At 58.6% G+C, this 47,018-nt stretch carries 43 protein-coding genes; 18 read left to right on the forward strand and 25 right to left on the reverse strand.

The genetic code is table 11. The annotated features are described in order from the left end of the window. The first annotated feature begins 37 nt into the window (after positions 1-37). Positions 38-547, forward strand: coding sequence for a Cys-tRNA(Pro) deacylase (ybaK, locus tag HMPREF3158_RS03725; protein WP_070497369.1), 510 nt, complete (start codon positions 38-40; stop codon positions 545-547). A 17-nt stretch (positions 548-564) separates the two neighbouring features. Here the strand turns inward: ybaK and HMPREF3158_RS03730 are convergent, their stop codons facing one another. Continuing rightward, complete coding sequence (locus HMPREF3158_RS03730; RefSeq protein WP_070497371.1) at positions 565-1,248, reverse strand: SOS response-associated peptidase; 684 nt, start codon at positions 1,246-1,248, stop codon at positions 565-567. 20 nt (positions 1,249-1,268) lie between these two features. Between HMPREF3158_RS03730 and aroA the strand changes: the two genes are divergently transcribed. Next, positions 1,269-2,537, forward strand: a complete 1,269-nt coding sequence (gene aroA / locus HMPREF3158_RS03735; RefSeq protein ID WP_246816171.1) for a 3-phosphoshikimate 1-carboxyvinyltransferase — start codon at positions 1,269-1,271, stop codon at positions 2,535-2,537. Beyond that, entirely contained in the window at positions 2,530-3,549 is a 1,020-nt protein-coding gene (gene rsgA / locus HMPREF3158_RS03740; protein WP_062035668.1) for a ribosome small subunit-dependent GTPase A, read from the forward strand. Before aroA ends, rsgA begins: the two co-directional genes overlap by 8 nt. On the opposite strand, the gene HMPREF3158_RS03745 is transcribed toward rsgA, so the two are convergent. Further along, the gene (locus HMPREF3158_RS03745) at positions 3,546-4,061 is read right to left on the reverse strand and encodes a DUF6912 family protein (RefSeq protein WP_070432427.1); all 516 of its coding nucleotides are present in this window, start codon (positions 4,059-4,061) and stop codon (positions 3,546-3,548) included. The two genes, rsgA and HMPREF3158_RS03745, sit on opposite strands and share 4 nt — an antisense overlap. Continuing rightward, entirely contained in the window at positions 4,062-4,472 is a 411-nt protein-coding gene (locus tag HMPREF3158_RS03750; RefSeq protein WP_061921014.1) for an HAD-IA family hydrolase, read from the reverse strand. Between the two features lie 182 nt (positions 4,473-4,654). On the opposite strand from HMPREF3158_RS03750, the gene HMPREF3158_RS03755 reads away from it, so the two are divergent. Beyond that, positions 4,655-5,062, forward strand: a complete 408-nt coding sequence (locus HMPREF3158_RS03755) for a hypothetical protein (RefSeq protein ID WP_070455495.1) — start codon at positions 4,655-4,657, stop codon at positions 5,060-5,062. A gap of 42 nt (positions 5,063-5,104) precedes the next feature. On the opposite strand, the gene HMPREF3158_RS03760 is transcribed toward HMPREF3158_RS03755, so the two are convergent. From HMPREF3158_RS03760 to HMPREF3158_RS03800, 9 genes are all read right to left on the reverse strand, one after another. Further along, positions 5,105-5,458 carry a hypothetical protein gene (locus HMPREF3158_RS03760; protein ID WP_070432425.1) on the reverse strand — a complete coding sequence of 118 codons (354 nt, stop codon included), beginning with the start codon at positions 5,456-5,458 and terminating at the stop codon, positions 5,105-5,107. Between the two features lie 125 nt (positions 5,459-5,583). Then, a complete protein-coding gene (gene secA, locus HMPREF3158_RS03765; protein WP_070432424.1) occupies positions 5,584-8,142 on the reverse strand; it encodes a preprotein translocase subunit SecA in 2,559 nt (852 codons plus the stop codon). Between the two features lie 213 nt (positions 8,143-8,355). Beyond that, complete coding sequence (gene hpf, locus HMPREF3158_RS03770) at positions 8,356-9,003, reverse strand: ribosome hibernation-promoting factor, HPF/YfiA family (RefSeq protein ID WP_062035670.1); 648 nt, start codon at positions 9,001-9,003, stop codon at positions 8,356-8,358. Between the two features lie 199 nt (positions 9,004-9,202). After that, positions 9,203-9,892, reverse strand: a complete 690-nt coding sequence (locus tag HMPREF3158_RS03775; RefSeq protein ID WP_235591305.1) for a ComF family protein — start codon at positions 9,890-9,892, stop codon at positions 9,203-9,205. Positions 9,893-9,921: 29 nt separating this feature from the next. Next, positions 9,922-11,664, reverse strand: a complete 1,743-nt coding sequence (locus HMPREF3158_RS03780) for an LpqB family beta-propeller domain-containing protein (RefSeq protein WP_062035671.1) — start codon at positions 11,662-11,664, stop codon at positions 9,922-9,924. After that, on the reverse strand, positions 11,661-13,358 hold the full coding sequence (gene mtrB / locus HMPREF3158_RS03785) for an MtrAB system histidine kinase MtrB (RefSeq protein WP_062035672.1): 1,698 nt from the start codon (positions 13,356-13,358) through the stop codon (positions 11,661-11,663). The genes HMPREF3158_RS03780 and mtrB overlap by 4 nt, the downstream gene beginning before the upstream one ends. 93 nt (positions 13,359-13,451) lie before the next feature. Beyond that, the gene (mtrA, locus tag HMPREF3158_RS03790) at positions 13,452-14,144 is read right to left on the reverse strand and encodes an MtrAB system response regulator MtrA (protein WP_062035673.1); all 693 of its coding nucleotides are present in this window, start codon (positions 14,142-14,144) and stop codon (positions 13,452-13,454) included. Positions 14,145-14,148: 4 nt separating this feature from the next. After that, on the reverse strand, positions 14,149-14,763 hold the full coding sequence (locus HMPREF3158_RS03795; protein ID WP_062035674.1) for a dTMP kinase: 615 nt from the start codon (positions 14,761-14,763) through the stop codon (positions 14,149-14,151). Between the two features lie 2 nt (positions 14,764-14,765). After that, on the reverse strand, positions 14,766-15,119 hold the full coding sequence (locus tag HMPREF3158_RS03800; protein ID WP_062035675.1) for a DUF4259 domain-containing protein: 354 nt from the start codon (positions 15,117-15,119) through the stop codon (positions 14,766-14,768). A 550-nt stretch (positions 15,120-15,669) separates the two neighbouring features. Here HMPREF3158_RS03800 and HMPREF3158_RS03805 point away from each other — a divergent pair. Both HMPREF3158_RS03805 and HMPREF3158_RS03810 read left to right on the forward strand, forming a co-directional pair. Beyond that, positions 15,670-16,485: a hypothetical protein gene (locus HMPREF3158_RS03805; RefSeq protein ID WP_062035676.1), complete on the forward strand. Its 816-nt coding sequence runs from the start codon at positions 15,670-15,672 to the stop codon at positions 16,483-16,485. A gap of 138 nt (positions 16,486-16,623) precedes the next feature. After that, positions 16,624-17,577, forward strand: coding sequence for an ornithine cyclodeaminase family protein (locus HMPREF3158_RS03810; protein ID WP_070497375.1), 954 nt, complete (start codon positions 16,624-16,626; stop codon positions 17,575-17,577). 58 nt (positions 17,578-17,635) lie between these two features. Here HMPREF3158_RS03810 and manA read toward each other — a convergent pair whose 3' ends face one another. Next, complete coding sequence (gene manA, locus HMPREF3158_RS03815) at positions 17,636-18,892, reverse strand: mannose-6-phosphate isomerase, class I (RefSeq protein ID WP_062035678.1); 1,257 nt, start codon at positions 18,890-18,892, stop codon at positions 17,636-17,638. An 18-nt stretch (positions 18,893-18,910) separates the two neighbouring features. Further along, a complete protein-coding gene (locus HMPREF3158_RS03820; protein WP_062039099.1) occupies positions 18,911-19,948 on the reverse strand; it encodes a hypothetical protein in 1,038 nt (345 codons plus the stop codon). Between the two features lie 135 nt (positions 19,949-20,083). On the opposite strand from HMPREF3158_RS03820, the gene cobA reads away from it, so the two are divergent. Then, complete coding sequence (cobA, locus tag HMPREF3158_RS03825; protein WP_062035679.1) at positions 20,084-20,848, forward strand: uroporphyrinogen-III C-methyltransferase; 765 nt, start codon at positions 20,084-20,086, stop codon at positions 20,846-20,848. Positions 20,849-20,860: 12 nt separating this feature from the next. Here the strand turns inward: cobA and HMPREF3158_RS03830 are convergent, their stop codons facing one another. The 4 genes from HMPREF3158_RS03830 to HMPREF3158_RS03840 are packed head-to-tail and all read right to left on the reverse strand — an operon-like array spanning position 20,861 to position 24,565. Further along, positions 20,861-21,901, reverse strand: a complete 1,041-nt coding sequence (locus HMPREF3158_RS03830; protein WP_062035680.1) for a sulfite exporter TauE/SafE family protein — start codon at positions 21,899-21,901, stop codon at positions 20,861-20,863. 5 nt (positions 21,902-21,906) lie between these two features. Further along, positions 21,907-22,620 carry a sirohydrochlorin chelatase gene (locus HMPREF3158_RS03835; protein ID WP_062035681.1) on the reverse strand — a complete coding sequence of 238 codons (714 nt, stop codon included), beginning with the start codon at positions 22,618-22,620 and terminating at the stop codon, positions 21,907-21,909. Further along, positions 22,617-22,892, reverse strand: a complete 276-nt coding sequence (locus tag HMPREF3158_RS12425; protein ID WP_082787626.1) for a hypothetical protein — start codon at positions 22,890-22,892, stop codon at positions 22,617-22,619. Before HMPREF3158_RS12425 ends, HMPREF3158_RS03835 begins: the two co-directional genes overlap by 4 nt. Further along, positions 22,889-24,565 (reverse strand): nitrite/sulfite reductase, encoded by a 1,677-nt coding sequence (locus HMPREF3158_RS03840; RefSeq protein ID WP_062035682.1) that lies wholly within the window; start codon positions 24,563-24,565, stop codon positions 22,889-22,891. Before HMPREF3158_RS03840 ends, HMPREF3158_RS12425 begins: the two co-directional genes overlap by 4 nt. A gap of 338 nt (positions 24,566-24,903) precedes the next feature. Between HMPREF3158_RS03840 and HMPREF3158_RS03845 the strand changes: the two genes are divergently transcribed. Next, complete coding sequence (locus HMPREF3158_RS03845; RefSeq protein ID WP_062035683.1) at positions 24,904-26,253, forward strand: FAD-dependent oxidoreductase; 1,350 nt, start codon at positions 24,904-24,906, stop codon at positions 26,251-26,253. A 295-nt stretch (positions 26,254-26,548) separates the two neighbouring features. Here HMPREF3158_RS03845 and HMPREF3158_RS03850 read toward each other — a convergent pair whose 3' ends face one another. Together HMPREF3158_RS03850 and HMPREF3158_RS03855 are read right to left on the reverse strand one after the other, a co-directional pair. After that, positions 26,549-27,916: a phosphomannomutase/phosphoglucomutase gene (locus tag HMPREF3158_RS03850; protein WP_062035684.1), complete on the reverse strand. Its 1,368-nt coding sequence runs from the start codon at positions 27,914-27,916 to the stop codon at positions 26,549-26,551. A 54-nt stretch (positions 27,917-27,970) separates the two neighbouring features. Further along, positions 27,971-28,468, reverse strand: coding sequence for a DUF3499 domain-containing protein (locus tag HMPREF3158_RS03855; protein ID WP_082787627.1), 498 nt, complete (start codon positions 28,466-28,468; stop codon positions 27,971-27,973). A gap of 94 nt (positions 28,469-28,562) precedes the next feature. Between HMPREF3158_RS03855 and HMPREF3158_RS03860 the strand changes: the two genes are divergently transcribed. Continuing rightward, positions 28,563-29,033, forward strand: a complete 471-nt coding sequence (locus tag HMPREF3158_RS03860; RefSeq protein ID WP_062039102.1) for a metallopeptidase family protein — start codon at positions 28,563-28,565, stop codon at positions 29,031-29,033. A gap of 98 nt (positions 29,034-29,131) precedes the next feature. Here HMPREF3158_RS03860 and HMPREF3158_RS03865 read toward each other — a convergent pair whose 3' ends face one another. From HMPREF3158_RS03865 to HMPREF3158_RS03875, 3 genes are all read right to left on the reverse strand, one after another. Next, positions 29,132-29,380: a WhiB family transcriptional regulator gene (locus HMPREF3158_RS03865; protein WP_005528147.1), complete on the reverse strand. Its 249-nt coding sequence runs from the start codon at positions 29,378-29,380 to the stop codon at positions 29,132-29,134. Between the two features lie 516 nt (positions 29,381-29,896). Continuing rightward, complete coding sequence (locus HMPREF3158_RS03870; RefSeq protein WP_062035686.1) at positions 29,897-30,991, reverse strand: mannose-1-phosphate guanylyltransferase; 1,095 nt, start codon at positions 30,989-30,991, stop codon at positions 29,897-29,899. 66 nt (positions 30,992-31,057) lie between these two features. Beyond that, on the reverse strand, positions 31,058-31,972 hold the full coding sequence (locus HMPREF3158_RS03875) for a glycosyltransferase family 2 protein (RefSeq protein ID WP_070497377.1): 915 nt from the start codon (positions 31,970-31,972) through the stop codon (positions 31,058-31,060). A 187-nt stretch (positions 31,973-32,159) separates the two neighbouring features. Between HMPREF3158_RS03875 and HMPREF3158_RS03880 the strand changes: the two genes are divergently transcribed. Both HMPREF3158_RS03880 and HMPREF3158_RS03885 read left to right on the forward strand, forming a co-directional pair. Further along, the gene (locus HMPREF3158_RS03880) at positions 32,160-33,803 is read left to right on the forward strand and encodes an LCP family protein (protein ID WP_210386625.1); all 1,644 of its coding nucleotides are present in this window, start codon (positions 32,160-32,162) and stop codon (positions 33,801-33,803) included. A gap of 218 nt (positions 33,804-34,021) precedes the next feature. Beyond that, on the forward strand, positions 34,022-34,693 hold the full coding sequence (locus HMPREF3158_RS03885; RefSeq protein WP_062035688.1) for a TIGR03089 family protein: 672 nt from the start codon (positions 34,022-34,024) through the stop codon (positions 34,691-34,693). Here HMPREF3158_RS03885 and HMPREF3158_RS03890 read toward each other — a convergent pair. Further along, positions 34,690-35,583, reverse strand: coding sequence for a LysR family transcriptional regulator (locus HMPREF3158_RS03890; RefSeq protein WP_062035689.1), 894 nt, complete (start codon positions 35,581-35,583; stop codon positions 34,690-34,692). The genes HMPREF3158_RS03885 and HMPREF3158_RS03890 overlap by 4 nt on opposite strands. Before the next feature lie 137 nt (positions 35,584-35,720). On the opposite strand from HMPREF3158_RS03890, the gene HMPREF3158_RS03895 reads away from it, so the two are divergent. The 3 genes from HMPREF3158_RS03895 to HMPREF3158_RS03905 are packed head-to-tail and all read left to right on the forward strand — an operon-like array spanning position 35,721 to position 39,779. Next, the gene (locus HMPREF3158_RS03895; RefSeq protein WP_062035690.1) at positions 35,721-37,379 is read left to right on the forward strand and encodes a thiamine pyrophosphate-dependent enzyme; all 1,659 of its coding nucleotides are present in this window, start codon (positions 35,721-35,723) and stop codon (positions 37,377-37,379) included. Positions 37,380-37,406: 27 nt separating this feature from the next. Then, entirely contained in the window at positions 37,407-38,684 is a 1,278-nt protein-coding gene (locus tag HMPREF3158_RS03900) for an amino acid permease (protein WP_070497378.1), read from the forward strand. 54 nt (positions 38,685-38,738) lie between these two features. Then, positions 38,739-39,779 (forward strand): histidinol-phosphate transaminase, encoded by a 1,041-nt coding sequence (locus HMPREF3158_RS03905; RefSeq protein ID WP_062035692.1) that lies wholly within the window; start codon positions 38,739-38,741, stop codon positions 39,777-39,779. Between the two features lie 26 nt (positions 39,780-39,805). On the opposite strand, the gene HMPREF3158_RS03910 is transcribed toward HMPREF3158_RS03905, so the two are convergent. After that, the gene (locus HMPREF3158_RS03910) at positions 39,806-40,519 is read right to left on the reverse strand and encodes a TetR/AcrR family transcriptional regulator (protein ID WP_070497380.1); all 714 of its coding nucleotides are present in this window, start codon (positions 40,517-40,519) and stop codon (positions 39,806-39,808) included. 164 nt (positions 40,520-40,683) lie between these two features. Here HMPREF3158_RS03910 and HMPREF3158_RS03915 point away from each other — a divergent pair, with 164 nt between their 5' ends. From HMPREF3158_RS03915 to HMPREF3158_RS03930, 4 genes are all read left to right on the forward strand, one after another. Then, on the forward strand, positions 40,684-42,195 hold the full coding sequence (locus HMPREF3158_RS03915) for a flavin monoamine oxidase family protein (RefSeq protein WP_070497382.1): 1,512 nt from the start codon (positions 40,684-40,686) through the stop codon (positions 42,193-42,195). A 3-nt stretch (positions 42,196-42,198) separates the two neighbouring features. Beyond that, complete coding sequence (locus HMPREF3158_RS03920) at positions 42,199-43,122, forward strand: universal stress protein (protein ID WP_062035695.1); 924 nt, start codon at positions 42,199-42,201, stop codon at positions 43,120-43,122. 75 nt (positions 43,123-43,197) lie between these two features. Beyond that, entirely contained in the window at positions 43,198-44,760 is a 1,563-nt protein-coding gene (locus HMPREF3158_RS03925; RefSeq protein WP_070497384.1) for an APC family permease, read from the forward strand. 72 nt (positions 44,761-44,832) lie between these two features. Beyond that, a complete protein-coding gene (locus HMPREF3158_RS03930) occupies positions 44,833-46,209 on the forward strand; it encodes an NAD-dependent succinate-semialdehyde dehydrogenase (protein ID WP_062035697.1) in 1,377 nt (458 codons plus the stop codon). Positions 46,210-47,018 lie beyond the last annotated feature (809 nt).

Here is a 47,018-nt window from a genome sequence, read left to right on the forward strand (position 1 = left end):
CGGATTGCCCCTACCAACTACGCCGAAACGGCAGCTTATGTCCAAGTCCAAGAAAACTCCGCATGCCGCTACCCCAGCTTTAAAGATCTTGGAAGAAGCGGGCATCCCACATGAGGTGGCAATCTTCGAGGGCGGTACGGATCATTTCGGCGACACTGCCGCAGCGGAACTAGGCATCGATGCTGATCGCATATTCAAGACTCTGGTGGTCGATCTCACCGCGGGCAAAGGCGCCAAGCGGGAATTAGCGGTGTGCGTGCTGCCAGTCTCACACAAGCTCAGCCTAAAGAAGGCGGCCGCGGCATTCGGTGCGGCGAAGGCGACGATGGCCGATCCACAAGATGCCTCGAAATCCTCCGGCTATATTCCAGGCGGAATCTCTCCGCTAGGCCAAAAGCACGTTCTTCCCACCGCAATTGATGAAACGGCTGTCCTCTTCGACACCATCTTTTTCTCCGGCGGGCGCCGTGGCCTCGACATCGAAATGAATGCGGAGGACTTAGCCACGGTTCTCGATTTCACTTTCACCGACCTGGTAGCGCAGTAGTTGGCGCAGCAATCGTTCTAGAACAGCCCTTCCGGGGATTGTTCTGCAATAAGCTCGGCATAGTCGTTACGCACGTTGCCCACGGCTGGATCTGCGGGCCGCGCCTGAAAACCGGTGACGGTGCTTGGCTCGAGCAAAGGCTCGCCTGCCAGCCATGGCCCGATTTCCTCTTGCCGCAGGAACTTAGGCAGGCGGCCGTGCAGCCACGCCATTTCTTCGGTGGCTTCGGTGGTAATCATCGTGGCTGAAAGCCTGTCCTGCCCGGTGGACCATAGCCCGGCAGCAAAGAGCATGCCCTCTGGGCCGGTGACGTAATAGGGCGTCTTTTTGCCGTTGATCTTGGTTCCACCGCCAGGGCTTGGTACGTCAGCTTTCCATTCGTAGTAGCCGTCCAACGGAATGACGCAGCGATTGCGTGCGAAAGCCTCGCGGAACGAAGGCTTATTCGCCACGGTTTCGGCACGCGCATTAAAAAGCGGCGGACCGTTTAGGTCCTTCTTCCAATGCGGGATAAGACCCCAGCGTGCTGGCTCCACACGCGCTACGGATTCCTGTACGCGCACCACGGCAATCGGCTGCGTCGGGGCGATGTTATAACGCGCCGGCGGCAGCCCTTGTGGGGCGTGGACCTCTTCAATACCTGGCCAGTTGCCAACCGCGGCGAGTAAAGACTCGCTGAACAAAACAAATCTTCCGCACATGAACTTATATTATGGACTACATGTCTTTGTATTGGTCAGCCCCGCGTGCCACCGGCCCACTGGATTGGGAACAATCCATTCCGGGGTCGAAGTCGATCACTAACCGCGCCTATATTCTGGCAGCGTTGGCTGACTCTCCATCTATCCTGCGCAATCCGTTGCAGTCACGCGATACGCGTCTTATGGAGGCAGCGCTTGAGTCCATGGGCGTTGCCTTCCGCCACGAAGGCAACGACGTCCACGTCAAGCCGGGCCCGCTGCACGGCGCCACCATCGAGTGCGGTCTCGCAGGAACGGTCATGCGCTTTGTCCCACCCGTTGCAGCACTAGCCAATGGCCCTGTCCGCATCGACGGTGACCCGCAAGCACGCAAGCGCCCAATGGGCACGATGCTTTCCGCACTGCGCAGCCTTGGCGTTGAGGTCGAGGGCGAGGGCCTGCCCTTTGCTATCTCGTCCACGTCAGTTCCAGTAGGCGGCGCAGTGACTATCGACGCCTCCGGTTCCTCCCAGTTCGTCTCCGGACTCTTGCTTTCGGGCGCGCGCTTTGGGGAAGGCATCACCGTCACTCACGAAGGCGGCCCGCTTCCTTCCCTGCCGCATATCGAGATGACCTGTGCGATGCTGCGCCAAGCCGGTGTCGAAGTCGAAGAAAGTAAAAATACCTGGCGCGTTAGCCCCGGCCCCATCGCCGGCGGGGAATGGAACATCGAGCCTGATCTCTCCAACGCCACTCCGTTCATGGCCGCAGCGGCGGTTGCTGGCGGCCGCGTAACCATCCCGCAGTGGCCACAGCACACGACCCAGCCGGGCGCTGAGATGTGCGAGATCCTGCAAGCCATGGGCGCCCACGTGGAACAAACAGAAGATTCCGTCACCGTCATCGGTGCCGCGGACGGCAATCTGCATGGCATCGAAAAGCACATGGGCGATATCGGCGAGCTCACGCCTACCGTCGCTGCCCTGTGTGCGCTTGCTTCCTCGCCCTCGCGTCTTAACGGAATCGCTCACCTGCGCGGCCACGAAACAGACCGTCTGACAGCGCTCGCAACCGAAATCAACGCCCTAGGTGGCAAGGTCACGGAGCTTTCCGACGGCCTCTATATCGAACCAGCGCAGCTCCACGGCGGGAAGTGGAATTCCTACGCGGACCACCGCATGGCAACCGCCGGCGCCATCATCGGGCTGCGCGTTAAAGGCGTGGAAGTAGAAGACATCAACACCACTGCGAAAACACTTCCTGGCTTTGCGGGAATGTGGGAAGAGATGCTGGAGGCCGCCCGTGGCTAGAAGTGCACGCTCATACGACGAATCCGACGTACGTATCCGCCCCGGTAAGGGCTCGCGTCCGCGTACCAAGGATCGCCCCAAGCACAAGGACGCCAAGTTCGGCATGGTGGTGACCAAAGACCGCGGCCGCTGGGGCGTGGCGCTCGACGAGGGGCCTCAGGTCGTCGCCATGCGTGCACGCGAGATGGGCCGCACCCCGGTCGAGGTCGGTGACCGAGTCGGCGTCGTCGGTGATACCAGTGGGCGCAAGGACACCCTCGCACGCATCGTCAAGCTTGCGGAGCGCACTTCTGTTTTGCGCCGCACTGCCGACGATACGGATCCTTATGAGCGCATCGTCGTCGCCAACGCCGACCGCATGCTCATCGTCACGGCAGTGGCGGATCCTCCCCCACGCTCCGGCTTTGTAGAGCGCGCACTCATCGCCGCCTTCGTCGGCAACGTGCACCCAGTGCTCTGTCTGACCAAGACCGATCTCACCGACCCCACACCTTTTGCTGCCGAATTCGCAGATCTTGACGTCACCGTAGTCGAAGCAGGCGTCGATGATTCCTTGGACCAAGTGCGTGATGTGATAAATGGCCACGTCACAGCCCTCATCGGGCACTCCGGCGTGGGTAAATCCACGCTCGTTAATCGCTTGGTTCCCGACGCTAAGCGCGAGACCGGTGAGGTCTCCGCCGTGGGCAAGGGACGCCATACCTCCACGCAATCCGTCGCTCTTCCGCTGCCAGAAGAGCTTTGTGCAGACGGCGGCTGGATTATCGATACCCCAGGCATCCGTTCCTTTGGCCTAGCGCATGTCGACGCCGATACAGTCCTCGGTGTCTTTGAAGATCTAGCCGCGGCAACAGAATATTGCCCGCGCGGCTGCACGCACGTCGGCCCCCCAGCCGATCCAGAATGCGGGCTGGATCTGAAAATTCCCGAAGGCTCAGCCTCCGCCCGCCGTCGTGACGCGGTGCGCAAGCTGCTCGAAGCGCTGCGCACCAACGTCGATTGGGAAAATTAGAGCAGCTCCACCAAGAAGGGCAGCTCAGATGGGTCGTAGAACGCCATAAAGTTATCCAGGGCGTCTCCTACGGCCAGCTCCGCGTCTTCGTCACCAAGATCGGCGTTATCGATGACCTCGATGGCCTTCGCGGTAGCTTCCTCAGACTCTTCCACGTCCACGTGGATAGCCTGCAGGTTTTCCTCCGTAATGACTGCAGGATTCAGCTTGACTACCGGATCACCCATGTCAGGCTGGGGAGTTAACACAGACTCGTCAACGTCCACCGAAATAACTACGCGACGATGCGGGAAATTCTCCTCGTCGCCAATGGCGAGCAGGCGAAGGGATGCCATCGAAGCCTCCAAGAATGCGGAGTAGGCAATCTCTTCTTCATCCCCCTCGGTGTAGAACTCGCGCAGCGCAGGGGTCACGGTAAAGCCCCAGCCGGAGCGTGCGGCCAACTGGCCGGTCTCCTTAAGCTCGCTGAGCATAGCGAAGGTCGCCGGCAGATAAACGCGCGCCTTAGCCACTTAGAACTCACCCTCGATGTCGAATACAGCCTGGACCTCGACGCTGGTGCGGTCGAAGACGGTATACAGCATGCCGAGCATTCCGAAATCAACGGCAGCACGCACGTTGAGAATAGAGTCATCGACCATGACGCAGTCATTGATCGGCAGCTCGATGGCATCCGCCGCAGCCTGGAAGGCAGCCAGCTCAGGCTTTTCTGCCCCAATTTCGCCGGAAAGGATGACCGCATCAACGATGCCGCGGTATTCCCACTCGCGGATATGCTCTGCGCCTGGGCCACCTGGATCATTAGACAGGATGGCGGTCGCTACGCCGTTAGCCTTGGCTGCAGCGAACAGGGAACGCCAGCGCTTGACGTCTTCCTCGGTGCCGTCCAAGACACCAACGAAATCTACGATAAGACCGCGCATTTAAACTTCCTTAATACTAAAAGAGCGGGTGTGCTTTTAACGGACGAAAGTATATCTAAAAATAAAAAATATCGCGCCCACCCCTTTCAGCATTCTCACAGGAGCCAGCGCTTTCCGACGCCACGTGGCACAATGGTGGGTGCGTTCGCCTCCTGTATGACCTGCAGGAAGGCTCACTTAAGTTGTATTCACCTATCCCTGGTTTTAGCCACCTCAAGCTCTATACCGCGCCCGATCGAGTGCGCTATGAGAGAAAGCCCACGGAAGAAGACCTTTCCGCCCGCAAGGAAATCCTCGACCTTGTCGTCTTCGCACTGGAGGTTACGGGCGGGCTGCGCCCACTGCATCATCTAGCGGGCAACAAGTACAACCGCGATATCAAAGTGCATTTGCGCGCTTGGGCGCTTAATCATCGGCCCCACGATAGGCCGCTGCGCGCACAGCTGCGAAGCCTGCACGCCCGCGCTAACGGTGAGTTCTTTGGCTCGGCCGATATTGGCGGCAAACGCCATGGTTTTACCGGGTCCTTCAAGCACAATCGGCTAGAAGAGTTCCGCTTGCTCTCCCTTGGCCACAACCTGAATATCTAGGCTCAAGGGGCAGGGCTCGCACCAAGTACTTAGGGCCAAATATTAAAGCGACCCCAGGCGCAGCAGGATGTCGGTCCAATCCACCGAGGTCCATGCGCCGACGCCGAGGCCAATCACAGAGGCGATGCCGCCAAAGAGCATGCCAATCTGGCCGAAGGCAGGGCGCTCTTCGGGGGTCTTACTGGGTTTTCCATCTGCAATGCGTTCTACGCATTCTGCGACCGTGAGGTTCTCGGTTTCGGCAGCAGAAAAGTAATCTTCCATGCCTGCAGCGACAACAGCCTCATGGCAGGAACGCGGTTCCTGTTCAACCTCGCCGTAGGCTTGCGCGGTTCCGCTCAGGAGCGTGGCAGACAAAAATGCCGAAAATCCCAGGCTGAGTGAACGACTGCGCACGGAGTTACCCTTCTTAGAAAAAGAAAATCTATTGTTGGCTTCCTTCTAGAGTATAGGAAACTGGCATAAAACTTAAAGCGCCTGACCAATTTCTTGGCCAGACGCTTCAAATGAGCTTATATCCGCTAAGCCTCGGTGGTTTCAGGGGAAGCTGCCTGGGCTTCCTGCTGCGCCTTGAACTGCTTGCGGAGCATGAACAGCTGGCGGACGGTCTCTTCCTTGACGCCCTCGTTCATGGCGTTGAACATCTCGCCGCCTTCCTTCTGGTACTCCACCAGCGGATCGCGCTGTGCCATCGCACGCAAGCCGATGCCTTCCTTCAGGTAGTCCATCTCGTAGAGGTGTTCACGCCACTTCTGGTCGATGATAGGCAGGATGACCATGCGTTCGGTGTTGCGCATCTGGGACTCGCCGCCGATAGCGCTAACGGACTCTTCGAGTTCGTCGTACTCGTGGTTAGCATCGCTTAGCAATGCATCGCGCAGCTGCTCTGCACTTAGCTCGCCGACAGAACCGTACTCGGTGCCCTCCACCAAGGACTCGTGGCTCATAGTCGGGCCATAGAGAGACTCCAAAGCATTCCACAGCTCGTCCAAGTCCCAGTCCTCGACGTAGCCGGTGGCAGTAGCGCCGGCAACATAAGCCGACACGGTGTCATCGATCATGTCGCGGATGTTGTCCTTGATGTCACCAGAGTCCAAGATGTCGTGGCGGGTAGCGTAGACAACCTTGCGCTGCTCGTTGAGCACTTCGTCATACTTCAGAACGTTTTTACGCATTTCGAAGTTCTGATTCTCCACCTGTGCCTGGGCGCCCTTGATGGAGTTGGACACCATCTTCGCCTCGATCGGGACATCGTCAGGCACGTTCAGGCGGTTCATCATGTTCTCCATGGACTGACCCACGAAGCGAACCATCAGCTCATCACGCATCGAAAGGTAGAAGCGGGTCTCACCTGGATCGCCCTGACGGCCGGAACGGCCACGCAGCTGATTGTCGATACGGCGAGATTCGTGGCGCTCGGTGCCCAGGACATAAAGGCCTCCTGCTTCACGGACCTCGTCACCCAGGCGCTTGGAACGCTCACGCTCCTCGTCAATCTCAGCGTCCCATGCCTCCTGGTAACGCTCTTCATCCTCGAAAGGATCGAGGCCGCGCTCACGCAGTTTCTCGTCCAGGATGACCTCGGGGTTGCCACCCAGCACGATATCGGTACCACGGCCTGCCATGTTGGTAGCAACGGTTACGGTGCCAGGGCGACCGGCGCGGGCGACAATCTGGCCCTCTTCCTCGTGGTGCTTCGCGTTCAGGACGGAGTGCTTGACGCCACGCTTGGTCAAAAGCTGGGACAGGTACTCGGAGCGCTCAACGGAGGTGGTACCAACCAGGACCGGCTGGCCGGCCTCGACGTGCTCAGCAATGTCATCGACGACTGCGGCGAACTTTGCTTCCTGCGTCTTGTAGATGCGGTCAGCCTGGTCAACACGCTGGTTCGGCTTGTTCGTCGGAATCGGCACAACATCGAGACCATAAATGGAATGCAGCTCGGCAGCCTCGGTCTCTGCGGTACCGGTCATGCCGGAAATCTTCTCGTACAGGCGGAAGTAGTTCTGCAGAGTAACGGTCGCCAGAGTCTGGTTCTCGTTCTTGATCTCCACGTTTTCCTTGGCCTCAATGGCCTGGTGCATGCCCTCGTTGTAGCGACGGCCTGCCAGCACGCGGCCGGTGAAAGAGTCAACGATCATGACCTCACCGTTACGCACGATGTAGTCCTTATCGCGCGCAAACAGTTCCTTCGCCTTCAGCGCGTTGTTCAGGTAAGACACGAGCTGCGAGTGCTCTGGGGCATAGAGGTTGTCGATGCCCAGCTGGTCTTCCACGAATTCCACGCCATCCTCAAGCACGCCGATGGTGCGCTTCTTGTGGTCTACCTCGTAGTGGATACCCTCGCGCATCTTCGGCGCAATCTGGGAGAAAACGTTGTAGAACTGGGAGGATCCGTCCACTGGGCCGGAGATGATAAGCGGGGTACGGGCTTCGTCGATAAGAATGGAGTCAACCTCATCGACGATGCAGAAGTTATGGCCGCGCTGGACGACGTCGTCAAGCGTGCGGACCATGTTATCGCGCAAATAGTCAAAGCCCAGCTCGTTGTTGGTGCCGTAGGTGATATCGCAGCCGTAGGCTTCCTTGCGCTGTGCAGGGCGCATCTCGGAAAGAATGACGCCAACGCTAAGGCCCAGCCAGCGGTGCACACGACCCATCATCTCGGCGTCACGCTTTGCCAAGTAATCGTTGACGGTAACGATGTGCACGCCCTTGCCCTCAAGCGCATTGAGGTAAGCCGGCAGCAGCGAGGTCAGGGTCTTGCCCTCACCGGTGCGCATCTCGGCAACGTTGCCGAAGTGCAGCGCCGCGCCACCCATGATCTGCACCTTGTAGTGCTTCTGATCGAGCACGCGCCAAGCGGCTTCACGGACGGTGGCAAAAGCCTCGAGAAGAATGTCATTCATCTCTTCGCCGGCCCCCAGGCGGTCCTTGAATTCCTGGGTCTTTGCCTTTAGTTCTGCATCAGATAGCGCAGCGTACTCCGCATCGAGAGCAATAACGTCATCAGCCATCTTTGCTAGGCGCTTGACGGTGCGTCCTTCGCCTGCGCGCAGCAGCTTGGAGAGTCCAAACACTTCTAGATAGTCCTTCTTGTCGCGACAAAATAGTTAACTTCTCGTCATTGTACCCACTGGGTAGTTAACGCTTGATTCCGACCACCTTATGAAACCCTGAACGTTTGCGGTGCGTCAGCAAAACTTTAGCCCCTCCTCCGCGGTGCATAGGCCCCGACAATCAGGGACTTAAGCGAACGCGGCGGAAGGGCTAAATCTTAAAAAGAGTTGGGTTTACTCCTCAGTTGCGTCCTCCGACAGGGAGATGATGCCGTAGTCGAAAGCATGACGACGGTAGACCACAGATGGCTTGTTGTTTTCTTCGTTAATGAAGAGATAGAAGTCGTGGCCCACGAGCTCCATCTCGCTCAAAGCATCATCGACGCTCATCGGGGTAGCCGGGTGCTCCTTGGAGCGGACGATCTGGCCGGGGCGAACGTCCTCGACGGTTTCTGCATAGGGATCGATGTAGCGCTCTTCCTTCGCGCGCTCGTGCTCTGCAGCAGCAACGATCTCAGCAGCCAGCTCGCCGGTACCCTTCTGCGCGCGGTGACCGGACTTCACGTTCTCACGGCGGACCTTGACCTTACGCAGGGAACGCTCCATCTTTGCCAAAGCGGTTTCCAACGCTGCGTAGAAGGAATCTTCCTTTGCTTCAGCGCGAGCGATGTGGCCCTTACCCGTTGCGGTGATCTGGATGCGATCAGACTCTGCTTCACGACGCGGGTTCGGCTCGTGCTGGAGCTCCACGTGGAAGAAAGTCAGAGTCGGGTCAAGGCGTTCAATCTTGGCCAGCTTTTCGGTGACGCGCTCTTGGAAGTGGTCTGGCACCTCGACGTTACGACCGGTGATGGTGACCTGAGCGTTGGTGGGCTGGGACATTGAATTGCCTCCCTTATCTCGTGGGGACTGAATGACTGCACATTCCGCAGGTGAAAGGCCCTTTCCGATGCGACTTTCCAAAATAGAAACCGGATGGTTTGGGACACTTTATCTGCTTCCCTGTGACACTCTTCATGGTAGCACTGGTCATAACCAAGGGGACCAATAGGGCCGGAATTACCCCTGCAACCAACCGAATCTAAGCTTCTGCCAGTACGATTGCCCCATCAGGGACTCCCCCGCTGCCCCGCAGACGGCTGGCGCTGGCCACCAAAGTTGCGCCGGTGGTTACCACGTCGTCGACAAGCAGCAATCGTCGTCCTACGATCCGGCTTGCAGCAGGCCTGACCTGCACCGCTGCGCGCATATTGTCCCAGCGTTGAGTTGCAGAAAGCTCGGATTGATCAGCCGCTGACTCCCGGACTTCCAATGCCTCGCATACGCTTACCCGCGGCAAGGTCTTGGCCACCTGCACGCAAATCTGCGCTACCGGGTCGCCACCGCGTGCCCGCGCCGAAGAACGCCGCGTAGGGGCTGGCACCAGCACTAATTCCTCCGGAATCTCGCCGCGCGCCCGCAAATGCTCAATGCCTGCGGCATATACTGCTGCCACATGGCTGCGCACTTTGCGGTTGCCCCGCTCCTTCATGGCCACGATGAGGTTTCGCCGCACGTCCGAATAGGGCCCGAGCGCCCATACCGGCATCCCCAATGGGACTGGCCTAGCAATCTGTTGCGGCAGCGCCCGCAAATGCAGCTGGCAACGCGCACATAGCTGTGCTGCAGCCTCTAGCTCTCCCCCGCATCCGGCACACTGATGCGGAACAACTATTTCGAACAAGGCCGCCGCACGCTGTGCCAAAACGCGCGAATCCCATTGCTTACCCACTGGTGCCACCTAACTTGTATAAGGCGCTTTTACTTGGCAACGATAGGTGAAGAACGCTGCCCCTGCAGGCCGGCAACCTCGCGCCAGAAAGTGTTGTCGGTGCTTTCGGCTGGCAGTTCCAGCAATGCGTGAGAGTCGGTGATGTAAAGCTTCGTTGGAGAAGCTGCAACTGCTACCACCGGTGCGGTCACGTTACCCGTTGCCAAAGTCGTTGCAGAAGAGCCATCCTGTTCGATGCGCCATACCGGGGAGTTCACGCTATCTGTGCCCACCATCAATCCGCCGTCGCTCATCCAATCCAGCGAAAGTGCGGTATTTTGAATCTCTTGGCTCACGCGATGCGCATTAACGATTGAGTACTTACGGTTTTTTCCGCGCACGACGACGCCGACGTAGACGTTGCCCTCAATAATCATCGCAACGCGTGCTCCGGTAGCTGAGAGGCGGATAACAGAAATCTCGCCCTGAATGCTATCCAGGCTAGAGGCATCAATTTCAGATTGATGTAGTTCGCCCTTCGCCGAGCGGGATACGCGAACAACTTTCTTGCCATCCACAACAGTCCAAACGCTCTGGCCATTTGCCTCAAAGGTCGGACGCGCCAGCGTCTTAGCCTTCAGGTCATCCTCCAGCTTTACGCCTAGCTCTCCCATGCTCAATTGATATTCATCGGAGGACTTCTTACGTATTGCGGCTACGATTCCTTCCTTGGAAATATCCGCAGACTGGACATCTGAGCCCCTGCCCAAAACGCTATTGGCTGGCTCCACCTGGTCACCTGCAACTTCAAACAAGGCTCCGTTGTTGACGGCGAAAAGCTGGGTGTCAGAGCTGACCAGATTTCCCGGGTTGAATTCGGCAAAATCGTCGACGGTCATCACGTCCAAGCCATCAACGAGAGGGCTGCCATCCGCCGTAGCTTTAACGGTGGTAGATACACCGGCGTTGTTTAACGTCCATGTCAGCGCCGCGGCAAAGCGGAAACGCTCGTCCTTGCTCATCGAGCTCAACCCGCCGAAGTTGTAAGTGCCGTTTTCATATCCCAAGAACGTCGCCGAAGTTGGCGTTAGATCTGTAGTCGCCGGACGCAGATCAGTATTGGGGCCTTCCAGCAACAAGGTGACAATTTCGCTGTCGATGGATTGCTGGCCGGTGTAGATCCAGCGCCTATCCGAAACGAGCGATTCGCCCGACTGTCCCAAGAAATAAAGCGAAATTGGCCGGTAATTATTACGCAAGTCATTGCGTTCAATGACCAACTTGGGCGGAAAATCTTGGATACGCCACTGCCCGTCCACCTTCTGCATTTGCACGGTGGCTGAATAATCGCGTCCACTCGGGGTATAAGCACCGTTAGGGCTCAAAGTACCGATATGTTTTCCACTGACTTCGAAGGTTTTATGGTCCAGGCCATTATCCGTGGTCAAGATGTCGATAGAGTCCACCACATCCACGGCTTCTTTCGGCGTCCATTGCTCTTGAGCGTCCGGTGTTAGGAAGTTGCGGGTGGATTGATAATCATTGGCCGGCTTTCCAGAGGCTTTGTAGAATTCACGCAGTACCAAGTCTGCATCCGCGCCCTGCTTCGGGGACATGATTTCCACTTGCGGATCGGCTTGCGGTGCAAAGGTGGCGATGACTTCGGGCGCAGTGTTATTCGGCAGCGTCGAGCAGCCGGCAGCCGAGAACAAGAAAAAGCCACTAAACAGCGCTAGACACTGCCGCGCCTGGTTTTTCCACTGCGTAGTCCTAGACGAGTTGGGACTATTCATCGCTGCTCCTTCTCGTCGTCTTGCACATCCTTATCCAGGTGCGCTACCTCGCTTTCGGCGACGCTACCAGAGCGATCACCGCTGGATTCAGGGCCAGGTTCCGGGGCGTCGTCAAGCACCGCGGACTCCAGCTCCACGAACTCACGCGCACGGCGCTCCGAAGGCCAGATGATGCCGACATCTTCTTGCTCCATTACCTCTGCCGTTTCCGGTTCCGGCTGCGGGGCATTGGGGACCTCAAGGGCAATCGGCTGCTCTTCGATGGCCGTGTTCGGCACGCGCGGCACGATGAGGCGGAAGCGCGAACCGACGCCGATATAACCGATGGCATCGAGCGTACCGCCGTGCAAGACCGCATCCTCGCGGGCGATGGCCAAGCCCAAACCGGTACCACCTGAATGGCGCTTACGCGAAGCATCTGCACGCCAGAAACGGTTGAATACGAGCTCTTCTTGACCGTCCTTCAGGCCCACGCCAGAGTCGGTCACCGCGATGCCCACCGCTTGATCATTTGCCTGCATATCGACGACCACGGGATTTCCCTCAGAGTGGTCGATAGCGTTGGCCAAAAGATTACGCAGAATACGCTCAATGCGGCGCGAATCCGCCTCGATAGTGACGGGCTCATCCGGCATATTAACCTGCACGTCGACGTTTAATTCCTCTGCCAGATGCTGAACCTGTGCCAGCGCAGAGTCAACACAGGAGCGGGCGTCGAATGAGGCCGTGGAAAGGTCAGCCACGCCCGCATCATGGCGCGAGATTTCCAGCAGGTCGGCGAGCAATTCCTCGAAGCGATCAAGCTCGCGAATCATCAGCGCAGATGCGCGGCGAGTATGCGGTTCAAGGGAATCCGGATCAGCAGCGATGAGGTCCGCCGCCATGCGTACCGTGGTCAACGGAGTGCGCAGCTCATGGGAGACGTCTGAAGTAAATTGGCGCTGGAGATCGCCATATTCCTCAAGCTGGTTGATCTGCTTTGAAAGCTTGTCGGCCATGTCGTTGAAAGAGCCCGCCAGACGGCCCATCTCATCATCAGAGTTGACCACCATTCGCTCGCGCAAGTGGCCTGCCGCGAGGCGTTGCGCAATGCGGGATGCGGAACGAATGGGAACGATGACCTGCTGCGTTGCCAGCCAAGCGATGCCGACCAGCAACACGACAACCACCACGCCGGCTGCCGAAAGCAAACCGCGCATGAGAGCCATTGTGGCTTCCTCAGACTCCATCGACAGCACCAGATAAACCTGGGCGTTTGGAATATCGGAATCGATAGGGGTGCCAATAATCAAGGCATTATAAGGATCGCCGCCGGGGTGATCCACGCTGGTGTATTGCTGCGCCACCTGGCCGTTAGACACCAAGTCCCGTAATTCATTGGGCAAGCGGAAGCCCTCAGGAGAGGTAGTAAGAGAGTTATCGTCGTTTTCTACGGCGATAACAGCTTCATAGGTTTCTTGGTGCTCGTTGTGATCAGCCGATAGCTGGCCGAGAGAAGAACGTGCGGAATTGATGCGCACCTGGTTCGAGTTGGCGCTGCCAGTAGCATCGATTTGCTGCTCCACGGTGGTGCGCGCGCGATCGAGCTCCTGGCGGGCTGCATCTTCTTTTTGACTGACCAAACGCTGCGTCAGCACCGAGACAAGCGCGTATGCCAACAAGAGCATGACCACCGTGGATGCCACGAGGATCATGCCGATGACCCTTGTCTGCAGCGATGTGCGCCACTTGTCTACAACGCCATCCTGCAGACGCTTAAACCAATCAAAAATAACTGCGGGTCCTCTTTATTCGCCGGTGCCAGTCTTGCCGGTCTTATAGCCAACGCCACGGACGGTCAGGACGATCTGCGGGTCTTCCGGATCGTGCTCGATCTTGGCGCGCAGACGCTGCACGTGCACATTGACAAGACGGGTATCAGAAGCATGGCGGTAGCCCCAGACGGATTCCAGCAGCGCTTCACGGGTGTGCACCTGGCCAGGCTTGCGAGCCATCTCAAGCAGCAAGTCGAATTCAAGCGGGGTAAGGGAAAGCTCCTCGCCGTCGACGCGCTTGACGGTATGTTCCGGGACGTCGATGACTAGGTCGCCGACCTCGATGAGCTCGCTGGAGGAAGAGTCGGTGCGGCGCAGGCGCGCACGAATACGCGCAACCAGCTCCTTCGGCTTGAAGGGCTTGGTGATGTAATCATCAGCGCCAGACTCCAAGCCAAGCACCACGTCGACAGTGTCCGTCTTCGCGGTGAGCATAACGATAGGAACTGCAGACTCCGAGCGGATGGCTCGGCAAATATCAACACCATTCATGCCCGGCAGCATGAGGTCAAGCAGGATGAGCTCTGGCTCGTGTTCGTGGAAAGCAGAAACTGCTTCATTGCCGTCAGTAACAGCGATGGGCTCGAAGCCTTCTGCCTCAAGAACGATGGTCAACATTTCCGAGATGGCTGGATCATCGTCAACGACCAGAATCTTCGGCGCCATTTTCCTACTCCTCTACGAGTTCCTTGACAGATTGCACAATCATATCGGTATCAGCGGTGGCGATCCAGCGTCCGCCCCACGCACGTTCCGCTAATCGACGATACGCCGCCGCAGTGTTCGACTGTAGATCACTGTCTTTTTCATAACGGTCACGGGCACGGCTGGCGTCCTCGGCTGCCCGTGCCTCGGCACGAGCTGCGGCGAGCTCGACGTCGGTGTCGAGAAAGATCTGCAGGCTGGGCTTAGGCAGCCCCAAACGCGAAAACTCAAGATCGTAGACCCAGTCTATGACCTCATCGGTACCCAAGCGCGCGGCCGAGTAGGCGGCGTTTGAGGCCACGTAACGGTCCAAAATCAGCAGTTCTTTGCCCTCTTGCGCTTCCAACAGGCGGTCTTTTGCGCCAAACCTGTCAAGAGCAAAGAGGGTAGCCATGGCATAGGCGGAATCCGTTAAGTCCCCCATCCGGCCGTAGAGAGCCTCTTGGGCCAGCTGCGCGTGCACGGATTCTTCATAGCGCGGAAAGCCCAAGACATCGACTTCCACAGAAAGCTCGCCTTTAATCCTGTTTACGAGCGTGTTCTTGCCCGCACCGTCAATTCCTTCGATGCTAACCAGCATTATTAGGACAAAGCCTCAATGAATGCTTCGAGGTCATAATCTTCTTCCACGCCCTCCAACAATTCTAGAGCCTGCTCGTTGAGCTCTTCGCTGCCGGAGCCGGCAAGTTCACGGATAAACGGATAGGAAGAAACAATTTCACCGGCGCTAAACGGCGCACCGGCCCAGATTGCGGCGATGGTCGCGGCCGCTAGCGCATTGCGCTGTTCCTCTTCAGATACGGAATTGCCATTCGTAGCCAAGGCACAAGCATCAGATACAGACTCAACGATGTCCTCGTCATCAAGGTTGGCGAGTTCATCCAGGAAATCAACGTTGACGTCATCTGCAAAGATGTCTTCGTCCCAAGCGCTCATTGCCTTCTCCTTTGATATAACGCGAAAGTTCTACTACTGGTGGCCTCCACCGCGGGCAGACAGTTGATGAAGGGGAGAAATCTTCCCGCGATGTTTACTTCTATATCTAGCCGCTGCCGCCGCTTTTGTCAGTGCGTTGCCACAGTCAATTTATACGTTAAAAACCACAGAGAGAATCATCACGCTTTAGCCTGAGCGCGGAAACAAAGGTCAAGCGCCAATTCAGTCCCGACGGACAGGCACTTTTGCCGTGTAGGACGCAAAGTTTCTCCGGCTGCGCACCGCGAAGCAGAAACCGAACTAGCTAAACCAATTTCCGAAATACTCTTTCAAGGAAACTTCCTTCTACATTGGCTACACGTAAGATGCCTATTCCACTAAATGCTCCTCCATGATATGGTCGTTACCGAGTTGTTACACATATCGGTTTCTAGCCCGCATCCCCGCTGGTCGGAAGCTATTTCTTTAAAGTCCATAATTGTAACGGTTAAAACTAAGCCATTCCCCGTAGAACCCCTCATAGATGGCTTGAGCAGGAAAGGAGCTCACGATGAAGCCCGATGCACGTCGCGTGTATGTCTTTATCGCCCTCGGTCTCCTTTTCGCGTTGTTCGTAGGCTACGGTGTCTGGCGCGTTTCCACGCCTGACACCGAGGCGTCGCACAGCACCAGCGAGTCTGTAACCCAAGTTGGCGAGACCGAATCGCAAAGCAAGCGCACCTCGCAAACCACCACCACGAGCAGCCGCCCCCACTCGAAGCACAGCAGCAAGAGCCACAAGGGCAACTCTTCCCACAAACGCGCGGCGGCACTCAAGAATGACCCATTCTTGGCCCCAAACGCCTTTACCGGCAGCACCTCTAACACTGGCCCCACGTCGGTTTACCGCCCGGAGAACCTCTCCTCCCAGTCCCACGCCACCGCGCAACAGAATGCCAACGGCACCTACGCAACGGGCTACCCACAGGAGCCTTCTAACAGCGCCCCCGGCACTGCTGCACCAACCACTTCTACGCAGGCAACTGCGCAACAGCCAACCAGCCAAGCTTCTGCACCAAACAACACGCAGCCAAGCCTGACTGAAACCGTCCGTCCAAAGCACGGGGATTCCGACTCCGGCCAGCCCACGGTAGCTCAGCCCGTCGAACCTTCCCCTTCGGGCGAAGCCACCCCAGGCAAGATGAACGGCACGGAAGCTCCTGCCACCGATACAGCGCCAGTTTCTGGAGGCAGTGGCGATACCGTCGATGCCCCGCAGCCAAGCTCCGAGCCGACCTATGCAGATACTTTTAAGGAGCCGACTGCTGTTGATGTCGAGGACACCAACATGACCGAAGCCGTCGATACCTCCGATCCAACCGGCTAATCTCCTACCCCAACGGAAGCGCCGACCACCGGCGCGACTACGGCCGCAGGTCAGGCAACTAACCTCGCCGAGGCCCCAACTACTGCCCCATAAAGCTGCTTTCTAATTGCTCCGCTGGGCGGATAAGGAATACACCCCATGCAAATCGATTTCCTAAGCGCTGAAGAGATCTACGGCTCCTTTCGCCCAACCCAAGCAGTTGAAGCCCTGCGCTCCATCGTGCAGGCAGGGTTCCGCCCCGGTGGGGATCCTGTCCGCAGCTCCCTCGCGGTCGATCACGGTAGCTTCTTGATGATGCCCGCGGCGTCTTCCGAGTTGGGCTTCGGCATCAAGTTGCTTTCGCTTACGGAAGCGGGCTACCGCCCTGATTTGCCACGCATTAAGGGAATTTATGTCCTCTTTGACCCCGAAACACTAGCCCCAGCGCAACTGCTCGATGGTCAAGCGGTGACCAATTTGCGCACTCCCGCGGTTTCGGTTGCCACAATTGTCGATTTTCTGGAAGGCCCCGGCAACGCTTCAGCCACGGCGAACGAGCCGCTGCGCGTTGTCATCTTCGGCACGGGCCCGCAAGGCCAGCATCATGAGGCAACCCTGCGCGATTGTCTGCATGGGCGCGAGCTTGAGGTGACCTTCGTTAGCCGCAGCCAGCCGGAGGAAAACCACGTTGCTGAGCATTGGGCGAAAGCCGAAAGCGTTAAGGCGCAAAAAGCCATCGCCGCGGCCGAATTAATCATCACGGCCACGAGCTCCCCGGAGCCGCTCGTTACGCTTGGCGACGTCCGCGCTGACGCCATCATCGTCGCACTGGGTTCGCACACTCCGGACGCACGCGAGCTTAGCGGCGAACTGGTGGGCGCTTCCACGGTTATCGTCGAAGATTTAGGTGCCACGTTCATCGAAGGCGGCGATGTCATTCAGGCAGAGGCCGAAGGGTTTATTGAGCGCAAGGATGTAGTTTCTATGGCGGAGGTAATTCGCGGCGACGTTGAAATAACTCGCGAACGCCCCATCGTGTTCAAGTTCACCGGAATGGCCTGGGAGGATCTGGCTATCGCCCGCGCAATAGCCAGCGCCGCACAGGGCAGTTAAGCCGGCCACCCGAAGTCGGGGCCGTTTAGCGGTGACGCTACAGGTCTCCTAACAGGCCTTATACGCGAGCGATAAAGAGCTGGCTCGCCTCGCCCGCTGCAACCCGCGCCACCACGGTCTCCTCTGCTGCTGGCAGCCATGCCGCCCGCCCCGGCTGCAGCTTGAGCTCTTGGCCTTCGTTGTCACGCAGCTCCACTTCCCCACCAGTGCACAGCGCAATAGCCGGACCATCGAAGTTCAGCTCAACGGTATCGTCTGCGCAGAGCTCTACGCGGTCCAAGATGAATTCATCGATCGGCACCGGATAGGACCAAGCCTTTGCGCCGTGCAGGGTTTCTTCTACGCTCTTCTCTTTTTGCTGCACGCGCGGATCATCCACGCTTTCATAAGTGAGGACCTTGACCAATTCCGGAACATCCACGAACTTCGGGGTCAGGCCGCCGCGCAGGACGTTGTCGGAGTTCGCCATGATCTCCACGCCAAGGCCCGAGACATAAGCGTGCAGCGCGCCGGCGTTGAGGTACACAGCCTCGCCGGGCTGCAAGACCACGTGGTTGAGCAACAGCGCTCCCAAGACACCGATGTCACCTGGGTATTGCTCATTCAGGCTGATGACTGTGCGCATATCGCGTGCCATCCACGCCGCAGCCGAATCCGTGGAATCCGCTGGTTCTGCTTCAAGGCGCGAGATCAGCTTTTCACCAGCCTCGACGATTGCCGCGATGAGCTCCTTACGCTTTGTAGCCGGGATAGTGATCCAAGTGGTAAACAGCGCGCGCAAGTTTTCCGACTCCGCAGCGGCCTCCGGCAGGAGCATGTTCAGGTAGTGCTCGAGCTCAGGGCATTCCAAAGCCTTCAGCAGCTCCAGCGTGCGCTCGAGGGGCCGAAAGCCAGCCATGGCGTAGAACTCAGTGAGTGCCACTATGAGCTCCGGCTTGTGGTTGTCATCCTTGTAGTTGCGGTTCGTGGCGCTTACCTCGATACCCTGCTCATTTTCGCGGGCAAAGCCCTCTTCCGCCTGCGCCTTAGAGGGGTGCGCCTGCAAAGACAGCGGCTCTGCGGCGGCCAATATCTTCAACAAGAAAGGCAGGCGCTTGCCATAATCTTGCTGCACGCGCTTGCCCAACTGCTCCGCCGGAGCGGCTGCAATAACCTCGTCGAGACGCTGGCCATCAACGGTCGAAGGGTCCCCCGGATGCGCGCCGAACCAGAGCTCGGCTACCGGGGTATCGCTCGCGGGCTCACCTTTAAGCACAGGAATCATGGTCCTTGAGCCCCAGGAGTAGTTGCGGGTTGCGCTATTGAGCAGCTGCATTTGTATTGCTTCCTTCTTTTAAGAAATCTCGTAGGCGGTCGCGGCATAGCTGCGCGTAATGAGCTGAAGAGCGCGCGCCAATTCCCCTAAGGTGGGTTCAGGATCATTGCTCGATTCAGCGATTGAATGGGGAAGGTTCGCCTCTTCCTCTCCCCACAAAACAATTTTCAATGGTACCAAAGCATTTTCTTCTTCTGGCGCGTCTATCTGCGGGTCAAAGAATATGTCACGCACCGCTGTTCCACCTCTTTGCTGTGCGCGCTCCAAAATATGTGGCAACGCCTCAGGGTCAACAAAAGTACCGCCCAGACCATGCGCAGCCCAAACCGCGGCGGCCATGCGGGCAACCAGGGCATTGATAAATACTCCGGAACGCTCCTCTGACCAGGAATATGGGTCGACGCCGCAGGAATGAATAACCCTCGCGCCCTCCACAAATTCCCGCAGCTCGCGGCCGGGGTTAGTTGCGGAATCATGCTCTGGGCTAAGCGCCTCCAGCTCGCGGTCCACTGCGTCGGCGGCTTCCTCCAACCTGCGGGCTACGAGCTCTCCTTCTTCTTCGAGGACCGCAGCCACCGCATACAGCGCGGCGATGAACCGAGCCGGCGAGGCTCCCTCCGCCGTGGGCAAAGTGGGTGCCACAAAGGTGGACTCGGGAGCGTCCTCCACGAGCGGACCGCGCGAGGGCCCGACCAGTACAGTAGCGGCTCCCCTTTTATCCGCAGCAATAAGTGCACGGGAGGCCCAGTCACACTCCGCACGCTCACCTACCACCACGACGACATCCAAGGCACCAACAAAGTGCGGGAGTGATTCCGCCACCACCAACGGAATGCGCGCTGGCTCGGCCAGCCCTACCGCTGTATAGGCAGCCGCGCGGGCTATCTGATCAGTAGGCAAAATGACCAGGCAGCGCGGTTTAGCCCCGCCCAAAAGGCCGGCCAGCTGCGAGATAGCACCGCCTAAGACCCTGATTTGGGCTCCTTCATGAGCGACGTCGAAATAACGCACGGTTTCTGGGTCATAAGCTGCGCCATCATAGTAAGCACTATCCATGCCGCCGAGCATAGTCTGGCCCTCGGACACGCAGTAGTACTAATTAGAACTTCCCCAGCCAATTATGAATAAAACCCCAGGTATATAATCCCTTTTTGCACGTGAGGTGAAATACCTCAACTAGAATCAACCAGCATGGTTGCAGCAGAAAGTCCGCAGATTCACCCCGTCGTTTTGATTGGTGGCGGCCCCGGCGCGTGGGACCTCATCACGGTACGTGGAATGCACGCCTTGCAGGAAGCGGAGATTATCTTGGCGGATCACCTGGGTCCAGTGCAGCAGCTGGACAAGCTGTGCGACGTTGCAAGCAAAGAGCTCATCGATGTCTCCAAGCTGCCGTATAAGCGCCAAACCTCCCAAGAAAAGATCAACGAGCTCCTCATCGAGCATGCGCTTGCCGGCCGGAAAGTAGCCCGCTTGAAAGGTGGCGACCCGTATGTCTTCGGCCGCGGTTTTGAGGAGCTGCAGGCACTTACCGCCGCGTCCATTCCGGTGGAAGTAGTCCCTGGCGTTACCTCCGCCATCTCGGTTCCTGCTTTGGCAGGCGTGCCCGTCACCCAACGCGGCATCGTGCATGCATTCACAGTAGTTTCCGGCCACCTGCCGCCAGGCCACGCCAAGTCTTTGGTGGATTGGCAAGCGCTAGCGCAATCGGGGGCTACGCTCAGCATCATCATGGGCGTGAAGAATTCTGCAGCCATCGCCCAGGCCCTTATCAATGGCGGTCGTTGCACATCGACGCCTGTGGCCATCATCCAGGAGGGCACAATGGCCAGCGAAAGGGTCTACAAGTGCGTCCTCGGGGACCTCGCGGAGACTGTCAGGAAAGAGCAGGTTGCTCCGCCCGCGGTCTTCGTCATCGGCGAGGTCGCCGGGCTAAACAGCCAGGATGCGCAGTAACCGCCACCTGGCTTAGTTCGCCTGCAGCGGCGAGTACTCCGCGGCACGGCTGGGCTCCGGGGCAGTTTGCGCCACCACCTTGAAGCCGCGACCCCCGCGCGGGCGGTGTGGCACCACAACGTGAAATGCCGCATGCGCTTCGTGCTCTGCCTCCTCGGCAGCTTGTTCAGCAGCGCGCGCCGCACGTGCGCGCAAAGCACCAATCGCCGTGGCGGCCACTCCCGCTACGGCCACGAGGATCTGCACAGCCACCACGCGCCAAGGCGCGATGGCCCAACCGACGTAGGTTTCAGCACCGCTTATCACCTTGCCGATGTTCAGCGCCACAATTGCAGTTCCGACAACACCGCCCAGCACCACCGGGTTAACACGCGAAATCAACCAAGCGGCAATCGGTGCCGTAACCGCCCCGCCAACCAGCAGCGCAATCACCGCTGCCAAATTAGCCACAATGTCATTCCACAACCCCACCAGGAACCCGGCAGTCGCACCGAAAGTCACCAGGAATTCCGCCGTATTAACGGTTCCCACGATGCGCCGCGGCTGCTCTTTACCAATCGCCATCATCGTCGAGGTGGATATCGGACCCCATCCACCACCGCCCGTGGCATCGACGAATCCGCCGACTATCCCTAGACCTGCTAGAAATCCTGCGGAATGCTTGCTGCGATAGGCCGAAGGCTTCTTTTGCAGGCGCGCGAAACGCCACACGAGGTTGGTTCCAATGCCTACAAGAATTAACGCGGTTATCGGCGCCGCAGCCGCAGTCGAGATATTAGACAACACGCTCGCCCCCAGAAAGGCCGCGAGCGCCCCGGGCAGTCCGAGCTTGAATACCGTTGGCCAATGCACGTTTCCAAAGCGCCAATGGCTAATGCCTGATACCAGCGTCGTTCCGAGTTCCGCCGTGTGCACCACCGCAGAGGCTTGTGCCGGCCCAAGACCAGCCAAAAGCAGCATGGTCGTGGAGGTTACGCCGAAGCCCATGCCAATGCCGCCGTCGACAAGCTGAGCCGCAGCGCCGGCTAGAGCAATCAGAATGAACGACCGCATTTCTATTATCCGATCTGTGCAAGCATGTGAGTCTGGGTGGACAGGCCCACTGCATGGGCAAAACGGTCAGCAACGACCCCAGCAAGGTCAGTGCCTAGCGGGGAGTCTACCTGCGCAGGGGAATCCGCGAGCAGGTCCAGCAACAGCCCTGCCGTGCTAAACAGTGGCAACACCCGCACCGCACCGTGACTGCGCACCTGCTTGGCGACGCCCTCTTTCCCACCACGTGTTGCAAACACCGCCGAAGTGGACAGATGAGTGAGGCTTTCTACATTCGCAGCGAGGTCGCGCACAGCGCTATTCGCCTTCTCGTCTGAAGAGCCTACGGCATAGATGACGAGATGCTGTGGCTTCTTACCTGTCTGCGGCGCCATCGCACGCGCTGCTAGGAGCTCCGCGATGTCGGCCCCGGTGCCTAAGCCTTCTGCTTGCAGCAGCCGCAGCCCGGCGGATTGCGCAGCGCGATCGATCGCTTCCGGCACATCCACGCGCAGGTGATAGCCCCGCGTAAACAGCAGTGGTACGACCACCGCTTCCCTCTGCCCCGCGGCAGCTACTCGTTGCGCTGCAGCTTCCAAGTCAGATTCGTGAAAGTCGAGGTAAGCCGCTTCATAGGATGTGGCACCGGCAAGTGCCGCCGCCTTTCGCGTCAAAGCCTCAATGCCAAGAGCTGCCGCTGGATGGCGCGAACCATGTGAAAGCGTAATCAGTGCTCTCATCGTCTGCTCCCCACGCTTGCATCTTGCTTAGCAGCAGACAGATGCCCGCGGCGTTGTAGCGATCGTTGCAACGCCTCGTTGGAAGAAACCGTCTTGGCAGGTGCTACCGGCGCATCATCCTGACCGTGGAACATCACGGAAAAGATACGCAGGCACTCGCAGCACTTCCAAGCGAAATCGCCTTCCTCATCGGGAAAGAGGTTCATGCCGCCGCAGTAGGGGCAGTACATCGGATGGTTGCGGTTCGGATTCGGCTCGCGGCGAAAATTCACTGCAGATCTCCCTCATCTGCGCGCAGGACCCAGTGGCGGAACTGCTCGCCTTCCTCGCGCTGCTCCTTATATTTCTGCACCAACCGGATTACATAGTCTGGGACCTCATCCGCGATGACCTTGTGCCCGCGCAGCTTGCGCCCCCAGTCCGGGGAGAGCCCGAGCGCGCCGCCCAGATGCACCTGGAAGCCCTCAACACGGTTTCCTTCGGAATCAGTAACGATCTGGCCCTTCAGTCCAATATCCGAAACCTGGGAACGAGCGCAAGCATTCGGGCAGCCGTTGAGTGCGATGGAAATCGGCATGTCGAGGTCACCCAAGGTGTCTTCCAAGATGTCCACCAGCTCAATCGCCCGGGCCTTCGTGGTTACGTGCGCAAGCTTGCAGAACTCTAAGCCGGTGCAGGAAATAACGCCGCGCCGGAACTCAGATGGCTGCGAGTACAAACCGGTCTCATCGAGCGCCCGCGAAAGAGCCGGAATATCGTCTTCCTTGACGTCGAGGAAGAGAAGTTCCTTCATCGGCGTGGTGCGGATGCGGGTAATGCCGAAACGCTCCGCGACGTCGGCAATAGCGATGAGTTGCTCGCCCGTGGCATGGCCTACGGTGGGCTTGACGCCGAGATAAAAGTTGCCATCCTTTTGCCTATGCACGCCCAAGTGGTCGCGGGAGCCAGGCTCGACGGTAAGGGGCTCGCCGTCGGCAAGCGGGGCGTCCAAGTACTCGTTTTCTAGCACCTCGCGGAACTTCTTGATGCCCCACTCAGCGACGAGGAACTTCAGGCGCGCTCGATTGCGATTGCGGCGGTAGCCATAATCGCGGAAGATGCGAGCCACGCCGGCCCACACCTCCGGCACACGCTCAAGCGGCACCCAAGCGCCCAAGGACTGGGAAAGCATGGGATTTGTGGACAAGCCGCCGCCGACGAAGCAGTCGAAACCAGGGCCGTACTCGGGGTGATCGACGCCGACGAACGCGATGTCCTGAATCTCGTGAGTAACGTCCTGCCGGCGATTGCCCGAAATGGCCGTCTTGAACTTGCGCGGGAAGTTGTGGAACTCCTCGCGCGGGAGGTAATTATCCACGATTTCATCGATGGCCGGGGTGGCGTCGATGATTTCGTCTTCCGCGACGCCCGCCACCGGCGAGCCCAAGATGACGCGGGGAACGTCGCCACAGCCCAACAGAGTATCGAGGCCCACCGCGCGCAGCTTTTCCCAGATGCCCGGGACGTCCTCAATCTGAATCCAGTGCAGCTGGATGTTTTGACGGTCCGTGAAATCCGCGGTGGAACGCGCATGATCCCGCGAGATCTCCCCCACCGTGCGCAGCTGCTGCGGGCTGACGCGACCGCCGTCGAAGCGCACGCGCATCATGAAGTACTCATCCTGCAACTCCGCATTGCTGAGCTTGGAGGTTAGCTCGCCTCCCAGATTCTGGTTGCGCTGGGTATAAAGGCCAAGCCACTTAAAACGCGGCGCAAGGTCTTCCGGCGGGATGGACTTAAAGCCCTGCTTGGAGTAAATATCGATGACACGCTGGCGGGCGGAGAGACCGCCGTCCTCACGCTTGATCTCCTCGTCCGCGTTAAGCGGTTTTGTACCGTCGATTTTCCATTGTCCCTCTGGCTTGCGCGTACGAGACTTGGCGGTAGGTTTCGTTGCGGTAGTCATGGCGGTGAACAATTGCCTTTCGTAGTGGTTGCCCAAAACCTACCTGTCTAACCTCAATAGACAAAGCGGTTCGGATTAATTTCACCACTCCTTACAGTGTGACCTGCGACAACACCGCCAAGCTGGAAGAATCTAAATAACCCGGTTGCCGGATTTGCGATAGCGCGGTTCAATAAAACCCACGCTCACACAGTTTCAGCAGACTAATCAGTCTAATATTCATAAAAAGAATTAGAACGACTAGTATTACGACCAGTACCTGAACGATAACTTTTAGCGTTTAGCACTAGTCGTTCCAATATCCCGTAAAAAATCTTGAGGAAAGGCCCACTACTGATATGTCGCAAGCCCCACTGAAGGTAGCCGTCATCGGCGCTGGCCCAGCAGGCATCTACGCCTCTGACATCCTGGTTAAAAAGACCGGTGGCAATGTTGAGATCGATCTCATCGAGCAAATGCCAGCTCCCTTCGGCCTGATCCGCTACGGCGTGGCGCCGGATCACCCACGCATCAAGGGCATCGTCAACTCTCTGCACCGCGTTTTGGAAACCGAGCAAATTCGCCTCATCTCCAACGTGCACGTCGGCCGCGACCTCACGGTGGCACAGCTGCAGGAACATTACGACGCAGTCGTCTTCGCAACCGGCGCTGTCGGCGACCGCAACCTCGACGTCCCAGGCGCAGACCTCGAAGGCGTCCACGGCGCAGGCGAGTTCGTTGGTTTCTACGATGGCAACCCCCGCTTCAACCGCGAGTGGGATCTCAGCGCAAAGGAAGTAGCCGTCGTGGGCGTGGGCAACGTTGGACTCGACGTCGCCCGCATCTTGGCGAAGACCGGCGACGAGCTCAAGGTCACCGAAATCCCAGACAACGTTTATGACTCCCTGGCCAAGAACCAGGCTGAAACGGTCCGCGTTTTCGGCCGCCGCGGCCCCGCACAGGCTAAGTTCACTCCGCTCGAGCTTAAGGAGCTGGACCACTCCCCGACCATCAACGTTGTTGTCGACCCAGAAGACATCGACTACGACGAAGCTTCTCTCGAAGCACGTGCAAACTCTAAGTCCCAGGATCTGGTCTGCCAGACCCTCGAGGGCTACGCCATCCGCGAGCCGAAGGATGCGCCGCACACCCTGCAGATTCACCTCTTCGAGCAGCCGGTCGAAATCCTCGGCGAGAACGGCAAGGTCACCGGCATCAAGACCGAACGCACGGAGCTAACTGGCGACGGCAACGTTCGCGGCACCGGCAAGTTCACCGAGTGGCCTGTCCAGGCTGTTTACCTCGCCGTGGGTTACCGTTCCGATGCCATCGATACCGTTCCTTTCAATACCGACAAAAACGTCATCAACAACGATGGCGGCCACGTCATCGAGCAGGACGACAGCATCGTTCCGGGCCTCTACGCCACGGGCTGGATCAAGCGTGGCCCGGTCGGACTTATTGGCAACACCAAGTCTGATGCGACGGAGACCATCGGTATGTTGCTCGAGGACGCCGAGGCTGGCAAGCTTTCCCACTCCTCCGACGAGGACATCACCGCAACCTTGTCCGAAGCAGGCATCGAGTTCCTGACCTGGGATGGTTGGAAGAACCTCGACGCCGCCGAGCGTGCGCTTGGTGAGGCAGAAGGCCGCGAGCGCAAGAAGTACGTCGAGTGGGAGGACATGGTTACCCACTCCCGCGGCTAATTTTCCCGCATAAAAAGCGCCAGCATTGTGCTGGCGCTTTTTGTGTTGTGCGGCGCTCACCCGCGGCTCAGCCGCCGCGAATGTACCGTTTCTTGCAAATAGGCCAGCAAAGCTAGCCTGTTTGGGTTCACTATTTACAGGAAACGGTATACGCACCGGGGGGACCGAGATGCGCGGCAATCGTGGCGGCATCCAGGATCCTTTTTCCTGCAAATAGCGGGCCAAAACACGCAATTCTAGGGCGCTATTTGCAGGAAACGGTACACGCAGAAAGGCGCCCGCATGGGGAAGGCGCCTAAGCGCGGATAATGCCGAGAACCTTCTCCACTATGGCATCGACCTCATCAGCAGTCTTTGCCTCAACGTTTAGTCGCAACAGCGGCTCAGTGTTGGAAGCACGCACGTTGAACCACGCATCGGTGCCCTTCAGCTCCACGGTCACGCCGTCGAGCTCGTCGACGGACTCAATCTCCTCAGCCAAACCGTCGAGCACTGCCTGCGTAGCAGCCTTCTGATCCTCCACGGTGGAGTTAATCTCACCAGAGGCTTCGTAACGCGAGTACTGCGCCATGAGTTCAGAAAGCGGCTTATCGGATTCGCCCAACGCAGCTAGCACGTGCATCGCAGCGAGCATGCCCGAGTCCGCGTTCCAGAACTCCTGGAAGTAGTAGTGCGCAGAGTGCTCACCACCGAAGGCAGCCTTCTCCTTGGCCATCTGGGCCTTGATGAAGGAGTGACCCACGCGGGTACGCACAGCCTTGCCGCCGTTTTCAGCAATAAGCTCTGGGACCGTCTTGGAGGTGATCAGGTTGTGAATGATGGTCGAGCCGGGGAACTTCTTGAGGTAGCGCTCCGCAACAAGTGCACAGATAGCAGAAGGCGAAACTGCATCGCCGTTTTCATCGACCACGAAGCAGCGATCGGCGTCGCCATCGAAGGCGAGTCCGATGTCTGCCTTCTGCTCCTTCACAAAGGCTTGCAGGTCCACGAGGTTCTTCGGGTCCAAAGGATTAGCCTCGTGATTCGGGAAGGTGCCATCTAGCTCGAAGAACAGCTCGCGCACGTCAAAAGGAAGGCCCTCGAAGACCGCCGGAACCGTGTGTCCGCCCATACCGTTTGCTGCATCCACGGCCACAACGAGCGGGCGGGAAGACTCCAGCGGAACCAAAGAGCGCAAGAAGTTTGCGTAGTCAGACAGGACCTCACGCTCGGAGACGGAGCCTGCGGCGCCGTCGTAGGCTGGAACACCATCTACGAGCATGTCCTTGATTGCTTCCAGGCCAGTCTCCTGCCCCACCGGGACAGCACCGGCGCGACAAAGCTTGATGCCGTTGTACTTAGCTGGGTTATGCGAGGCGGTAAACATCGCGCCAGCGCATTCCATGGACCCTGCTGCAAAGTAGAGCTCATCAGTGGAGGTCAAGTTCAGCTTCACCACGTCCAGGCCCTGCGAAGCTACGCCTTCAGCAAAGGCAGCGGACAACGCCGACGAAGAAGGACGCATATCGTGGCCCACAGCCACCGTCTTCTCGCCTTCTTCGCGCAAAATAGCGGCGAAAGCAGCACCAGTGTCGCGGACGAAATTCTCATCAATGTCTTCACCCACGACGCCACGGACGTCATAGGCCTTAATAACGGCGTTTAGCTGTTCACGAGTACGCATAACCTGCAATAGTACTCTTTCCCCAGCCCCAAATACTGGAGCCGTGGCCTAAAACTAGTCCTCTTTCAAGCGATGACGGCCGCCCGCGGCGGATTCGGTGGCGTCCTGAGTCGAGGCGTCGTCAGGCACGACGCTCAAGTGTGCTCGGCGACGCTGCTTTGCCTCGCTTACGCGGCGCGTGCGGAAGACCGGGTGGTTGGAGCTATCAGGATCGGCGCCATCAAAGTTGGCGGCGTAGTCAATGGGGTCTTGACCGGAGCCCGAACCATCTTCCACTAGGCCGGTAGTCACGCGCCCGCCCTCGCGAACTGCCTCGGCCAGGGCCATGAGGTCGTCTTCCTCGTCAAGCTCAATGCGGTCCACACGCACCATCTCCCAGCCGATGGGAGCGGTGATGCGGGAGCTGTGCTTTTCGCACAAGTCCCAGCTATGCGGATCAGTCTCCTCCGCGAGCGGGCCTACGACGGCCGTCTGCTGTGAATACGCGTAGGTCAAAGTTGCCACGGCGGGTTTGCCGCAGCCTGGACGAGAGCAATGACGAGAATGATTCACGGCAATGAGTCTAAACCTTTAGTTGAGATTTGAATAGTCGAAACTCGGCGCGCCCCGCACGAAAATGGTCATGCGAAACCTTAAAATCACGGGCATGACCATGCGCCGCCCCCACACTCGTCCGTTCCGCGACCGCCGCGGAAGGGGTATGCACGGACCGCTTTTGCCACAATCGACGCCGCGTTTCCGCAGCAAGAGCGAGCGCTTCGACATGGCCGTACTCGAGGCCTATGCCCCCATCCAGAATGCTTTTGCAGAGCAGCTCGCCGGATTGGACTTGGCGGTGGACACGGTTCCACGCATGCGGCTTTCTGCTGATATGACGGTCCTGCCGGAAGAGATCATCGCCGACGGCCCGGTACCTTTAGGCCGGGTTGTCCCTGCTGGCGTTGACGCTGCCGGCCACCCAACACGCGCCCGCATGGTAATTTTCCGGATGCCCATCGAGGAGCGTGCCGAAACATCTAGCGAACGCGCAGAGTTGCTAGGCACGGTTCTAACTGCGTTGGTGGCCAATTACCTCAACCTTGATCCGCAGGACGTTGATCCTCGGTTTAGCTGGTAAGCAAAAATCCTCCACCACAATCCACGCCCTAGCGCCAGATGACACTAAACATAGATAGAGGTGAAGGATTTAAGAAGAAAGGTTTCCCTAGCCGGAGGTTAACCAATCTCGCGCTTGAGGCGGCGGCGTTCACGATCAGACAGTCCGCCCCAGATTCCGAAGCGCTCGTCATGCTCTAGTGCATACTCGAGACACTCATCTCGCACCGCACAAGCCTGGCAGATACGCTTGGCTTCGCGGGTGGAGCCTCCCTTCTCCGGAAAGAAGGCTTCAGGATCAGTCTGCGCGCACAGTGCCTGGTCTTGCCACTCCTGCTCGACGGCGCCAAAAAGCTCATCGAGAGACATCTCTGCGGCAGCACCGCCACGGAGAATAGCGCCATTATTCGAGTTTTTCTCCACGCTAATTCCTTTCTCCGAGGTTGGGTAGGTTTCTTCTAAGTTGCACCGACCTTACACCAAAGCCAAAGTTTGGCGGAGGCGTCGCCGATGCGCTTGATTACACTGATGTTATTTCACACCGGATCACTAAATATCGTCAACCCGAAAACGAGGCCTTCCGGGGATTCTCTCCAAAAACGCAGCACACGATCCCCAACTTTCACATCCGTCACATAGATCCCCCTCCGGGGGTAAGGGCCGGGGGTACCATATGTAGTGGTGGTCCATATTCCTGTAAACAATTCCAAGGTTTGATCGGCGTGTCGCCACCATCTAAGCCGATCTGCTGGATCTCTGCGCGCACAAGCTGCCCAGCAACCAAAACCGTAAAAGACCAGCCAAAAAGCGAAAACTCCCACCACCTGCGCCCCCCCCTTAAAAGGAAACGGGTCGTGGGAGAGATAGCTTAAATGTCTGCTCTTTTTAAGCGTCAGAGCTGAAGCGGACGCCGGCATCCGGAATCTGTACGCCCGGGAAGACACGCATGCCTCCCTTGAGCTCACAGCGCGCTCCGATGACAGCGCCCTCACCGATGACGCAATTGTCGATGTGTGCGTTGGCGCCGATTTGCGCGCCCGAAGCGATAATCGAGTTGCTGATGATTGCCCCCGGCTCGATGGTCACGCCGTCAAAGACAACAGTGCCGTCCAGACGCGAGCCTGCACCGACCTCAGAGCCGCGGCCAATCGCGGTGCCAGAAAGCAACAACACACCGCCGGCGATTCCGGCAGACTCATCGACGAGGGACTCACCGGTGCGGCCTTCCAGCAGCGGCGAATGAGCAATGCCGCGAACCAAGTCAGAAGAACCGCGCACGAAGTCATCTGGGCGGCCCATATCGCGCCAGTAGGAGTTGTCGACGTGGCCTACCACCATGCGTCCGGACTCCAACAGGCTCGGGAAGGTCTCACGCTCAACGGAGACCACGCGGTCAGCCGGAATGGTCTCAATGACTTTCCGCTTGAACGTGTAGCAGCCAGCGTTGATTTGGTTCGTTGGCGGGTCCTCGGTCTTTTCCAAAAACGCCGTCACGCGGCCATTGCTGTCAGTCGGAACGCAGCCGAAGGCGCGCGGGTCTGCCACGTTGAGCAGGTGCATGGTAACGTCCGCATCCTTTTCGTGGTGGGTTCGCAAGATGCCGCCCAGGTCCATACCGGAGAGAACATCGCCGTTGAAGACCATCACGGTATCGTGGCGCAATTTGTCGTAGACGTTGCGGATGCCGCCGCCGGTACCCAGCGCGGTCTCTTCTACTACGTATTCGATTTCCAGGCCCATATCGGAACCGTCACCGAAGTACTCTTCGAAGACCTCTGCCTTAAACGACGTCGACAGCACCACGTGGGTAATGCCCGCAGCCTTGATGCGGGCAAGAAGGTGCTGCAGGAACGGATAGTTAGCAGTCGGCAGCATCGGCTTTGGGGTGCCGATGGTCAGCGGGCGCAGGCGGGTTCCACGGCCACCGACGAGGATGACGGCATCGGTAGAAGCGCCCCATTGGACAGCTGCTTGACTCATAGAAGAATTCCTTATGCGAATAAATCGACGTGTTTTATCGGGGGTCAGTGTATATGCCCAAGGCGCCTAGCCACTGCTGCGGCACGCTAGGGCGCTTAGAGCAAACCCGCGCAACCGCAGTCCGGCCTTGAGCGCCAGTCGGACTGGCGCTTGCCACCACTGCGGATGGCGGTCGGCTTGGAAGCGGTAAGCCGAGTCGTGGTGGGCTCGCAGCATCGCGCCCGCATGCGCCTGGGTAGAGTGCCCTTTGGCATGGGTGATGATTGCCTCAGGGCAAAAGACGTTGCTCCAGCCCGCACGGCTAAAACGGTCACCCAGATCGACGTCTTCCATGTACATGAAGTAGCGCTCGTCAAAGCCGCCGATCTGCTGGAACGCATCCCACCGCACCAAAAGGCAGGAACCCGAAAGCCAGCCCGCCTCGCGCTCGACGGACATATGGGCGTCATTGCGATAGGCACGCGACCACGGGTTGCTAGGCCAGATGGTGCCAAACAGGGCGTGGCCGATGCCGGTGGTCAATGTGGGGATCGCACGCGCGGAAGGATAATACGAGCCATCCGGTTCCACGATGCGCGGGCCTACGGCTGCGGCTTGTGGATTCCGGCGCGCACACTCCACCAACTTATCCAAAGCTCCAGGAGTAAAAGTAACGTCTGGGTTGCTGATGAGGAAGAACTCTTCATCGCCCTCACCCAACGCGCCGGAGCGGACAAGCCGCGCGCCGGCATTCATTCCGCCGCCGTAACCGATGTTGCCGCCCGTGTCTAAAAACACAACGTCGTCACGGCCAGCAGCCGCGGTCTGCGGCACTGAATCGGTGGAGCCGTTATCCGCCAAGACCACAGCCGTGGGCCGGTTGGTTGCGCTTTCCAGCGATTTAAGGAAATCCCCAAGGTAATGGCCCGGCGAATACGTCACCGTGACCACTGCGAGGGCAGTTACGTTATCTGTGTTCACAATGCTGCTTAGCGTACCCATACTCGCTGCTAGGTTGCTGCCAAGACACTACAAGCTTGACGAAAATCATGTATAGATCACGATTTCTTTCTCTTCTCGCCTAAACTGTCACAAGATCAGCCCCTAAATTGGCTACACGGCAAGCACCGAGAGAAGCCACCTTGCTTGCTGCCACCTTTGAACGCCACAATTAGAAAGTCCTCCTCCTGTGTCTTCTGAGAAAAAATCAGACAAGCAGCGTCGTTCCCGCGCCATCTCGCCCTCGCCCAATTCGGCGACGGCGGTAAAGCAACAGGGGTCCAAGCCCCTGAAGGCCGTCATGGCATTTGTATCGGCGGCAATCTTGGTGTTCTCTGGCGTTGGCTATGCCACCGTGGGCCGCGTGGGCGATGGCATGTCCTCTGTCTCTAACCTCGCGTTGGGCAACAAGGGTGGTTTTAAGGCAGACACCGAAGACGGCGCGATGGATATCTTGCTGGTGGGCAAGGATTCGCGCACGGATGCCAAGGGCAACCCGCTGTCAGACAAGGAACTGGCAGACCTCCACGCCGGCGTGGACGAGGGCGAGGAGAACACAGACACCATCATGATCATCCGCATCCCGGATGACGGCTCCCGTGCAACTGCGGTTTCGATTCCGCGCGATACCTACGTCGACGACGGCGAGTTTGGCAACACCAAGATTAACGCCGTTTTCGCTTCCCACAAGACGGACAAGGTCGAAGAGCTAGAGCAAGAAAACGCCGAGGCAGAGGTTGAAGGCAAGAAGAAACCACATTCCGCGAAGGAGATCGAGCAGCAGGGCGTGGAGGCCGGCCGCCAGGGGCTTATCAGCATGGTGCGCTCACTCACAGACATCGATATCGATCACTACGCTGAGGTCGGCCTGCTGGGCTTCGTGCTGCTTACCGACGCCGTCGATGGCGTCGACGTGTGCTTGAACAACGACGTTAAGGACGTCATGTCTGGCGCTGATTTCAAGAAGGGCCGCCAGACCCTCCACGGCGCCCAGGGCCTGTCCTTCGTCCGCCAGCGCTACGAGCTTCCACGCGGCGACCTGGACCGCATCGTGCGCCAGCAGGCATACATGGCTTCTTTGGTTTCCAAGGTGCTCTCCTCCGGCACCCTGGCTAACCCAAATAAGCTCTCCAAGATTGCTGACGCAATCGAACGCTCTGTAGTCATCGATGAGGGCTGGGACGTCATGGGTTTGGTCACCCAGCTTTCAGGCTTGGCCGGCGGCAACGTCACCTTCACCACCATTCCGGTGACCTCCATCGACGGCGTGGGTGACTACGGTGAGTCCGTCGTGACCATCGACAAGAAAGAGGTCCATAGGTTTATGGATGACCTCGCCAAGACTGCGGAGCAGACGGAGGAAGCCGCGGCGTCGTCAAGCGCAGAGGCAGGCTCCAACCCTTCCGAAAAGCCAGTAGCCGATGGCATCGAGGTCAACGTGCTCAACGCGGGCAGCATCGATGGCCTGGCCTCCGGCGTTGGCACATGGCTGACTGGCGTGGGCTACAAGGTCGACCAGACCAGCAATGCCGAGCCGGGCCTATACTACGAGTCCCAGATTGTCGCCGCGGATGAGAACGACCAACGCGCCAAAGACTTGGCTGAGCAGCTCGGTGGTCTGCCGGTTACTTCCAGCCCGTCGCTGGACGAAAACACCTTTGTCGTCGTGGCTTACGACGACTACAAAGGCCCATCTGACGAGGAAGCGCAGGCCGCAGAGCCCACCGACTCCGAACCGGGCGAACAGGTCGGCACCCCAGGCAGCGACATGGGCGCGGCAGAGGTTGCCCCGGAGATCGACGCCGGCGGCGAGGGCCCGCGCTGCGTGAACTAAACGCTACACAAACTAAGTAATTCTCGAGCCAGGGACCTAATTCAAAAGGTTCCTGGCTTTTCTTAGGGATCGTTCCCCAGTTTTTGGCAGGTAGTTGCCATTTAATGTTAAAAATGAGTATCCCTATCACTCACTTTCCGGGGCGCTCGAGGGCCCAGGGCCGTAGTGTGAAAGCATTCCCTGCCGCGCTAAGGCTCAGTCACCTACGATGGGCGGACATGGATATGCTTCAGCACCTACTTTCCGCAGATGCCGCAGCGCCGCGCCTGACTTTCTACAACGAAGCCACCGGCGCGCGCATGGATTTTTCCGCACAGACCTTGGATAACTGGGTCTCCAAGATTGCCAACATGCTCCTAGAAGAGCTTGAGCTCGATTCCGATTCCCTCATTTTCCTCGACCTCCCTGTTTCCTGGCAGCCCGCAGTTATCGCTTTGGGCGCCATTGCTGCCGAGGTCCACACAGCGTTCACTCGCGCTGAACTAGACGGTGCAAGCCCCGATGTTATTTTTGCCGCGCCCGAGGGCTACGCAGAGTTGACTGAGGAATTCGCAGGAGCCGATGTTGTGCTCGTTACCGATGACCCATTCGGGCGCGGCGTCATCGAATCCGGCGGCGAATTGCCCGCGGGCGCCATCGACTTTGGGCCCACCGTGCGTTTCTACGGCGATCAGTTCTATGGCCCCACCACCGCTTTGCCGGAGCTTTATTCTGCCGCCGGCCCTGCCCAACGCGTGATGTCCGCGGGGTGGAAGGACAAGGATTCCTTTAAGAAGTTGATTCTCGAACCGCTCGCATGTGGAGGCTCCGCCGTTATTGTCGCCGGCATGTGCACTGCCGAGCGTTTAGAAGAAATCGCCGCCAACGAGAAGGTGGATCTGCGTCTTTAGCTGGCACGAACGCCATCGGCGGGGTTAATTCCCAGAAACTCCTGGAGGCGCGTGACCACGGCATGGATTTCCGCGGTGGCAAAGTGCCCGCGACGCCAAGCCGCGTGCAGGGGCACACCGCCTAGCATCTCCTCCTCATTGCAGATGCGCAGGCCTACCGCGTCGTGGGCCTGCAGAGCACTGGAGATGGCGATTGCACGCCCGGCTCGCGCGAGGGCGATGAGCGTAACGGTGTCCTCGCACTCGACGACGTCGCCAAGCACAGCGTGGTTGCGCCCTACAAAGGCATCGAAGAGCCCGCGTGAGACGCTGCGCCGGCCTGACATGGCGAGACGATGAGTGACCAAGTCCCCCACGTCAATGCTGTCTTGGCCCGCTAGAGGGTGCTCCTTGTTTACCCAAGCCCGGATAGTGGCCTCCCCCAACGGAACGGAATCGAGCCCCTCCTTTACTGGAATTGGCGTCACCACCACATCGGCGGTGGTATCTAGCGCTTGGTACACCTCGTAGTGCTCGACCGCCAGCGTGGTCAGAAGCGGAATCTCCTCGCGCGCGTCAACGATGAAAGGCGCCAAGATCGTCGAGATGGTCGTCGGCGTTGCCGCCACCTGCAAGGCGCGCATCTCGCCGCGTTGCAGCGCCGAAACCGCCTGCGTAGCCCTGTTATTATCTGCCACCAATTGCTGGCACACGGGAATCAATGCCTTGCCCGCCTCGTTGAGACGCAGCACCCCAGCTGCGCGTTCGAAAAGCTCGAGCCCCAGCTCCTCCTCAAAGCGCCGCAGCTGGCGGCTTAGCGCCGGCTGGGTGATGCTCAATTGCTCTGCCGCGGTGGTCACGGAACCGGTGCGCGCGAGCGCCAAGAAATATTTCGCCCTCGTGTAATCCATAAAACTTCATTTAACACGAGCTATTACCAATGGGCATGGATTTGAAAAATCTTAGACATTAGACAACATGGACGAAATTCCTTCACAATAAGGTGAAATTGTTGTACCAATCACAGAAGAAGGATTGTCTGAAAACTATGACTCGTCGCCATGTTGGCACCGCCATCGCTGAATCTCTCGCAGCACACAACGTCAAGCGCGCATACCTCGTCCCAGGCGAGAGCTTCCTGCCAGTACTTGATGGGCTCTATGACAGCCCCATCGAAACCATCGTTACCCGCCAGGAAGGCGGCGCTTCCTACATGGCAGAGGCACACGGCAAGGCCACCGGTGAGCCGGGCGTCGCAATGGTCACCCGCGGCCCAGGCGCTTCCAATGCTTTCGTTGGTATCCACACCGCCTGGCAGGATTCCACCCCGATGGTCCTCTTCGTGGGCCTTATCCCCTTCCCCGACCGTGACCGTGAGTCGTTCCAGGAATTCGACCCAAAGGCGTGGTTTGGAACCCAGACCAAGCAGGTCTTCATCCTCGATGACCCATCCCGTGCTTCCCACGTGGTGGCGGAGGCATTCTTCCAGGCCAAGCAGGGCCGCCCAGGCCCAGTAGTGGTGGGCCTGCCGGAGGACATTCTCCACTTGGACTTCGACGGGGAGATTATCCAGCCAATCAACGTGACAGACGGCGCGGTATCCCCAAGCGATATCGCCGCGCTTTCCGAGGCCCTACGCTGCGCCGAGCGCCCACTCATCTTCGCCGGCGGCCCACGCTGGACCCCAGAGTCCGCACGCCAAATCACCGAGTTTGCAGAAACCAACCAGATTCCGGTGGTCCACGATTTCCGCGCCAGCGACCGCATCCCTTTTTCTTCCCCGGCCAACGCCGGCTGGCTGGGCTACGGCCGTGACGAGAAGGCAGCTGCGCTGCTCAAGGATTCCGACCTCGTACTCGCCGTTGGAGCAGTGCTTGGCGACGTCCCGACTGACGGCTACAAGCTGCGTCAAGGCGCAAATGACCGCAACTTCTTCATCAACATCGATTCCAGCCTGCGTGGCAACTCCGCAGCCGTCACCCGCCACATCCTGGCCAGCCCGGTAGCCTTCGCCGAAGCGCTGTCTGAGATCAATACGGGCGAGGTCTGCGCTGCCCAGCAGCAGTGGTTCGCGGATGCGCACGCGGCGCAGGTGGCTTTCTCTACGGTTCAGGACGAAGCCGACTGGCGCCCGGCTCCTGAGGGAACCGCACACATCGAATCACTCATGCGCGCCATTCAGGAGCAGGCCCCAGAGGATTCCATCTACACCTTCGGCGCCGGAAACCACTGCATCTGGGCGCAGCAGTTTATGCGCACCAACGTCTACCCCTCCCAGTTCAGCGTGCGCAATGGCTCGATGGGCTACTCCGTTCCAGGTGCGGTCTCCACCAAGCTGGAGTTTCCTGAGCGCACCGTCATCGCCATTGCTGGCGACGGCGAGTACCTGATGAACGGCCAAGAGCTGGCTACCGCCCTGCAGTACGGCGCTCCTTATCTGACTGTCGTGATGTCCAACGGCGAGTTCGGCACCATCCGCGATCATCAAAAGAACCACTTCCCTGATCGCGTTTCCGGTACCCAGCTTTCCAACCCGGATTTCGCCGCCGTCGCCCGTGGCTTTGGCGCACACGGCGAGCTTGTCACTTCCGACGCCGAGGCAGGCCCTGCCGTCGAGCGCGCCCTGCAGGCTATGCGCGAGAAGCAGATTCCAGCAGTCATCAACGTGATTGTGGATCAAGCTCTGTCGCTGCCTGACAACGACTAAAACTGTCCCCAAACAAAGGATTTTTCAATGAGCGATACCGTTGCTACCGCTGTTGAGCGTGCAGAGGCCAAACCTGCTGGCTCCACGATGACTTGGGTCATCACCCTGTTCGGCACTGCCGTCGGCGCAGGAATTTTGTTCCTTCCACTTAACGCTGGTGGATTTGGTTTCTGGCCACTGGTCTTTGCCACGGTCTTCATCCTGCCGCTAGTCTATTTCTCGCACCGCACCTATGTCCGAATAGTCAGTGGCGCGCCGATCCGCGACCACGGCAAGGACGTCCTGGAACTGGCCACGCAGTATTTTGGCCGCACCTCCGGCATCGTTATCGCCATTTTGTACTGGCTCGCTATCTTCCCCACGGTGCTGATTTACGGCATCAGCATCACCAACTCGGTCGATAGCTTCATCGTCAACCAACTGGGTGGACCTTCCATCAACCGGTGGGTACTCGCCATCCTTTGCGTGGGCATTATGACCGGCGCGTTCGCCGTGGGCCGCAAGCCCATGCTGTGGCTGGCCCAGGTGCTGGTCTATCCGCTCATCTTCGCTTTGGCAGCAACGTCCATCTATCTCATCCCACGCTGGGATTTTCAGAGCTTCCTGCACTACGACAACGGTGAAGGCGACTTTGGAATCCTCAAGGGAATCCTGCTGATTCTGCCGGTGCTTGTATTTTCCTTTTCCCACATGGCGGCACTGTCTCAGTTCGCACTAGACATGCAGCCGGCCTATGGCGAGAAGACCGCCAAGCGCGTTGACCGCACGGAGATGCTTACCGCCATCTTGCTGGTGGTCTTTACCATGTTCTTTGTTTGGTCATGCGTCCTGGCTTTGGGCGCCGACGGAATGAATGAGGCGCTGGAACAAAACATTCCGGTACTGTCCTACTTCGCTAACGTCACCGGCACCCCGTTCATGGCCTACATGGCACCCGTTGTGGTCATGTGCGCCATCATCTCCTCCTACTTCGGCCACATGCTGGGCACCGAGGAAGGCACAGAGTACCTGCTGCGCCTAGCAGCGCCAAAGCTGGCTGAGCGCATCTCGCACCGCAGCCTGCTTAACATCATCTATCTCATCACCTTCGTTGGCACTACCCTGGTGGCGGTCTATAACCCATCCATCGTGTCGATGATTTCGGTCGTCGGTGGCATCTTCGTGGCTTTCCTCGTTTACCTGGTCCCGGTCTACATGTTCAAGAAGTTCGACGCTTATTCCAAGTTCAAAAATGACCCGTGGAACTACTTCGTATTCGGCATGGGAATCGTCATTATGGCGGTTACCGTGTGGAACATGTTCTAATTCTTATCTATCACTTCTTAAAAGTCGCTTTAAAGTTAGGAGTTTTATAGTCATATGCTTCGCTCTGATCTCAACAAGTTCCCTGATTACAAGCCCGGCAAGTCCGACGGCGACAAACTGAAGCTCTCCTCCAACGAAATCCCTAACCCGCCGCTTCCTTCCGTGCTCGAGGCAATGACGCGGGCGGCAGCGGAGACCAACCGCTACCAGATCGATGGCTGCCCAGAACTGACCACCGAGCTTTCTAAGTACCTGGGCGTTCCTGAAGATCACCTCACCATCGCAGCGGGCGCCTCGGCCATCGTTCAGCAGGCCATCGGAATGTCCTGCCACACTGGTGACGAAGTAATCTTCCCGTGGCGCAGCTTCGAGGCTTACCCGCTCTACGTGCGCATGGCCGGCGCGGAACCAGTGATGACTCCGCTTACCGAGGACGACCGCTTGGGCTTGGATGCCGTAATCGAGGCCATCACGGACAAGACCCGCGCCATCATCCTCTGCAACCCGAATAACCCAACCGGCACCACCATCACCAAGGGCGAGTTCCGTGACTTCATGGAGCGGGTTCCGAAGGACATCGTGGTTATCCTCGATGAGGCTTACTGGGAGTACAACGACGCGGAGGATACCCCGGACTCTGCCGAGGAGATTTTCAACTACCCGAACCTGGTGGGCGCCCGCACCTTCTCCAAGGCCTTCGGCCTTGCCGGTGCACGCGTGGGTTACGGCATCGCCTCCCCGGAGCTCATCCACGGCCTCAAGCTAATGACCATGCCGCTAACGGTTACCTACATGGCAGAAAAGGCTGCCATCGCAGCGCTTAACTCGGCAGAGGAGCTGCTTGCCCGCGTCGAAGAGACCAAGGTGCAGCGCGAGCGCGTAGCAGAGGCAATTGGCGCGCGCCCTTCCAAGGGCAACTTCGTTTGGATTCCACGCGGCGACGCCGAAGAGGTTGAACGCAAGCTTTCTGACGAAGGCGTCATCATTCGCCGCTACCTGGATGAAGGCGTTCGCGTTTCCATTACAACTGAGGAAGAAACAAACATCTTCTTGGCCGCCTGGGAGCGTGCGGGCATTCGCCCATACGGCGAATAATCGCCTTCTATCCCATCGCCCTTTCCCTACTTAGACGGCGGTTGCTCACCTGGAACCGTCGGCAGGAAATCTGCCAATAACGCCGCCAAACCCGTTTGAAACGGATCTTCCGCAAACGGGTTGGCGGCTTTTTGCTCTTTAGTTGCCGCAGCCGAAAGTTTTTCTTGCCATGCAGCACGAGCGCTGCGCAGATGCGGTGCTTCTATATCACCGTCTTCGGGAACCTCGAAGATTTCTTGGGGAGCATTGGCGTCGAAGGCGGAGCCGTAGATGAAGGACTCCAGCATGATGATCCGCGGCAGAATCTGCGCGGATTCGACGCCGGCAAATGCCAGTACCTCAGCTAATTTTTCGTACATTTTCACTGCCCGTGGAGCACCGGACACGGGGGTAGAAGCAATGACCTCCACCAGCGGATAGTGCCGCGCGAATACATCGCGGTAGGAACGCGCCCAGACCTCTAATGCGTAACGCACGCTCACCTCGCCCGCTAAGGCGGCGTCGAGAAGCGATGCGTCTACCTGCGCCATAACCGCATCCTCTACAAGGATGAGCAGCTCATGTTTGTTAAGTACATGGTTGTACAACGCACTCGGCCCCACCCCCACTTCGCGGGCAATTCGGGCCATTGTGAGTTTGGCATAGCCACTTTCCTCCACAATTTTTAAAGCGGCCTCGGCAATTTTCTCACGGTTTACCAGCGCCTTTGGTGGCCGACCTTTAGCGCGCGAAAAATTCATGGCTCAAACCTCTATCCAGAGTCACATTGATTCCTGTACAGTGACACGCAACACAAAATGAATGTTGTTCATTTTGCGCTGAGCTTTCAAACAATTTTCCCATAGACGTTTCCTCTGCACCGCGTAGAGGAAGATGTTCACCACTTCGCACAGGAGAACCCACCATGTTGTCATTATTTAGCAACGAATCCAACACCAACCCGGTCCTCGAGCGCGACGTTGTCGTCATCGGCGCGGGCCCTGCCGGCCTCATGGCAGCACGCACGCTGAAGAAGAAGGGCCTTTCCGTCGCAGTCTTGGAAGCCCGCGACCGCGTCGGCGGCCGTACTTGGAATGGCAAGGTCAAGGATGCCGAGGGTGTCGAGCACTTCGTGGAGCTGGGCGGACAGTGGATTTCCCCGGATCAGACGCGGCTCATCGAGCTCGTTGATGAGCTAGGACTCGAAACCTTCCAGCGCTACCGCGAGGGCAAGTCCATCTACGTTGCCCCAGACGGCACCCGCCACGAGTACGAGGGCACCGTCTTCCCCGCTTCCGAGAAGACCATCGCGGAGATGGACCGCCTCATCAAGATCATGGATGACCTCGCAGCCGAAATGGACCCGGCGCGCCCCTGGGCACACCCGCGTGCGAAGGAGCTGGACTCCATCTCCTTCCGCAAGTGGCTCGAAGGCTTGTCTGATGACCCGGAGGCAATCGACAACGTCTCCATCTACGTCGCCTCGGGCATGCTCACCAAGCCTTCCTATGCTTTCTCCACCCTGCAGGCAGTCCTGATGGCTGCTTCCGCGGGCTCCTTCTCCAACTTGGTCGACGAGGACTTCATCCTGGACCGCCGCGTGGTCGGCGGCATGCAGTCCGTGTCTCTGACCATGGCCGAAGAGCTAGGTGAGGATGTTTACCTCGGCACCCCTGTGCGCGAGCTGCACTGGGCCGAGGTTGACCCAACCACCGCTGATGACCTCAACAAGGTCGCAGCCGACGTTCGCAACGGCGTGCCGAACAACGGCGAGGCCCGCGAGGTCATCGCCTACTCCGAGAAGGTCACCGTGAAGGCGCGCTACGCCGTGCTCGCGGTTCCACCAAACCTGTACAACCGCATCTCTTTCGTTCCGCCGCTGCCACGAGACCAGCAGATCGTGCACCAGCACATCTCCATGGGCTTGGTCATCAAGGTCCACGCCATCTACGACAAGCCTTTCTGGCGCGAAGAGGGCCTTTCCGGCACCGGCTTCGGCGGCGGCCGTTTAGTTCAGGAGGTCTACGACAACACCAACTACGGCAAGAACTTTGCTGCCTCTGCCGAGGGCGAAGAAGACCAGTACGGCACTTTGGTTGGCTTCGTCTCCGACGTTTATGCCGAGGAAATGTGGCACCTGCCTGAAGAAGAGCGCAAGGAGCGCATACTTTCTGCCATGGCGGACTACCTGGGCCCGAAGACCAAGGAGCCAATCGCGTTTTACCTCTCCGACATGGCCGCTGAGGAGTGGACCCGCGGCGCCTACGCCACCTCTTATGACCTGGGCGGCCTATCCCGCTGGGGCCACCTGCAGAACGAGCCGACCGGCTCCATCTACTACGCCTGCTCCGACATCGCTGCCGAGGGCTACCAGCACGTCGACGGTGCTATCCGCCAGGGCGAGCTCGTCGCCCAGGAGATTGCCGATAAGGGTTAAATATTGTCTGCTTCTGATTTTGATCGCCGCGCAGCCACCGGACATATCTTGGTGGGCTACGTTGCTACGGACTATGGCAAGGACGCGCTCCGCTTGGGCATCGCCCTTGCTAAGACCCGCAACGTCAACCTTGAGATCGTCATGGCCGCGCCGGCCAATAATTCCTTCTCCGGTGTCTACCCGCACGACCGCGGATACAGTTCCATCCTGGAAGAACAGATTGCAGGTTGGTTACAGGAGGCGCTGGGCGAAGTCCCCAGTGACATCCGCGCCACCGCCCGAATCGTCCCCGGCGAGTCTGAAGCCGAAGCGCTCAATCGCGCGGCGGAAGAACTGGACTGCGACATGATCGTGGTTGGTGCGCGCAAGGGCGGCCTTTTTGGCCGCTTCCAAATGGGTACTGCGGTCAACACGTTGTTGCACTCCGGTACTGTCCCTATCGCTCTCGCGCCACGCGGCTACTCCTACCCCGGTCCAATTAGCCGCATCACCGTCATGTTTGGTCCGCGCCCAGGCACCACGGACGTCATCGCAATTGGTTTGGACCGCGCGCGGCGCCGTCGCCTTCCGCTGCGACTGCTTTCGCTCGTGCTGCCTGGCGAGTCCGATCTGCATGGCCTCGGCACCGACGTTCCCAATGCGGTACGCGCTTATGCCAACCGCAAGCTGGGCGATATCGCCGAAGAAATGCTCTCGGCTGGTTACGCCACAACCGACGTCGCCACTGGGCGCGACGTCGAAGCCGCAATGGAAAACGTCACCTGGCAAGACGGAGAGCTCGCCGTGGTTGGCTCTTCTCGCCTCGCGGTTCCCGGCCGGCTCTTCTTGGGTGGCACGGCGTCGCGAATGCTGCGCTCCATTCCCGTTCCCATGGTCGTCGTACCAGCCGGCTACATGCACGCCGGCGCCGACCACGAAGCGATCTAGCAGACGCTTTCGCCCAGATCGCTTCCTACCACCAGACCGTATTTCCTAGTTCTTTTTGAAAGGCGGTGAGTAGTCATGACTAGTGCCACTCCTGCACCACCGATTCAGCCCACGCCAGGAAGCGGCGATAACATCGCTTCCACCAAGGGCCTGGCTACCGGGCGCGTCGGCTTACTCGGCGCAGTCGTCATCGGCATCAGCTGCATCGCGCCGACCTATACGCTGACTTCGGGACTTGGCCCCACCATTTCCGCGGTGGGCGAGTTTGTTCCGGCGGTCCTCCTTTTGGGATTCATCCCGATGCTCCTGGTGGCCTTTGCCTACCGTGAGCTCAACAATGCGGTTCCGGATTCCGGTACCTCATTTACTTGGGCCACCAAAGCCTTTGGTCCCTGGGTGGGCTGGATGGGCGGATGGGGCCTTATTACTGCCACCATCCTGGTGCTCTCGAACCTTGCCGCAGTCGCCGTGGACTTCTTCTATCTCCTCCTTGCCCAGATAGCAGGCCGCCCCGAAATTGCAGACCTAACGCGCAATCTCTGGATCAATATCCCCACCACGATGGTCTTCATCGCCATCGCAGCCTGGGTTTCCTACCGTGGCCTAGATTCCACGCAGAAGCTGCAATACGTGCTGGTTGCCATCCAGATCATGGCCATTGTGGTCTTTGACATTGTGGCCATCGTGCGCGCTTATAAGGGCGGTGGATTCGACTTCACCCCGATTTCAGTTTCATGGTTTAATCCGCTGGAAATCGGCAACTTTTCCCTCATCGCGGCCGGCATTTCCTTGTCCATCTTCATGTTCTGGGGCTGGGACGTCACGCTGACGATGAACGAGGAAACAAAGAACCCAGAAAAGACTCCGGGGCGCGCTGCAACCATCACGGTCTTGGTCATCATCAGCCTCTACATTCTGACGGCCTTGGCTGTCATCACGTGGGCAGGAACGGGTGATGAAGGCCTGGGTGCCGGCAACCCGGAGAACCAGGAATCGATCTTCGCCGCGCTCTCCTCCCCTGTGCTGGGCTCGGCCGCCCTGCTTATCTACGTCGCGGTGCTCTCCAGTTCCTTCGCCTCGCTGCAGTCCACGATGGTGGGCCCCGCCCGTACGCTGCTGGCGATGGGATACTACAAGGCGTTGCCGCCGGTCTTTTCCAAGATCAGCCCCAAGTTCCGCACGCCGTCTACGGCCACGATTGCCTCCGCTATTGCAGCGGGCGGTTTCTACACGGTCACGCGCATCCTGTCTGAGAACGCGCTGTGGGATACCATCTCCGCGCTCGGTCTCATGATCTGCTTCTACTTCGGCATCACGGCGGTGGCCTGCATCTGGTACTTCCGCCACGAGCTTTTCAGCAGCGTGCACAACATCATCTTCAAGTTCATCTTCCCCCTGCTGGGTGGTGGATTCTTGCTGCTGATGTTCTTTATCACCGCATTCGACTCGCTTAGCCCGGAATACGGTTCCGGTTCCTCTATTTTCGGGGTGGGCACCGTCTTCGTTCTGGGCATGGGAATTCTGTTACTCGGCGCCGTATTAATGCTGTTCACGCGCTTTGCCCATCCGGATTTCTTCAAGGGCCGCACATTGAAGCGGATAACGTCCGGCGAAGACTCTCAATTGCCGCTAGTTTAGAGGCTAGCCCTATTTCAACCTAGTTCACTATTAGGCTCCAAAAAGAGCTGGATCACACAATAAGGAGAATTAATGTCTAACACTTACCGAGTTCAAAACCCTGCTACCGACGAGATCGTCGAGACCTTCGACTCCGCCACCGACGCCGAGGTAGAAGGCGCACTGGCGAAGGCCGCCGCAGCCTACCGTGAGTGGAGTGCGCGCCCGATGTCCGAGCGCGCGGAAATCGTTGCTCGCGCCGCCAGCCTCTTTGCGGAGCGCAAGGAGGAGCTGGCCAAGATTGCCGCGGAAGAGATGGGCAAGCCAATTTCCGAGGGCATCGAGGAAGCAGAGTTCTCAGCGGCCATCATCAAGTACTACGCCGATAACGGCGAGGAATTCACCAAGGATCAGCCGATTCCGGCTTCTGCCAATGGCACTGCGGTAATCCGCCGCCTGCCCATCGGCCCGCTGCTTGGCATCATGCCGTGGAACTTCCCCTACTACCAGATTGCCCGCTTCGTGGGCCCGAACCTGGTCCTCGGCAACACCATCGTCCTAAAGGATGCAGAAATCTGCCCTCGCTCCGCACTCGCCGTGCAGAAGATCATGGATGACGCCGGCATTCCGGAAGGCGTGTACAACAACATCTTCGCCACCCACGATCAGATTTCCACCATCATCGCGGATCCACGCATCCAGGGAGTTTCCCTGACTGGCTCCGAGCGCGCCGGCGCCATCGTGGGTGCCCAGGCAGGCCAAAACCTGAAGAAGGCAGTGCTCGAGCTCGGTGGATCCGATCCTTACATTCTTCTCGATACCGACGACGTCAAGGAAGCAGCCAAGCTGGCGTGGACGACCCGCATGTACAATACGGGCCAGGCCTGCAACTCCAACAAGCGCATGATTGTCATGGAGGACATCTACGAGGAGTTCGTGGCTGAGCTGACCAAGCTCGCACAGGCAGCAAAGGCAGCGCCTGCCGACGCCCAGGGCGAAGGCACCTACTCCTGCCTGTCCTCGCGTGCGGCTGCGGAGACCCTGCACGATCAGATTCAGCGCGCGGTGAAGGAAGGCGCTTCCTTGCGCGCTGGCGGCGAGCTGGCGGACAAGGGTGCTTTCATCTCCCCCGCCGTTATCACCGACATTCCAGTCGGCTCTGACATCTACTACGAGGAGTTCTTCGGCCCAGTTGCTGTGGTCTACAAGGTTTCCTCCGACGAGGAAGCGCTCGAGCTGGCTAACAACACCCAGTTCGGCCTGGGCGGCACCGTCTTTTCCAAGGACACCGAGCGCGCAGCCGCCATCTCTCGCCGCCTCGAGGTGGGCATGGCCAACGTCAACACCCCGGCCGGTGAGGGCGAAGAGCTGCCTTTCGGCGGCGTGAAGCGCTCTGGCTTCGGCCGTGAGCTCGGCCCATTGGGTATGGACGAGTTCGTCAACAAGCAGATGTACTACGTCGAGAACTAATCTCTTCAACGACATCGCTGCAGGTTAGAAACGAATAAAAGGGAGGGCGGCTTCCAGCTCCGCACTGCGGAATCTGGAAGCCGCCCCTTTTCTATTTCGACGGCCTGTAAGTCAGTGCTGCCTAGGTACTCCTACTGCTGCGAAGAGCCTGCGGAAGAACCGGTGGAGGAACCATTAGAAGAACCACCGCCTGGAGCACACGCGTCATAGAACACGCCACCCAGAAGGAGTCCGGCGGCTATGAGTGCCAGTCCGGCGCGTCCCGTCAAGTTCGTTCTATTTTTCTATGCGCTGCGCTGATAGTCAGGCCCGGTTGGAAAAATAAATTCCGGTATTACTTTTGGCAAACACCCCTGCCCCATTACGTTGTTGGCAGTTCCGCTTGAAGGAACTCAGGATTCGTACTCCTAGCCCCATGCTGGGGCAGGTTATGTTTGTCTGCGTTCCTTCTGCCTTGGGGCAGTGGAACTAGTCGCTGGCTTCGGTATGGCTTGTTTTCGTCCCTGTCTGAAAATGATCCGGGGGGTGATGCCGCCGAAGGCAGTGGCATACTCCAGACTGCTAATAGGAACCTGACCCGCACAGAATGTGCGAGGTCTCAAAGTAATGTGGATGCCAGCGTGAAGTATGTCCGACCACCAGCGATGAAATAAGTCCCATACTCATTCAATTCGCTAGGAGGTCTGGCATGACCTACGACTATGTCATCGGCATGGACGTCGGTAAATACTTTCACCACGCTTGCGTCTTAGATATCGACGGCACCCGGGCCTGACCCCCGGAAAGTGGACACGTCGGGGGTTAGCTAT

It is taken from the genome of Corynebacterium sp. HMSC06G04 (assembly GCF_001807365.1).
Classification (GTDB): domain Bacteria; phylum Actinomycetota; class Actinomycetes; order Mycobacteriales; family Mycobacteriaceae; genus Corynebacterium; species Corynebacterium simulans.

Bases quoted from the DNA above. Each gene is read 5' to 3' on its own strand.
- hpf (WP_062035670.1), bottom strand. From the start codon at position 9,003: ATGTCCCAGCCCACCAACGCTCAGGTCACCATCACCGGTCGTAACGTC.
- HMPREF3158_RS03885 (WP_062035688.1), top strand. From the start codon at position 34,022: ATGGATATGCTTCAGCACCTACTTTCCGCAGATGCCGCAGCGCCGCGC.
- HMPREF3158_RS03840 (WP_062035682.1), bottom strand. From the start codon at position 24,565: ATGACTACCGCAACGAAACCTACCGCCAAGTCTCGTACGCGCAAGCCA.
- HMPREF3158_RS03730 (WP_070497371.1), bottom strand. From the start codon at position 1,248: ATGTGCGGAAGATTTGTTTTGTTCAGCGAGTCTTTACTCGCCGCGGTT.
- HMPREF3158_RS03795 (WP_062035674.1), bottom strand. From the start codon at position 14,763: ATGCTGGTTAGCATCGAAGGAATTGACGGTGCGGGCAAGAACACGCTC.
- HMPREF3158_RS03875 (WP_070497377.1), bottom strand. From the start codon at position 31,972: ATGGGTACGCTAAGCAGCATTGTGAACACAGATAACGTAACTGCCCTC.
- HMPREF3158_RS03860 (WP_062039102.1), top strand. From the start codon at position 28,563: ATGACCATGCGCCGCCCCCACACTCGTCCGTTCCGCGACCGCCGCGGA.
- HMPREF3158_RS03895 (WP_062035690.1), top strand. From the start codon at position 35,721: ATGACTCGTCGCCATGTTGGCACCGCCATCGCTGAATCTCTCGCAGCA.
- HMPREF3158_RS03910 (WP_070497380.1), bottom strand. From the start codon at position 40,519: ATGAATTTTTCGCGCGCTAAAGGTCGGCCACCAAAGGCGCTGGTAAAC.
- HMPREF3158_RS03845 (WP_062035683.1), top strand. From the start codon at position 24,904: ATGTCGCAAGCCCCACTGAAGGTAGCCGTCATCGGCGCTGGCCCAGCA.
- mtrA (WP_062035673.1), bottom strand. From the start codon at position 14,144: ATGGCGCCGAAGATTCTGGTCGTTGACGATGATCCAGCCATCTCGGAA.
- HMPREF3158_RS03865 (WP_005528147.1), bottom strand. From the start codon at position 29,380: ATGTCTCTCGATGAGCTTTTTGGCGCCGTCGAGCAGGAGTGGCAAGAC.
- HMPREF3158_RS03850 (WP_062035684.1), bottom strand. From the start codon at position 27,916: ATGCGTACTCGTGAACAGCTAAACGCCGTTATTAAGGCCTATGACGTC.
- HMPREF3158_RS03805 (WP_062035676.1), top strand. From the start codon at position 15,670: ATGAAGCCCGATGCACGTCGCGTGTATGTCTTTATCGCCCTCGGTCTC.
- HMPREF3158_RS03900 (WP_070497378.1), top strand. From the start codon at position 37,407: ATGAGCGATACCGTTGCTACCGCTGTTGAGCGTGCAGAGGCCAAACCT.
- HMPREF3158_RS03800 (WP_062035675.1), bottom strand. From the start codon at position 15,119: ATGAGCGCTTGGGACGAAGACATCTTTGCAGATGACGTCAACGTTGAT.
- HMPREF3158_RS03835 (WP_062035681.1), bottom strand. From the start codon at position 22,620: ATGAGAGCACTGATTACGCTTTCACATGGTTCGCGCCATCCAGCGGCA.
- HMPREF3158_RS03870 (WP_062035686.1), bottom strand. From the start codon at position 30,991: ATGAGTCAAGCAGCTGTCCAATGGGGCGCTTCTACCGATGCCGTCATC.
- HMPREF3158_RS03810 (WP_070497375.1), top strand. From the start codon at position 16,624: ATGCAAATCGATTTCCTAAGCGCTGAAGAGATCTACGGCTCCTTTCGC.
- HMPREF3158_RS03925 (WP_070497384.1), top strand. From the start codon at position 43,198: ATGACTAGTGCCACTCCTGCACCACCGATTCAGCCCACGCCAGGAAGC.
- HMPREF3158_RS03780 (WP_062035671.1), bottom strand. From the start codon at position 11,664: ATGAATAGTCCCAACTCGTCTAGGACTACGCAGTGGAAAAACCAGGCG.
- HMPREF3158_RS03905 (WP_062035692.1), top strand. From the start codon at position 38,739: ATGCTTCGCTCTGATCTCAACAAGTTCCCTGATTACAAGCCCGGCAAG.
- HMPREF3158_RS03915 (WP_070497382.1), top strand. From the start codon at position 40,684: ATGTTGTCATTATTTAGCAACGAATCCAACACCAACCCGGTCCTCGAG.
- HMPREF3158_RS03930 (WP_062035697.1), top strand. From the start codon at position 44,833: ATGTCTAACACTTACCGAGTTCAAAACCCTGCTACCGACGAGATCGTC.
- cobA (WP_062035679.1), top strand. From the start codon at position 20,084: ATGGTTGCAGCAGAAAGTCCGCAGATTCACCCCGTCGTTTTGATTGGT.
- mtrB (WP_062035672.1), bottom strand. From the start codon at position 13,358: ATGATCCTCGTGGCATCCACGGTGGTCATGCTCTTGTTGGCATACGCG.
- HMPREF3158_RS03750 (WP_061921014.1), bottom strand. From the start codon at position 4,472: ATGCGCGGTCTTATCGTAGATTTCGTTGGTGTCTTGGACGGCACCGAG.
- HMPREF3158_RS03890 (WP_062035689.1), bottom strand. From the start codon at position 35,583: ATGGATTACACGAGGGCGAAATATTTCTTGGCGCTCGCGCGCACCGGT.
- manA (WP_062035678.1), bottom strand. From the start codon at position 18,892: ATGCAGCTGCTCAATAGCGCAACCCGCAACTACTCCTGGGGCTCAAGG.
- HMPREF3158_RS03830 (WP_062035680.1), bottom strand. From the start codon at position 21,901: ATGCGGTCGTTCATTCTGATTGCTCTAGCCGGCGCTGCGGCTCAGCTT.
- aroA (WP_246816171.1), top strand. From the start codon at position 1,269: ATGTCTTTGTATTGGTCAGCCCCGCGTGCCACCGGCCCACTGGATTGG.
- ybaK (WP_070497369.1), top strand. From the start codon at position 38: ATGTCCAAGTCCAAGAAAACTCCGCATGCCGCTACCCCAGCTTTAAAG.
- HMPREF3158_RS03820 (WP_062039099.1), bottom strand. From the start codon at position 19,948: ATGGATAGTGCTTACTATGATGGCGCAGCTTATGACCCAGAAACCGTG.